The 57671-nt window shown below is 71.0% G+C and carries 47 protein-coding genes (1 of these 47 running past the window's edge); 35 read left to right on the top strand and 12 right to left on the bottom strand.

All coding sequences use genetic code 11. The features are described from left to right. From ACIREI_RS41930 to gatB, 5 genes are all read left to right on the top strand, one after another. Window positions 1-1622: the 3' portion of a putative bifunctional diguanylate cyclase/phosphodiesterase gene (locus tag ACIREI_RS41930; RefSeq protein WP_403345052.1), read on the top strand. Its footprint begins 613 nt before the window's first position; 1622 of the gene's 2235 nt are visible here — the last part of the coding sequence; its start codon lies beyond the left edge, outside the window; its stop codon occupies window positions 1620-1622. Between the two features lie 171 nt (window positions 1623-1793). Continuing rightward, window positions 1794-2090: an Asp-tRNA(Asn)/Glu-tRNA(Gln) amidotransferase subunit GatC gene (gene gatC, locus ACIREI_RS41925; RefSeq protein ID WP_007384860.1), complete on the top strand. Its 297-nt coding sequence runs from the start codon at window positions 1794-1796 to the stop codon at window positions 2088-2090. Between the two features lie 6 nt (window positions 2091-2096). Next, window positions 2097-3590: an Asp-tRNA(Asn)/Glu-tRNA(Gln) amidotransferase subunit GatA gene (gene gatA, locus ACIREI_RS41920; protein ID WP_403345050.1), complete on the top strand. Its 1494-nt coding sequence runs from the start codon at window positions 2097-2099 to the stop codon at window positions 3588-3590. Further along, the gene (locus tag ACIREI_RS41915) at window positions 3587-3829 is read left to right on the top strand and encodes a hypothetical protein (RefSeq protein WP_078916136.1); all 243 of its coding nucleotides are present in this window, start codon (window positions 3587-3589) and stop codon (window positions 3827-3829) included. The genes gatA and ACIREI_RS41915 overlap by 4 nt, the downstream gene beginning before the upstream one ends. Window positions 3830-3844: 15 nt before the next feature. Further along, window positions 3845-5359 (top strand): Asp-tRNA(Asn)/Glu-tRNA(Gln) amidotransferase subunit GatB, encoded by a 1515-nt coding sequence (gatB, locus tag ACIREI_RS41910; RefSeq protein ID WP_403345047.1) that lies wholly within the window; start codon window positions 3845-3847, stop codon window positions 5357-5359. 60 nt (window positions 5360-5419) lie between these two features. Here gatB and ACIREI_RS41905 read toward each other — a convergent pair whose 3' ends face one another. Further along, window positions 5420-6223, bottom strand: a complete 804-nt coding sequence (locus tag ACIREI_RS41905) for an SAM-dependent methyltransferase (RefSeq protein ID WP_403345045.1) — start codon at window positions 6221-6223, stop codon at window positions 5420-5422. A 188-nt stretch (window positions 6224-6411) separates the two neighbouring features. Between ACIREI_RS41905 and ACIREI_RS41900 the strand changes: the two genes are divergently transcribed. From ACIREI_RS41900 to ACIREI_RS41870, 7 genes are all read left to right on the top strand, one after another. Beyond that, window positions 6412-6762, top strand: coding sequence for a hypothetical protein (locus ACIREI_RS41900; protein ID WP_403345043.1), 351 nt, complete (start codon window positions 6412-6414; stop codon window positions 6760-6762). A 250-nt stretch (window positions 6763-7012) separates the two neighbouring features. Next, the gene (locus tag ACIREI_RS41895) at window positions 7013-9259 is read left to right on the top strand and encodes an MMPL family transporter (protein ID WP_403345041.1); all 2247 of its coding nucleotides are present in this window, start codon (window positions 7013-7015) and stop codon (window positions 9257-9259) included. Next, entirely contained in the window at window positions 9237-9812 is a 576-nt protein-coding gene (locus tag ACIREI_RS41890; protein WP_403345039.1) for a GNAT family N-acetyltransferase, read from the top strand. The genes ACIREI_RS41895 and ACIREI_RS41890 overlap by 23 nt, the downstream gene beginning before the upstream one ends. Before the next feature lie 65 nt (window positions 9813-9877). Beyond that, window positions 9878-10456: a hypothetical protein gene (locus ACIREI_RS41885; protein ID WP_403345037.1), complete on the top strand. Its 579-nt coding sequence runs from the start codon at window positions 9878-9880 to the stop codon at window positions 10454-10456. 207 nt (window positions 10457-10663) lie between these two features. After that, a complete protein-coding gene (locus ACIREI_RS41880) occupies window positions 10664-10858 on the top strand; it encodes a hypothetical protein (RefSeq protein WP_403345035.1) in 195 nt (64 codons plus the stop codon). 168 nt (window positions 10859-11026) lie between these two features. Next, window positions 11027-14071 (top strand): AAA family ATPase, encoded by a 3045-nt coding sequence (locus tag ACIREI_RS41875; RefSeq protein WP_403345151.1) that lies wholly within the window; start codon window positions 11027-11029, stop codon window positions 14069-14071. Window positions 14072-14109: 38 nt separating this feature from the next. Beyond that, a complete protein-coding gene (locus ACIREI_RS41870) occupies window positions 14110-14307 on the top strand; it encodes a DUF6191 domain-containing protein (protein ID WP_403345033.1) in 198 nt (65 codons plus the stop codon). Between the two features lie 10 nt (window positions 14308-14317). Here ACIREI_RS41870 and ACIREI_RS41865 read toward each other — a convergent pair whose 3' ends face one another. Both ACIREI_RS41865 and ACIREI_RS41860 read right to left on the bottom strand, forming a co-directional pair. After that, a complete protein-coding gene (locus ACIREI_RS41865) occupies window positions 14318-15451 on the bottom strand; it encodes a PQQ-dependent sugar dehydrogenase (protein WP_403345149.1) in 1134 nt (377 codons plus the stop codon). A 772-nt stretch (window positions 15452-16223) separates the two neighbouring features. After that, window positions 16224-17222: an aldo/keto reductase gene (locus tag ACIREI_RS41860; RefSeq protein WP_403345032.1), complete on the bottom strand. Its 999-nt coding sequence runs from the start codon at window positions 17220-17222 to the stop codon at window positions 16224-16226. A 185-nt stretch (window positions 17223-17407) separates the two neighbouring features. On the opposite strand from ACIREI_RS41860, the gene ACIREI_RS41855 reads away from it, so the two are divergent. The 6 genes from ACIREI_RS41855 to serA all read left to right on the top strand — a co-directional run bounded on the left by ACIREI_RS41855 (window position 17408) and on the right by serA (window position 27518). Continuing rightward, window positions 17408-18349 (top strand): 2-hydroxyacid dehydrogenase, encoded by a 942-nt coding sequence (locus ACIREI_RS41855; protein WP_403345030.1) that lies wholly within the window; start codon window positions 17408-17410, stop codon window positions 18347-18349. A gap of 393 nt (window positions 18350-18742) precedes the next feature. Further along, on the top strand, window positions 18743-21769 hold the full coding sequence (locus ACIREI_RS41850) for a putative bifunctional diguanylate cyclase/phosphodiesterase (RefSeq protein WP_403345028.1): 3027 nt from the start codon (window positions 18743-18745) through the stop codon (window positions 21767-21769). A 346-nt stretch (window positions 21770-22115) separates the two neighbouring features. Continuing rightward, entirely contained in the window at window positions 22116-23972 is a 1857-nt protein-coding gene (locus ACIREI_RS41845) for an acetolactate synthase large subunit (RefSeq protein ID WP_403345026.1), read from the top strand. 25 nt (window positions 23973-23997) lie between these two features. Continuing rightward, window positions 23998-24522 carry an acetolactate synthase small subunit gene (gene ilvN, locus ACIREI_RS41840; RefSeq protein WP_043504310.1) on the top strand — a complete coding sequence of 175 codons (525 nt, stop codon included), beginning with the start codon at window positions 23998-24000 and terminating at the stop codon, window positions 24520-24522. Between the two features lie 176 nt (window positions 24523-24698). Further along, the gene (ilvC, locus tag ACIREI_RS41835) at window positions 24699-25697 is read left to right on the top strand and encodes a ketol-acid reductoisomerase (RefSeq protein WP_399109052.1); all 999 of its coding nucleotides are present in this window, start codon (window positions 24699-24701) and stop codon (window positions 25695-25697) included. A 231-nt stretch (window positions 25698-25928) separates the two neighbouring features. Continuing rightward, window positions 25929-27518, top strand: coding sequence for a phosphoglycerate dehydrogenase (gene serA, locus ACIREI_RS41830; protein WP_403345024.1), 1590 nt, complete (start codon window positions 25929-25931; stop codon window positions 27516-27518). 23 nt (window positions 27519-27541) lie between these two features. Here serA and ACIREI_RS41825 read toward each other — a convergent pair whose 3' ends face one another. Further along, window positions 27542-29098: an MFS transporter gene (locus ACIREI_RS41825; protein WP_403345022.1), complete on the bottom strand. Its 1557-nt coding sequence runs from the start codon at window positions 29096-29098 to the stop codon at window positions 27542-27544. Between the two features lie 84 nt (window positions 29099-29182). Here ACIREI_RS41825 and ACIREI_RS41820 point away from each other — a divergent pair, with 84 nt between their 5' ends. Then, the gene (locus tag ACIREI_RS41820) at window positions 29183-29773 is read left to right on the top strand and encodes a TetR/AcrR family transcriptional regulator (RefSeq protein ID WP_403345020.1); all 591 of its coding nucleotides are present in this window, start codon (window positions 29183-29185) and stop codon (window positions 29771-29773) included. On the opposite strand, the gene ACIREI_RS41815 is transcribed toward ACIREI_RS41820, so the two are convergent. From ACIREI_RS41815 to ACIREI_RS41795, 5 genes are all read right to left on the bottom strand, one after another. Next, window positions 29760-30440, bottom strand: a complete 681-nt coding sequence (locus tag ACIREI_RS41815) for an ATP-binding cassette domain-containing protein (protein WP_403345018.1) — start codon at window positions 30438-30440, stop codon at window positions 29760-29762. The genes ACIREI_RS41820 and ACIREI_RS41815 overlap by 14 nt on opposite strands. Beyond that, window positions 30437-31417, bottom strand: coding sequence for an ABC transporter ATP-binding protein (locus tag ACIREI_RS41810; RefSeq protein WP_403345016.1), 981 nt, complete (start codon window positions 31415-31417; stop codon window positions 30437-30439). Before ACIREI_RS41810 ends, ACIREI_RS41815 begins: the two co-directional genes overlap by 4 nt. Further along, on the bottom strand, window positions 31407-33170 hold the full coding sequence (locus tag ACIREI_RS41805) for an ABC transporter permease subunit (protein WP_403345014.1): 1764 nt from the start codon (window positions 33168-33170) through the stop codon (window positions 31407-31409). Before ACIREI_RS41805 ends, ACIREI_RS41810 begins: the two co-directional genes overlap by 11 nt. A gap of 17 nt (window positions 33171-33187) precedes the next feature. Continuing rightward, complete coding sequence (locus tag ACIREI_RS41800; RefSeq protein ID WP_403345013.1) at window positions 33188-34678, bottom strand: ABC transporter substrate-binding protein; 1491 nt, start codon at window positions 34676-34678, stop codon at window positions 33188-33190. Between the two features lie 120 nt (window positions 34679-34798). Further along, window positions 34799-36031 (bottom strand): PucR family transcriptional regulator, encoded by a 1233-nt coding sequence (locus ACIREI_RS41795; protein ID WP_403345012.1) that lies wholly within the window; start codon window positions 36029-36031, stop codon window positions 34799-34801. Between the two features lie 173 nt (window positions 36032-36204). Here ACIREI_RS41795 and ACIREI_RS41790 point away from each other — a divergent pair, with 173 nt between their 5' ends. Then, complete coding sequence (locus tag ACIREI_RS41790; protein ID WP_403345010.1) at window positions 36205-37131, top strand: proline dehydrogenase family protein; 927 nt, start codon at window positions 36205-36207, stop codon at window positions 37129-37131. Between the two features lie 51 nt (window positions 37132-37182). Then, window positions 37183-38814 carry an L-glutamate gamma-semialdehyde dehydrogenase gene (gene pruA / locus ACIREI_RS41785; RefSeq protein WP_403345009.1) on the top strand — a complete coding sequence of 544 codons (1632 nt, stop codon included), beginning with the start codon at window positions 37183-37185 and terminating at the stop codon, window positions 38812-38814. A gap of 67 nt (window positions 38815-38881) precedes the next feature. Here pruA and ACIREI_RS41780 read toward each other — a convergent pair whose 3' ends face one another. Beyond that, the gene (locus ACIREI_RS41780; RefSeq protein WP_403345007.1) at window positions 38882-39088 is read right to left on the bottom strand and encodes a DUF5988 family protein; all 207 of its coding nucleotides are present in this window, start codon (window positions 39086-39088) and stop codon (window positions 38882-38884) included. Between the two features lie 87 nt (window positions 39089-39175). On the opposite strand from ACIREI_RS41780, the gene ACIREI_RS41775 reads away from it, so the two are divergent. Together ACIREI_RS41775 and ACIREI_RS41770 are read left to right on the top strand one after the other, a co-directional pair. Continuing rightward, entirely contained in the window at window positions 39176-39733 is a 558-nt protein-coding gene (locus tag ACIREI_RS41775; RefSeq protein ID WP_403345005.1) for a GNAT family N-acetyltransferase, read from the top strand. 259 nt (window positions 39734-39992) lie between these two features. Beyond that, a complete protein-coding gene (locus ACIREI_RS41770) occupies window positions 39993-40133 on the top strand; it encodes a hypothetical protein (RefSeq protein WP_107083653.1) in 141 nt (46 codons plus the stop codon). Window positions 40134-40203: 70 nt separating this feature from the next. Here the strand turns inward: ACIREI_RS41770 and ACIREI_RS41765 are convergent, their stop codons facing one another. After that, window positions 40204-41793 (bottom strand): purple acid phosphatase family protein, encoded by a 1590-nt coding sequence (locus ACIREI_RS41765; protein WP_403345003.1) that lies wholly within the window; start codon window positions 41791-41793, stop codon window positions 40204-40206. 142 nt (window positions 41794-41935) lie between these two features. Between ACIREI_RS41765 and ACIREI_RS41760 the strand changes: the two genes are divergently transcribed. From ACIREI_RS41760 to ACIREI_RS41745, 4 genes are all read left to right on the top strand, one after another. Continuing rightward, window positions 41936-42979 carry a 3-isopropylmalate dehydrogenase gene (locus tag ACIREI_RS41760; protein ID WP_403345001.1) on the top strand — a complete coding sequence of 348 codons (1044 nt, stop codon included), beginning with the start codon at window positions 41936-41938 and terminating at the stop codon, window positions 42977-42979. Between the two features lie 262 nt (window positions 42980-43241). Beyond that, the gene (locus ACIREI_RS41755; protein WP_403345000.1) at window positions 43242-44330 is read left to right on the top strand and encodes a branched-chain amino acid aminotransferase; all 1089 of its coding nucleotides are present in this window, start codon (window positions 43242-43244) and stop codon (window positions 44328-44330) included. Between the two features lie 128 nt (window positions 44331-44458). After that, on the top strand, window positions 44459-45529 hold the full coding sequence (locus ACIREI_RS41750; protein ID WP_403344998.1) for a hypothetical protein: 1071 nt from the start codon (window positions 44459-44461) through the stop codon (window positions 45527-45529). Between the two features lie 15 nt (window positions 45530-45544). Continuing rightward, entirely contained in the window at window positions 45545-46867 is a 1323-nt protein-coding gene (locus tag ACIREI_RS41745) for a KamA family radical SAM protein (protein ID WP_403344997.1), read from the top strand. A 95-nt stretch (window positions 46868-46962) separates the two neighbouring features. On the opposite strand, the gene ACIREI_RS41740 is transcribed toward ACIREI_RS41745, so the two are convergent. After that, window positions 46963-48405: a cytosine permease gene (locus tag ACIREI_RS41740; RefSeq protein WP_403344996.1), complete on the bottom strand. Its 1443-nt coding sequence runs from the start codon at window positions 48403-48405 to the stop codon at window positions 46963-46965. Between the two features lie 143 nt (window positions 48406-48548). Here ACIREI_RS41740 and ureA point away from each other — a divergent pair, with 143 nt between their 5' ends. The 8 genes from ureA (at window position 48549) to cimA (ending at window position 57536) form a co-directional block, all read left to right on the top strand. Next, window positions 48549-49253 (top strand): urease subunit gamma, encoded by a 705-nt coding sequence (ureA, locus tag ACIREI_RS41735; protein ID WP_403344994.1) that lies wholly within the window; start codon window positions 48549-48551, stop codon window positions 49251-49253. Continuing rightward, window positions 49250-50962, top strand: coding sequence for an urease subunit alpha (locus ACIREI_RS41730; protein WP_403344992.1), 1713 nt, complete (start codon window positions 49250-49252; stop codon window positions 50960-50962). The genes ureA and ACIREI_RS41730 overlap by 4 nt, the downstream gene beginning before the upstream one ends. A 25-nt stretch (window positions 50963-50987) precedes the next feature. After that, complete coding sequence (locus ACIREI_RS41725) at window positions 50988-52037, top strand: agmatine/peptidylarginine deiminase (RefSeq protein WP_403344991.1); 1050 nt, start codon at window positions 50988-50990, stop codon at window positions 52035-52037. A 9-nt stretch (window positions 52038-52046) separates the two neighbouring features. Next, complete coding sequence (locus ACIREI_RS41720; RefSeq protein ID WP_403344989.1) at window positions 52047-52481, top strand: hypothetical protein; 435 nt, start codon at window positions 52047-52049, stop codon at window positions 52479-52481. Continuing rightward, the gene (locus ACIREI_RS41715) at window positions 52478-53095 is read left to right on the top strand and encodes a TetR/AcrR family transcriptional regulator (protein WP_403344987.1); all 618 of its coding nucleotides are present in this window, start codon (window positions 52478-52480) and stop codon (window positions 53093-53095) included. The genes ACIREI_RS41720 and ACIREI_RS41715 overlap by 4 nt, the downstream gene beginning before the upstream one ends. Window positions 53096-53211: 116 nt before the next feature. Beyond that, a complete protein-coding gene (locus ACIREI_RS41710; RefSeq protein WP_403344985.1) occupies window positions 53212-54324 on the top strand; it encodes a hypothetical protein in 1113 nt (370 codons plus the stop codon). A 34-nt stretch (window positions 54325-54358) separates the two neighbouring features. Beyond that, the gene (locus tag ACIREI_RS41705; protein ID WP_403344983.1) at window positions 54359-55624 is read left to right on the top strand and encodes a TolB family protein; all 1266 of its coding nucleotides are present in this window, start codon (window positions 54359-54361) and stop codon (window positions 55622-55624) included. A gap of 307 nt (window positions 55625-55931) precedes the next feature. Further along, window positions 55932-57536, top strand: a complete 1605-nt coding sequence (cimA, locus tag ACIREI_RS41700) for a citramalate synthase (protein ID WP_403344981.1) — start codon at window positions 55932-55934, stop codon at window positions 57534-57536. Window positions 57537-57671: the final 135 nt, after the last annotated feature.

Here is a 57671-nt window from a genome sequence, read left to right as displayed (position 1 = left end):
AGAACCCCCTGAACCCCGACACCTGGACGCTCTACACCGCCCCCGGCGTGGTCCTCGTCGCCGCCGCCTATCTCACGGTCACCCGGGTCCTGATCTGGTACCTGCACGCCCCGCACGGCGGCCTGCCCACCGTCGCCCGCACCGCGCTGGTCAGACAAGGCCTGGTCGCTGTCGCCCTGCTCGGCATCACACCGCTGGTGTGTGTGGTCGCCACCGCCAAGCCCCTGCTGCTGCCGCTGTTCTCCATCCCCCTCATCGCCCTCGACTCCACCCTGTGGATCGCGCGGGCCAGGGCGGAGGAGCAGTTGCGCGATCCGCTGACCGGACTGCCCAACCGGCAGTGGCTGCTGGAACGCATCTGGACCGCGCTCGACGACGCCGAGCGCATCGGCGCCCGGTCCGCCCTCATGCTGATCGACCTCGACCGTTTCCGGTCGGTCAACGACACGCTCGGTCATCTCGCCGGCGACCGGTTGCTGTTGCAGATAGCGGACCGGCTGCGCCTCGCCCTGCCCCGCGGAGCGGAGGCCGCGCGGCTCGGCGGCGACGAGTTCGCCGTCTTACTGCCCGTCGCCGACTCCACGACATCCGCGACCCGGGTCGCCCGCGGCCTCGTCACCGCCCTCAGCTCCCCGCTCGACCTCGACGGGCTCACCCTGGTGCTGGAGGCGAGCGCCGGCGTCGCCGTCTTCCCCGACCACGCCCTCGACGCCGAGGGGCTGCTGCGGCGCGCGGACGTGGCGATGTACCAGGCGAAGCGGGACCGTACGGGCGTAGAGGTCTACGAGTCGAAGCGGGACTCGAACACGCCGGACCGGCTGGGCCTGCTGGGGGATCTGCGCCGAGCCCTCGACGCGCATGAGGTCGAGCTGCACTACCAGCCGAAGGTCCGCTTCGACGGACAGGTGGCCGGCCTCGAGGCCCTGGTGCGCTGGGTGCACCCCGAGCGGGGGAAGGTGCCGCCGGACGAGTTCATAGCGATCGCCGAGTCCTCGGGGCTGATGCCGCATCTGACGGAGTACGTGCTGGAGACGGCGCTCGGGCAGGTGGCGCAGTGGCGTTCCCAGGGCCTGTACGTGCCCGTCGCGGTCAACGTCTCCCCGCGCGACGTCCACACCCCCGGATTCGCCGGCTCCGTCGCCGCGCGACTGGCCCGGCACGGCGTCCCGGCGGGAGCGCTCCAGCTGGAGATAACGGAACACGTGCTGCTGGAGGACCCGCAGCGCGCCGCCGACACCCTCGCCGGGCTGACCGGACACGGCGTGAAGATGTCCCTGGACGACTTCGGCACGGGCTACTCGTCCCTCGTGCACCTCAGACGGCTGCCGGTGAGCGAGCTGAAGATCGACCGCTCGTTCGTGGCCCGGCTGGCGGTGGACAACGAGGACGCCGAGATCGTGCGCTGCACGGTGGACCTGGCGCATTCGCTCGGCCTGCTCGTGGTCGCCGAGGGCGTCGAGGACGACGAGACGTGGGAGCGCCTGCGGGACCTGGGCTGCGACGCCGTACAGGGCTGGCTGGTCGCGGCGGCTATGCCGCCCGAGGAGACGACGGCGTGGCTGCGGGCAAGGGGTTCGCGGGGGTGGGTGCGGCCGAAGGCGGCGCTTCCCGCGGCGGAGTGAGGTCCAGGCGCGCGGCGGTGCAGCGACCTCCCCGCGCCAGAAGATCCGGGCGCAGGTGGCTCACCTCCGCGTTGCCGTCCCGCCGACCCGGGGAAACCGTTTAACGGCCGGAGGCCCCCGCCCCATAGGATTGGCCCCAAACCACACACACTCACCCCAGAGGATCGCTGCATGCCTGGCATCACGCGCGAGGAGGTCGCCCACCTCGCCCGGCTGGCGCGTCTGGAGCTGAAGCCCGAAGAGCTTGAACACTTCGCCGGCCAGCTGGACGACATCATCGGCGCGGTGGCCCGCGTCAGCGAGGTCGCCGACCAAGACGTACCGCCGACCTCGCACCCGCTTCCGCTGACGAACGTCATGCGCGCGGACGAGGTCCGTCCCTCGCTCACCCCCGAGCAGGCGCTCTCCGGCGCCCCGGCCCAGGAGCAGCAGCGTTTCAAGGTGCCGCAGATCCTGGGGGAGGACTAAGAAGTCATGACGGACATCATCAAGCTCACGGCCGCCGAGACCGCCGCGAAGATCGCCTCCGGCGAGCTCACCGCGGTCCAGGTCGCCGAGGCCCACCTCGCCCGCATCGAGGCCGTCGACGAGAAGGTGCACGCCTTCCTGCACGTCGACCGCGAGGGCGCCCTGGCCCAGGCCCGTGCCGTCGACGAGAAGCGGGCCAAGGGCGAGAAGCTCGGTCCGCTGGCCGGCGTTCCCCTCGCGCTGAAGGACATCTTCACCACCGAGGGCGTTCCGACGACCGTCGGTTCGAAGATCCTGGAGGGGTGGATTCCGCCGTACGACGCCACCCTCACCAAGAAGCTCAAGGCCGCTGACGTCGTCATCCTCGGCAAGACCAACATGGACGAGTTCGCCATGGGGTCCTCCACCGAGAACAGCGCCTACGGCCCGACCGGCAACCCCTGGGACCTCACCAAGATCCCCGGTGGTTCGGGCGGTGGCTCCTCCGCCGCGCTCGCCTCCTTCCAGGCGCCCCTCGCCATCGGCACCGACACCGGCGGCTCCATCCGCCAGCCGGCCGCCGTCACCGGCACGGTCGGTGTGAAGCCGACGTACGGGGCCGTGTCCCGTTACGGCATGGTCGCCTTCTCGTCCTCCCTCGACCAGGGCGGGCCCTGCGCCCGTACGGTCCTGGACGCGGCCCTGCTGCACGAGGTCATCGCCGGGCACGACCCGCTCGACTCCACGTCCATCGACGCCCCGGTCCCGCCGGTCGTCGAGGCCGCCCGCAACGGCAGCGTCCAGGGCATGCGCGTCGGCGTCGTCAAGCAGTTCCGCGGCGAGGGCTACCAGGCCGGAGTCATCCAGCGTTTCGACGAGTCCGTCGCCCTGCTCAAGGAACTGGGCGCCGAGATCGTCGAACTGGACTGCCCGTCCTTCGACCTCGCGCTGTCGGCGTACTACCTGATCGCGCCCTCCGAGTGCTCCTCCAACCTCGCCCGCTTCGACGGCCTGCGCTACGGCCTGCGGACCGGCGACGACGGCACGCACTCCGCCGAGGAGGTCACCTCCCTCACCCGTGAGGCGGGCTTCGGCCCCGAGGTGAAGCGCCGCATCATGCTTGGCACGTACGCGCTCAGCTCCGGCTACTACGACGCGTACTACGGCAGCGCCCAGAAGGTCCGCACGCTCATCACCCGCGACTTCGAGAAGGCCTTCGAGCAGGTCGACGTGATCGTCTCCCCGACGACGCCGACCACCGCCTTCCCGATCGGCGAGCGCGCCGACGACCCGATGGCGATGTACCTCGCCGACCTGTGCACCATCCCGACGAACCTCGCGGGCAACGCGGCCATGTCGCTGCCCTGCGGTCTCGCCCCGGAGGACAACCTCCCGGTCGGCCTGCAGATCATCGCCCCGGCGATGAAGGACGACCGGCTGTACAAGGTCGGGGCGGCCGTCGAGGCGGCCTTCGTGGAAAAGTGGGGTCACCCGCTGATCGAGGAGGCTCCGTCGCTGTGAGCAAGGCAATGTCCAAGGCCAAGGGCTTCAAGAAGTCCAAGTCCGGCCTGTACCTGTCCATGGCCACCACCGCGTTCGGTGCGGTCAACGTCGTCAAGCAGGCCAAGAAGGCCCGCGTCGAGAGCGACACGCTGCGTCTGATCGACGCCGCCGTGTCCGCCACCGCGATCGTCACCGGCCTCGCCATCCTCTACCGCGAGCTGAAGCGGCTGGGCGACGACGACGTCCTGCTGGGCTGAGAGGGAAGTTTCACCGTGACCACCACGACCGACCTGGTGTCGTACGAGGACGCACTCGCGTCGTACGACCCCGTCATGGGCCTCGAGGTCCATGTCGAACTCGGCACCAAGACCAAGATGTTCTGCGGCTGTTCGACCGCCCTCGGTCAGGACGCCAACACGCAGACCTGCCCCGTCTGCCTCGGCCTGCCCGGCGCGCTCCCGGTCGTCAACGCGACCGGCGTCGAGTCCGCGATCAAGATCGGTCTCGCGCTGAACTGCGAGATCGCCGAGTGGTGCCGCTTCGCCCGGAAGAACTACTTCTATCCGGACATGCCGAAGAACTTCCAGACCTCCCAGTACGACGAGCCGATCGCCTTCAACGGCTACCTCGACGTCCAGCTGGAGGACGGCGAGACCTTCCGCGTGGAGATCGAGCGCGCCCACATGGAGGAGGACACCGGCAAGTCCACCCACGTGGGCGGCGCGACGGGCCGTATCCACGGCGCCTCGCACTCGCTGCTCGACTACAACCGCGCCGGCATCCCGCTCATCGAGATCGTCACCAAGCCGATCGTCGGCGCGGGCGAGCGCGCCCCCGAGGTGGCGAAGGCGTACGTCCGTGAGCTGCGCGAGCTCATCAAGGCGCTCGGCGTCTCCGAGGCCCGCATGGAGATGGGCCAGATGCGCTGCGACGTGAACCTGTCGCTGCGCCCGAACGGCACCGAGAAGTTCGGCACCCGCTCGGAGACGAAGAACGTCAACTCGCTGCGGTCCGTGGAGCGTGCGGCCCGTTACGAGATCCAGCGTCACGCGGCCGTGCTGAGCGGCGGCGGGACGATCATCCAGGAGACCCGGCACTTCCACGAGGACACGGGGTCGACGACCTCGGGCCGCGTGAAGGAGGAGGCCGAGGACTACCGGTACTTCCCCGAGCCGGACCTGGTGCCGGTGGCCCCCTCGCGTGAGTGGGTCGAGGAGATCCGGGCGGCGCTTCCCGAGCTGCCGCTGGCCCGTCGTACCCGGCTCCTCGCGGAGTGGGGCATCTCGGCCACCGACATGCAGGCGATCCTGAACGCCGGCGCCCTGGAGCCGATCGTCGCCACGATCGACGCCGGTGCCGACGCCGCGTCCGCCCGCAAGTGGTGGATGGGCGAACTCGCCCGCAGCGCCAACGAGTCGGGCAAGTCGCTGGACGAGCTGGCCATCACCCCGGCGCAGGTCGCCCGGGTCACCGAGCTGGTCTCGAAGGGTGACCTGAACGACAAGCTGGCCCGCCAGGTCATCGAGGGCGTTCTCGCGGGCGAAGGCACCCCGGACGAGGTCGTCGACAAGCGCGGTCTGAAGGTCGTCTCCGACGAGGGCGCCCTGACCACCGCCGTCGAGGAGGCCATCGCCGGCAACCCGGGCATCGCCGACAAGATCCGCGGCGGCAAGGTGGCCGCGGCCGGCGCCCTGGTCGGCGCGGTCATGAAGGCGACCCGCGGTCAGGCCGACGCGGCCCGCGTCAAGGAGCTGATCTTGGAGAAGCTGGGCGTCAGCGAGGGCTGAGGCTCTTTCGGCAAACCGAGGGGGACGCGCCGCAACCGGTGCGTCCCCCTCGGCGCGTTCTCAGCGGCGGCGTCCTACGACCCGTACGAAGCCCAGCGTGCGGCCCTCGTCCGCCCGCACCATCTCACCGACCTCGCGGGCCATGGTGCGATGGAACTCCGACGGGCTCTCCTCGGCGATCACCTCGCACCACAGCAGCCAGTCCCGCCAGCCGTCCGGCTGCCAGTCGGCCGTCTCGACCTCGACGGCGCCACTGCGCGCCCAGTGCCGACGCCACCAGTCGGCGGTGTGGAAGCACCAGAAGTCGGGCTGCCACCACTGCTTGAGATGTTCCGGCGGCTCGATGCCGTCCGGCTCCTCACGCAGGGCCGGTACGACGATCCCGATCCGCCCGCCCGGCTTGAGCAGCCGGGTCAGCGTGGGCAGATACAGGTCGTTCGTACCGAAGTACTGGTACGCGTCGATGCTCACGATCGCGTCGAAGCTGCTCTCGGCGAACGGCAGGTCGTGCGCCTCGGTGTGCACGGGCAGCACACGGTCGGCGAAACCGGCCTCGGAGATGCGCCGCGCGTTCTCGTCCGGCTTGATCCACAGGTCGGCCGCGGTGACCTGGGCGTGGAACTCCCGGGCCAGGAAGACCGAGGTCATCGCCCGGCCGCAGCCCAGGTCAAGGACGCGGGCGCAGGGGCGCAGGGCGTCCAGGCCGAGGGCGGGGGCCAGCCACTCCAGCAGCCACAGCGCGTTCGGGCCCATCTGGTTCTCGATGACCCAGCGGACGTCGTAGCTGTTGCTGCGCGGGTAGCGGGCGTGGGTCAGCCGCTGGGTGAGGTCCTCACTCGAGGTCCTCGGGGTGATGTCTGGCATCGGTGAACGGGCTCCTTGAGTCCTGGAAGACGGAAAGGGATACGGAGGAGCTCGGCCGGACGCTCAAACAATGCACCTGCCCAGGTCGGCGGCGATGTGCCGCGGCAACGGCTGACCTTCGGAAGCTAGCAGCCCGCTCCGCGGACCCGCATCCGGTTTCTCAGCGCGACGCGCTACGCTCGCCCGCCATGAGTGGACGCGGTGATTCCGAGATATCCGAGACGAGGGAGGACCGGACCGAGGCGCCCGAGGGCGAGCGCGTCGAGGAACTGGAGGACGTCGAGGACCCCGCACAGGTGGCGCGGCGGGCCCGCTGGACGGCTGCTGCCGCCGGGGTGCTGCTGACCCTCGCCGGACTGTCCGCGTCGGCTATACGGGCCACCGGATCCGCGCCGGCCCTCGTCCCGGCCGCCTATGCGCTCGGCGCCGCCGTGTGTGCGCTCGCGGCCTTCCTCGGCTCGCGGGGTCGTACGCGCCGGGCGCTGTGGCTGCTTGTGACCGGCGTGATGGTGATGGCGCTGGGGGATCAGTTCGACTGACGTGAACTGATGTGAACTGATGTGAACTGACTGAACGGATGTGAAAGGCGTCACTCACGAACGACAGAGTGGCCGTTACTGTCCTGTGATCTGCCTCCCACTCGTGTGAATAACCCCACGAACGCGGCAAACGATCATTTTCGCCTGCGAGAGTTTGCTTCACATCGCTCACGCGTTCTTTGCGGGCTGTTCACTTCATGAACGACTGTTCCCGGTCAAAGATCCATAAATCGTCCCTGGGAGCTCGTTCGTGGCAGCCCTTGCACGCTGGTGTGTACAACGCCGCCTCCTCCCCCTCCTGCTGTGGCTGCTGGCCTTCGGCGGGGTGAGCGCGGCCGCCGCCGTCACGGGCTCCGCGTACTCGAACGACTACGAGGTCCCCGGGACCGAGTCGGGCCGCGCCACCCAGCTCCTCCAGGACGGTTTCCCCGGCCTCGGCGGCGACAGCGACACCGTTGTCTGGCACACCGGGTCCGGCACGGTCCGCGCCGCCGACGTCGAACAGACCATGACGCGCACCCTGGACGAGATCGCGGACCTGCCCGGCGTCGCGGCCGTGGGCAGCCCGTACGGCAAGCAGGGCGCCGCCCAGATAAGCGAGGACGGGCACACGGCGTACGCCACCGTCACCTTCGACTCCGGCGCCGAGACCCTCGACAAGGGCGAGGCGCAGGCCGTGGTGAGCGCGGCCAAGGCAGCCGAGGCCGACGGACTCCAGGTGGAGCTGGGCGGCAGTGCCGTCGGACTCACCGAGTCCCCGGGCGGGCATCTCGCCGAGGTCGTCGGGGTGGCCGTCGCCGCCCTCGTGCTGTTCCTCGCCTTTGGCTCGCTCGCCGCCTCACTGCTGCCCATCGCCACCGCGCTGGTCGGCGTCGGCACCGCGTACGCCGGGATCGTGCTGCTCGGGCACGCCATGACCGTCGCCGACTTCGCCCCCATGCTCGGGATGCTCATCGGGCTCGGCGTCGGCATCGACTACGCGCTGTTCATCGTCACCCGGCACCGGCGCGGCCTGAAACGCGGGCTGTCCGTCACCGAGTCGATCACCAACGCCGTGGCGACCACCGGACGCGCGGTCGTGTTCGCGGGTGCCACGGTGTGCATCGCCCTCCTCGGGATGCTGATCCTCCGGCTCGGCTTCCTCAACGGCGTCGCGATAGCCGCGTCCCTCACCGTGGTTCTGACGGTCGCCGCCTCTGTGACCCTCCTGCCCGCCCTGCTGTCCTTCATCGGCATGCGCGCCCTGAGCCGCCGCGAGCGGCGCCGACTGGCGGAGCACGGGCCCGAGCCCGAGCTGCCGACCGGGTTCGCCGCCCGCTGGTCGGCGTTCGTGGAGCGCCACCCCAAGGCGCTCGGCGCGATCGCCCTGGCCGTCATCACGGTCCTCGCCCTGCCCACCCTCGGCCTGCGCCTCGGCACCTCCGACCAGGGCAACAACCCCGAGTCCTCCACCACCCGCCAGGCCTACGACCTCCTCGCCGAAGGCTTCGGCCCCGGCGTGAACGGCCCCCTCACCCTGGTCACCGAGGTCGACGGCGGCGACGACAAGCTCGCCCTCGACAACCTCGACGCCACCCTGCGCACCACTGAAGGCGTCGCGTCGGTGACCCCGGTGACGTACAACGCCGGCGGCGACACCGCGTACCTCACCGTCGTACCGGAGTCCTCCCCGCAGTCGCAGCAGACCAGCGACCTCGTCGACCGGCTGCGCTCCGAGGTCCTGCCGCGCGCCGAGACCGGCACCTCGCTCGATGTGCACGTCGGAGGCATGACGGCCGGCTACGACGACTTCGCCGACGTGATCGTCGGCAAGCTGCCGCTGTTCGTCGGTGTCGTCATCGGCCTGGGCTGTCTGCTGCTCCTGCTCGCCTTCCGGTCCGTCGGCATACCGCTGAAGGCCGCGGTGATGAACGTGGCCGCGGTCGCCGCCGCCTTCGGCGTCGTCGTCGCGATCTTCCAGTGGGGCTGGGGGAGCGAGCTGCTGGGGCTGGGCCGCGCGGGTCCGATCGAGCCCTTCCTGCCGGTCATCATGGTGTCGGTGCTGTTCGGCCTCTCCATGGACTACCAGGTCTTCCTCGTCAGCCGGATGTACGAGGAGTGGCTGGAGACCGGCGACAACCGGCGGGCCGTCCGGGTCGGTCTCGCCGAGACCAGCCGCGTGATCAACTCCGCCGCGGTCATCATGATCTCGGTGTTCCTCGCCTTCGTCCTCAGCGGCGACCGGGTGATCGCCATGTTCGGCATCGCGCTGGCCGCAGCCGTCGCCCTGGACGCCTTCGTCCTGCGTACCCTCCTCGTCCCCGCCCTGATGCACATGCTCGGCGGCGCCAACTGGTGGCTGCCCCGCTGGCTCGACCAGCGCATGCCCCGCATCAGCATCGAGCCTCCCGAGTCCCGTGCCGCCCATGAGAGGCTGGCCGCCGTGACGGACGCCGAGGTGGCGGACGTGCTGGCGGGGGAGGAGCGACACCGGGATGTACGCGATATCGCTGGGTGACGAGGGCGCCGAACTGCGGCCCCTGGAGCTGTGGCACGCCGAGGAGTTCCTCGCCCACCTGGAGCGGGGGAGGGACTTCATCAACCAGTTCATCCCCTTCGGCTCCAAGGCCGTCGACGTGGACTCCGCGCGCGAGGCACTCCAGCGCTACGCCGACATGCGCGCCGCCGACACCGCATCCCTGCACGGCATCTGGCTGGACGGAAAACTCGTGGGCGGCGTGCTCTTCCTCAACTTCGACGCGGAGAACGCCAACTGCGAGGTCGGCTGCTGGCTGGAACCCGCGGGCACCGGGCGCGGGCTCGTCACGCGTGCGATGCGCGTGCTCATCGACTTCGCGATCGAGCAGCGCGGCATCCACCGCGTCGAGTGGATCGCCTCCGCCGGCAATACGCCGAGCCTGAACGTGGCCCGGCGGCTCGGCATGACCCGCGAGGGAGTGCGGCGGGAGAGCTACCCCTATCGTGGGGTGCGGCACGACCTCGAGGTGTGGTCGATCCTGGCCCCCGAGTGGCGTGAGGCACGCGCGCGTGCCGCCCACAACGACCATTAAGAGTCCTCTCGATCATTACTCGATCATTAAGAGACCTCTCAGACAGCGTCCGTACGGTGCGAGGCATGGGAACGAAGACAGTGGACGAGACCGGCGCCGAAAGCGGCACCGAGGCGAAGACCGACGAGGAGAAGGTGGACGTCGTCAAGACGACCGACGCCACCGGCTCCGCCGACGCCGACGAGGCGACGGAGACCGACGAGACCGAGGAAGAGGTGGCCGCCGAGGCGACGGAAGAGGACCCCTCCGGCGTTGGCCAGGGCGCGGGCGCGGTGGTCTCCGCGGCGCTCGGCCTGGTCTCGCTGAGCGGCGGCTGGCTCGGTACGGTCGCCTCGGCGCGGCAGTCCCTCTACGCCCAGCTGGAGTCGTCGACGTCGTCGTCCCAGAACGTCTCCAAGCTTCTCGAGCAGGGCTACGGAGACGCCTGGAACGCCACCGCCCTGTGGGCCGGCGCCTTCGCGCTCGCCGCGCTGATCGTCGGCGTCGTCGTGCTCGCCCGGCCCGCGTTCGGGGCGCCCGGCAAGCCGCAGGCCGTGTGGATCAAGTCGGTCGCCTGGGGCGGCGTCTCGCTGGGCGTCATCGGCCTGCTGCTGGCCGTACTCAAGTACACCGACGTCCTGCTCGGCGTGCCGTCAGTGGGCTGAAACACCGCAGGTCCCGAGGGGCCTCAGAGCTGCCGTAAGCACATCGGACGGCGCTCTGAGGCCCCTTACGCATGTCTAAGGCACCCCCCGCCGCCGAAGATGCGGAACTCTCCCGATGCGGCGGACCCGCCTGGGAGACGAAGGTGGAGGCATCGCACCGAGCGAGCCCGAAACCCGACTCTCACCAGGAAGAACGAGGGATCCGCCATGTACGAGTACGAACTCCAGAACCTCCGTGCCGCCGAACTGATCCGCCAGGCCGAGCACGACCGCCTGGTCCGCGAGGCCGTCCGCGGCCGCCGCGCCGCGAAGCGCTCCGCTGAGGCAGCGGCGGAGGGCTCGGCGGAGGCGGAGGCGCATACGTGGCGTCTCCGCAGGCACCGGCATCCACGCGCCGCGTGAAGGCGGGGGGACACGGGGGTGAGGGCAGGCATTTCAGCCCGTCCGGCGTTTGAGGACGAGGCCTGTTCAGGGCAGAAGCGGGGCTCTGGGGGCGGCAGCCCTCAGATGGCGGCGCCAACGACGCCGAGCCTGGCGAAAACCGGTGCCGGACTGTCGATGCCGCATGCGATGCTCGGCCCCGTGCAGAGTCAGTCCGTAAGCCCCGTGTTCGTCGGCCGCGCAACCGAGTTGGAGACGCTGAACGACGCCCTCGACCGAGCCGCCGCGGGCGACCCGCAGGCGTTGGTGATCGGCGGTGAGGCCGGGGTCGGCAAGACGCGTCTCGTCGAGGAGTTCACCGCTGCGGCCGACCGCGCGGGTGCCGTGGTCGCGCTCGGCGGCTGCGTGGAGATCGGTGCCGACGGGCTGCCCTTCGCGCCGTTCTCCACCGCACTGCGAGCCCTGCGACGCGCACTCCCCGACGAGCTTGCCGACGCGGCCGCGGGCCAGGACGAGGAACTGGCCCGGCTGCTGCCGGAGTTGAGCGATCCGGCTCTGTACCGCGGGACGGACCGGTCCGACGAGGAGGGCATGGCCCGCCTCTTCGAACTCACCGCCCGCCTGCTGGAGCGCGTGGCCACCGGCCGCACGGTCGTCGTCGCCCTGGAGGACCTGCACTGGGCCGACGCCTCCACCCGCCACCTCCTCGCCTATCTCTTCCGCACCCTGCGCACCGGCCGCCTCGTCGTCCTGGCCACCTACCGCTCCGACGACATCCACCGCCGCCACCCGCTGCGTCCGCTCCTCGCCGAACTCGACCGGCTGCGCACGGTCCGCCGTATCGAAGTCGGCCGCCTCAACCGCGCCGAGGTCGGCCGCCAGATCGCCGGCATCCTCGCCGCCGAACCCGACCCGGCCCAGGTCGACGAGATCTTCGAACGCTCCGACGGCAACGCCTTCTTCGTCGAGGAACTCGCCGTCGCCGCCCACGAGGGCTGCCGCACCGGCCTCACCGACTCTCTGCGCGACCTGCTCCTCGTGCGGGTGGAGGGGCTGCCCGAGGCCGCCCAGCGGGTCGCCCGGATCGTCGCCGAGGGCGGCTCCACCGTCGAGCACCGGCTGCTCGCCGCCGTCGCGGGGCTCGCCGAGGACGACCTCATCGAGGCGCTGCGGGCCGCGGTGAACGCCAACATCCTCATCGCCGCGCCCGACGGCGACGGCTACCGCTTCCGGCACTCCCTGGTCCGCGAGGCCGTCGGCGACGACCTGCTGCCCGGCGAACGCTCCCGCCTCAACCGCCGTTACGCACAAGCCCTGGAGGCAGATCCGACGCTCGTCCCGGCCGACGAGCGCGCCATGCGCCTGGCCAGCTACTGGTACCACGCCCACGACCCGGCCAAGGCCCTGCCCGCCGTCCTGGACGCCTCCGTCACCGCCCGCCGCAGGCACGCCCACTCCGAGCGACTACGGCTGCTGGAACGCGCGATGGAGCTGTGGGACTCCGCCCCCGAGGACATCCGCGCCACACTGCGCCCCGTCGACTACACCGAGGTCTATCCGCCCTGCGGCTGCGACCCCGCCACCACACCCCTGCGTTACCTCGACCTCATGGCCGAGGCCGCCGTCGCCGGACGGCTCTGCGGTGAGCGCGAACGCGCCCTGAAGATCGCCAAGCGGGCCCTGCACCTGCTGGAGGACGAGAACGACCCTCTGCGCGCCGCCTGGTTCTGGGTCCAGCGCTCCCGGCTGGTCCAGGCGCAGGCCCGCGGCGACGGCTGGAAGGAACTCGGCACCGCCCAGGACCTGGTGCGCGGCCTGCCACCGTCCGAGGTGCATGCGGAGGTACTCGCGACCGTGGCCAACTGGTCGATGTTGCGGGCCCCCGGCCCCGACGCCATGTCGGCCGCCGAGCGGGCCGTCGAGTACGCGCGCATGGTGGGCGCCGAGGACATCGAACTCAACGCGCGCCTCACCCTCGGCGGACTCATGGTCGACGCCGGCGACATCGAGGCCGGCCTGGCCCAGATGTACGAGGTCAGGGACGAGGTACTGGCTCGCGGCCTCACCGCCGTGGTCGGGCGCAGCCATGTGAATCTGCCGTCCGTCCTGGAAGGCATCGGCCGATCCGGGGACGCCGTCGGCATCCTTCGCGAGGGCCTGCGGCTGACGCAGGAGATGGGACTGCGCTACTCCGAGGCCTGGATTTGGGCGAACCTCGCCGAGACACTGATCTCTCTCGGCCGCTGGGACGAGGCCGCGCAGGCCGCCGTCAACGCCCAGCGGACCGGCCAGTCCGCAAAGCCGCACGGCGGCGGATCCAACAGTCTGGCCTGCCTCGCGCTCGCCCGCGGCGAGCTCGCTGAGGCCGCCCGCCACCTGGGCACCGCCCGCGCCTCCTACGGCACACATGACCCCATGCCGCAGACCAACCTGCCGATGTCCTTCCTCACCCTCGGCATCGCCGCCGCCGAGGGCCGCCTCCTCGACGCCCGCGCGGAGACCGACCGGGTCCTGAGCGCCGGTTTCCCGCCCGGCACCCAGCGCTACGCCTGGCCGCTGCTGCTGGCCGCCGCCGTCGTCGAGTCCGACGCCCGCGCCCACGCGCCCGCGCAGCAGGACCGCAGCGCCTTCCTGGAACGGCTCTGCGAGGCCACCCGCAAGCTCACCACCGGCGCACCCCTGTGGCTGGCCTACGAGAAGTGGACCCGAGCCGAACTCGCCCGTGCCGAGAACCGGGACACCCCCGACACCTGGTCGGACGTGATCACCGCCTTCGAAGCCCTGGAGCGCCCCTACGACCTCGCCCGGGTCCGCCACCGCCTGGCCGAGGCCCTGCTCGCGATCGGCGGTGAGGACGAGCGCGCCCGCGCCACGGAACTGCTCCGCCTGACCCGAGCCACCGCCGTCCACCTCGGTGCCCGCCCGCTCGCCGATGCCACGACCCACCTGGCCCAGCGAGCCCGCCTCCCCCTCACCGCGGCCCCGCCCCCGACCGACCCGGCCGACTCCCTGGGCCTCACCACCCGGGAACGAGACGTCCTGCGCCTGGTCTCCGCCGGCCGCACCAACCGCCAGATCGCCGGAGAACTCTTCATCTCCCCGAAGACGGCCAGCGTGCATGTGTCGAACATCCTGGGGAAACTCGGCGTCTCGGGGAGGGGCGAGGCGGCCGCGGTCGCACATCGGATGGGGCTGTTTCCGGCCGAAACGCTCAGGTCTGGGACGAGCGGCTGAGGTTTACGCTGTAAAGGACGATGGCTCCGGGAGGCTCCGTGTTCAACGCGTTCGAGGAACTCTTCGCACCCGGCCGCAAACACACCCGCGACGAAGAGAACCGTCTGGAACTGACCCGTGAGGACGTCGGCGACAACGACCCGGGGCGCGGACCGATAGATCTCGCGTCCGGGAAGGTGCTCGTACGGCGGCCTGAGCCGTCGGCCGGGGAGGATCAGGACGACGGGGAGGAGTGAGGGCGCCTCCTCAGCTCACCTGCACCTCCAGGATTCTGTCGTCTCCGTCCTTCGGGCTGCCCCGGCCGTCCGTGTTGCTCGTCGTCACCCACAGTTTGTCGCCGCCCGCCGACACCACCGTCCGCAGCCGGCCGTACTGGCTCTCCAGGAAGGCCTGCGGGTCCGCCGACGCCTCGGTGCCGTTCAGCGGGACGCGCCACAGGCGCTGGCCCTTCAGGCCCGCCATCCAGACGGAGCCCTCGGCGTAGGCGATGCCGCTGGGGGAGGCGTCGTCCGTGCCCCACTGGGCCAGTGGGTTGTGGTACTTGGCGTCGTCGGACTTGCCCTCGACCTCCGGCCAGCCGTAGTTGTCACCCGGCTTGATCGCGTTCAGCTCGTCCCAGGTGTCCTGGCCGAACTCCGCGGCGAACAGGCGTTGTTTGGTGTCCCAGGCCAGACCCTGGACGTTCCGGTGGCCGTACGAGTACACGGGGGAGTCGGGGAAGGGGTTGCCCGGGGCCGGGTCACCTTCCGGTGTCAGGCGCAGGATCTTGCCGCCCGTGGATTCCTTGTCCTGGGACAGGCCCGTGTCGCCGCTCTCGCCCGTGCCCGCGTACAGCATCTTGTCCGGGCCGAAGGCGATCCGGCCGCCGTTGTGGATGAAGCCCTTGGGGATGCCCTTGAAGATCGTGTCGGGCGCGCCCAATTGTTCGCCGGACGGCTTCTGCTCGTCGTACAGCATCCGGACGATGCGGTTGTCCGAGGCCGAGGTGAAGTACGCGTAGATCATGTGGTCCGAGGCGTAGTCCGGCGACAGGGCCAGGCCCATGAGGCCGCCCTCGCCCGCCGGTGACACCCCTGGCACCTCGCCCAGCTCGGACTTCTTGCCCGTCTTCCCGTCGACCCGCGTGATCGTGGCCTCGTCGCGGGAGGAGACGAGCAGGTCGCCGTCGGGGAGCGGGGCCAGGCCCCAGGGCGTGTTCAGGCCCTCGGCGACCGTGCGCAGCACCTTGACCGAGCCCTGTGCCGGCGGGGTCTCCTCGGCCGCCCGGGAAGGCGGCGATCCCGAACCCGTGGTGCTCGATGCCGCGCTTCCGCCCTGCCCCGGTGATCCCCCGTCTTCGGAGGAACAGCCGACCGTCAGCAGGAGCGCGGCCGTGGCCATTGCGGCCGTCACAACTCGACGTTGCACGATCAAGGTCCCTTCGAAGCGGCGGAGTTCTACTTTTCTTACACCGCTCGCGCCTCACAGGTTCCCGATCCATGAACCTTGAATCACGCTGCTGGGCCCTCGCCCGGCATCCACCGCTTTCGCCCGGCTCTCTCCTGGCGTCGGCCGCTTCCGGCCGGCTCTCGCCTGGCGTCGGCCGATTCTGCCCGGTCTTCGTCCGGCCTCTGCCCCGGCATCCACCCGCTTCTGCCCGGCTCCCGCCAGGTTGTCGGCCGGTCCTCGCCAGGTCGCCGGCCGGTCCTCGCCCATCCCCAGCTGGTCCCGTCCCTCACGGGGCGCCGGACCTGAGCCCGGCGAACGCCGCCTCGGGACCCCTGTGACCCGGCCCCGGGGCCCCGCGGCGTCGCTTCCAGGATCGCGTGCAGGATCCGTGCGGCGTCAGTCCAGGTCCCGATCCTGTGCCGTCGGTCCAGGTCCCGACCGCCGTGCCGTGGTCGAGGGCCCGACAGCGGTGACGTAAGTCCCGGACCGCGACGACAGCGGCGTCGGTCCCAGGCTCGCCAGCTGTGTAAGTCCCAGGCCTCGACGGCTGTGCGTCAGTCCAGGCCCTCGACGGCTGTGCGTCAGTCCCAGCCCCTGACAGCTGTGCTGTCAGTCCCAAAGCTCGACCGTTGTGTCATCAGCCCAGGCCCCGACGGCTCTGACGCCAGTCCCCGAGGCCGACGTTTGCCGCGCCGTCACCCCACCCCCCCCGCGAGCTGCGACCTCAGTCCCAGGACCCCAGCGCCCGCGGCAGCTCCGCGATCTCCGTCAGGTCCTGCGCCGTCAGCCGCACCCCCTCGGCCCCGGCGTTCTCGGTCACCCAGCGCTCCTGCTTCGCCCCGGGCACCGGAACCACGTGACGGCCCTGTGCCAGCACCCACGCCAGCGCCACCTGCGCGGGCGTGACCCCGTCCCCGTGCCGGGAGGCTATTCGGCGCAGGCCGGCCACGATCGGCTGGTTCGCCGCCATCATCTCCGCCGTGAAGCGCGGGTGCCGGGCGCGGACGTCGTCCGGCTCGAAGCCCTGGCCCGGGGTCAGCGTGCCGGTGAGGAAACCGTTGCCCAGCGGCATGGCCGCCAGGAAGCCGATGTCACGTGCCTCGCACCATGGCAGCAGCGTCTCCAGGGCCTCCGGTGACCACACCGACAGCTCCGCCTGTACGGCGCTCACCGGAAAGACCTGCTGGACCCGCTGCAACTGGCGGATCGTCGCGTCGTGCAGGCGGGTTCCCGAGCGACGTCCGCCCCGCGCACCCATCGCGCACAGCCCCAACGACCGTACTTTTCCCGCCTGGACGAGCTCCGCCATCGCGCCCCACGTCTCCTCGACCGGGACTTCGGGATCCGCGCGGTGCAGTTGGTAGAGGTCGATCACGTCCGTCTGCAGGCGGCGCAGCGAGGCGTCGCACGCCCGCTTCACATAGCCGGGGCGGCCGTTGGCCACGATGTGCTGTTCACCCACCAGCAGGCCGACCTTGGTCGACACGAACGCGTCCTGGCGGCGCTCCTTCAACACCCGCCCCAGCAGCAGCTCGTTGGTGAACGGACCGTACATGTCGGCCGTGTCCAGCAGCGACGAACCCAGATCGAGCGCCCGGTGCACCGCCCTGAGCGATTCCTCGCCCCGCTGCCGCGACGAGCTGTACGCCCAGTTCATCGGCATGCACCCGAGCCCGACGGCTCCCACCGCGAGTGCCGCCGCGCCCAACGTCCTGCGCTCCACCTGGCCGTAACCCTCCCTCTTCCGGCACCCCAACCTAACCTCTGCACACCTGTTCGCCCGACCAAGGGCCTTCCCACCCTCCTCCACCTTGCGGCTGCACGCACCAGACCCCGCTCACGCGAGTGATCAGGAGCCGTTGCCCTTCTCCGGGCCTGATCCGCCGGGAAGGCCCTAGCCTCCTGACCATGACTGCTGATGTGTGGCTCCCCATTCCGGCGCAAGAGATCGAGGGCCTCCCGGAGGGCCCGAACTACCGCTTCTGGGACGGCGCCGAGGACTTCCCCGCCGACCCGGCGAGGTGCGCCTTCTACGTCGTCCCGTACATGAAGGCGCCCGCGCTCGGGCAGCGTCCGCTGCCGGAGATGAGCTCGGTGCAGGTCGTGCAGACCCTCTCCGCCGGCATCGACCATGTGGAGGCGGGCCTCAAGCACCTGCGGCCGGGCGTGCGGCTGTGCAACGCGCGCGGGGTGCACGAGGCGAGCACCGCCGAGCTGACCCTCACGCTGATCCTCGCCTCGCTGCGCGGCGTCCCCGACTTCGTGCGGGCGCAGGACAAGGGGGAGTGGCTCGGCGGATTCCGGCCCGCGCTGGCGGACAAGAGCGTCCTCATCGTGGGATACGGCTCCATCGGCGCGGCGATCGAGGACCGGCTCGCACCCTTTGAACTGGCGCGGGTGGCGCGCGTCGCGCGCTCTGAGCGCACCACGGCGCGCGGACCCGTGCATCCGCTCACCGAACTGCCCGCCCTGCTCCCCGAGGCGGACGTCGTCATCCTGTCCACGCCCCTGACCGAAACCACTCGCCACCTGGTCGACGCCGACTTCCTGGCCCGGATGAAGGACGGCGCGCTCCTGGTCAACGTCGCCCGTGGAGCGGTCGTCGACACCAAGGCGCTGCTCGCCGAGCTGGAGACCGGACGCGTCACCGCCGCCCTGGACGTCACCGACCCCGAGCCGCTGCCCCGGGACCACCCCCTGTGGCGTGCGCCGGGCGTGCTGATCAGCCCCCATGCGGGCGGGCCGACGTCGGCGTTCCTGCCGCGCGCGAAGAGGTTGCTGGTGGACCAGTTGAGTCGTTACGTGAACCGGGAGCCCTTGCGCAACGTGATCCTTACGACGGGCGCGTAATCCGTTTCGAGTACCCTCCGCAACCCGGCGGAAGCGGTCCGTACTCGCATATGCGCTGGTCGTCACGGAGCGTAGAGGCGCTATGTCCCTGAGTGACGAGACTGGTGTATCGTCCGGACAGGGGTTGCGCCGCGTACGTTCGGCGCCGGGGATGGATATTTCAGATTTGTGAGGGGGGCGACGGGCGATGCACGGCCTATGGACCAACGACCCGACGCGGCGGGGCCGCCGCCGGCGACCCTGGCGAACGTCCGCGCGCAGACGGGGCCACCACGGCGCTCACGGCTGCTGTCACAGCCATCACCACCGCAGGCACAGCAGCCGCAGGCGGCATGCGCACACAGCGCACCGGGACCCTCGGGACCCGGGGGCGGCGCGGACCGGGAGGGCCCGGTGAGCGCGCCACCGTCTCCCACGACCACCCTCGACGGGGCGCTGCGGGCACAGACCTCGCCGGCGGCGATGCTGCCCCGTCGGCCGTCCCTCGGCGGCGGCTCGGGGTTCGTCCCCCAACTCGTTCTGGCCCTGCTGTGCGCGGGATACGCCGTCGGTTCCGCGGTCGGCTGGGGCTCTGACCAAGTCGCGCTGATCATGGGCGACTTCGGGCTGGCCGCCGCGGCCGGCGCCGCCGCCGTGTCCTGCTTCCGCTACGCCCGTAGCCGCCATATCCGGTTTCGCCCGGCCTGGTTGTTGTTCGCCCTCTCCTCGGCCATGGCGGCCCTCGGCAACCTGGTCTGGGGGTGGTACGAGGTCGTCCTCGAACAGCCCGTGCCCAGTCCCTCCTACGCCGACGGGTTCTTCCTGTGCTTCGCGCCGCCCGCCATCGTGGGACTCCTGGTGCTCGCCAAGCGGCCGGTGACGAAGGCCGGCTGGGTCTGCCTCGGGCTGGACGCCTGGCTGATCGGCGGCTCGCTGCTCACCCTGGCGTGGAGCCTCGCGCTCGCCCAGGCGGCCAAGCTCGACTCGAACGGCGGGGCGAGCGTGGCGCACACCGCGCTCTCGCTCGCCTACCCGCTGCTCGACATCGCCCTGGTCAGCATGGTGCTCGCGCTGCACTTCCGCCGCTCGTCGGCGAACCGCACCGCGGTCAACACCGCGATCGGCGCGCTCGCGCTGACCGTGATGTGCGACGCCCTGTTCACCTCGCCGCTGCTGCACAACAGCTACCGCTCCGGTCAGCTGCTCGACGCGGGCTGGTTCGCCGGCTCGCTGCTGCTGGCGTACGCCCCGTGGGCCGCGCCGCGGAACGCGGAGGGCGAACGGCAGGACGGGTCGGGGCACACGCGCGTGGTGCACGAGCACGTTCCCGGACAGCGCGGCGCGAGCCAGCACCACCCGCCCGCGCAGGGAGGTGATCACAGCCGGTACCCGGCCAACCGGCCGATCGCCGGCTCCCTGGCCGCACTCACGCCGTACCTCGCCGCCGCCGTGTGCACGCTGGGGATCCTCTACAACGTGCTCAACGGTCGCAGCGTCGACCGCGTGGTGCTCATCACCGGTGGCACGGTCGTGCTGGCCCTCGTGGTGCGCCAGGGCATCATGCTGCTCGACAACATCACCCTCACCCAGGAGCTCGCGCAGAAGGAGAACCACTTCCGCTCCCTGGTGCAGGGCTCCAGCGACGTCATCATGATCGCCGCACCCAACGGCATCCTCCGGTACGTCTCCCCGGCCGCCGCCGGGGTCTACGGCCGCACCGCCGAGGAGCTGGTGGGTACGGAACTGGCCAATCTCATCCACCCGGAGGATCTGGGCTGCGTGGTGCACGAGGTGCGCCGCTTCCTCGCCGCCAGCCCACTTGAGGAACCCACTACGCGCATCGAGTGCCGCTTCCGGTCCGGCGAGGACGGGTGGCTCAACGTCGAATCGACCGTCAACCGCCACCACGGCGGCCTCATCTTCAACAGTCGCGACGTGACCGAAAGAGTGCGTCTGCAGGCGCAGCTCCAGCACAACGCCGAGCACGACCCGCTCACCGACCTGCCCAACCGCGCGCTGTTCACCAAGCGCGTGCAGCAGGCCCTGTCCGGCCGCCGTGCCTCCGACCGGGGTCTGGCCCTGCGCAACACGGCCGTCCTCTTCATCGACCTCGACGGCTTCAAGGGCGTCAACGACACGATCGGACACCAGGCCGGGGACGAGTTGCTCGTCCAGGCCGCCCGCAGACTCCAGGAGGCGGTCCGGGGCGGGGACACCGCGTCCCGGCTGGGCGGCGACGAGTTCGCGGCCCTGATCACCGGGGACAACACCCGCGACCGCACCGCCCGCGAACGGCACATCCTGGAGCTCGCCGACCGCCTCAGAGTGACGCTGTCGCAGCCGTACCTCATCGACGGCAACGATGTCCGTGTCAACGCCTCCATCGGCGTCGCCTTCGCCGAGCCGGGCCTCGGCGCGGGGGAGCTGCTGCGCAACGCCGACCTGGCGATGTACCGCGCCAAGGCGGGTGGCAAGGGCCGAGTCGAGCTGTACAAGCCGCAGATGCAGCAGGACGTCGTACGCAAGGCGGAGCTGGCCACGCGTCTGCGTGCCGCGCTGCACGACGGCGAGTTCGCGCTGCTGCACCAGCCGGTGGTGTGTCTGGAGGACGGCCGGATCACGTCGGTCGCCACCCAGGCGCGCTGGCGGTCCTCGCAAGGGGTGCTGTTCACGCCCGCCGAGTTCCTGCGGGTGGCCGAGGACAGCGACAAGACCGCCGAGCTGGGCCGCTGGATGCTGGAGGAGGCCGTCGAGCAGGCCGCCGAGCGCGCCGCGACCGGGCTCGCCGTACCCGTCGCCGTGCGGGTGGGCGCGCGCCGGCTGCTGGACCGGTCGACACCGCTCGGCTCGATCGAGGCGCTGCTGACCCGGCACGGACTGCCGTCCGGGTCGCTGATCATCGAGCTGTCCGACCTCGACCCCCGTGTCTCGCTGGACGAACTGGAGCGCCGCCTGAGCGGCCTGCGCAGAGCCGGTGCGCGGGTCGCCCTGGACGGCTTCGGCAGCGGTTACGCGGCGCTCACGGCCCTGCGCCGGCTGCCCGTCGACGTGGTCAAGCTCGACCGCGGTCTGGTCGAGGGAGTCGTCGAGTCCGCGCGGTTGCACAAGATCACCAGTGGGCTGCTGCGGATCGCCGGCGACCTCGGGCTGCAGTCCGTGGCCGACGGCGTGGACCTGCCGGAACAGGTGGTCGCACTGCGCGCGATGGGGTGCACGCACGGGCAGGGCATGGCGTTCTCCGGTCCGCTGGACGAGTACCGGCTGCGCCGGGCGCTCGGTTCCGGCCGCTATCCCGTGCCGCACGGACCGGCGGAGCCCGCGTTCGCGGGCGGCGCGAGAGAGCCGCAGGGGCGCGTCGGGGTGGAGGGTACGAGCACGCGGAGGCCCGAAGGGCTGGGCACGGTCGTGGCCTCGACACCGACTGTGGCGCCCCGGAGGTGAACGAGCCATGGGAAGGGGCTCAGGGGTGTACACCATTGGTGTGACCGCTGTTCTCGGAGGCGACAGTGCCCTTCGCTCACATAATGAGACTCCCGTCCCACCCACTTGACAGTGGGTGCGTGCCGGGGAGAGGGTCAGTGCCATGCGCACCCGAATTCTCGTACTTGGAAAGCGCGTCGGCTGAAGCTGGTGACGTCCGGTCCGACCCGGAACTCCCAGCGACCCCACCCGGCGCGCTCCCCTCGCTTGCCTTATGGCACGAGGGGTTTTTTGTTGCACAGGCACGAGTCGTGCAGCATCGAAACTCCGCCCAAACCTCGCAAAAACCCTCAGCATCGAGAAGAGAATGCCGATGACCGAGCAGGCCACCGGGGCCCATCACCCGCAGCCGCGGCCCCGATCCGGAGGACACCAGTCCGCCCCCGAGCACGTCACGGGTGCGCAGTCCCTCATCCGCTCTCTCGAGGAGGTCGGGGCCGACACGGTATTCGGCATTCCCGGCGGTGCGATCCTCCCGGCGTACGACCCGCTGATGGACTCCACCAAGGTCCGCCACGTCCTGGTCCGCCACGAGCAGGGCGCCGGCCACGCCGCCACCGGTTACGCGCAGGCCACCGGCAGGGTCGGCGTCTGCATGGCGACCTCCGGCCCCGGCGCGACCAACCTGGTGACGCCGATCGCGGACGCCCACATGGACTCGGTGCCGCTCGTGGCGATCACCGGGCAGGTGGCCTCCAAGGCGATCGGTACGGACGCCTTCCAGGAGGCGGACATCGTCGGCATCACGATGCCGATCACCAAGCACAACTTCCTGGTCACCAAGGCCGAGGACATCCCGCGGGTCATCGCGCAGGCGTTCCACATCGCCTCCACCGGCCGCCCCGGCCCGGTCCTGGTCGACATCGCCAAGGACGCCCTCCAGGCGAAGACCACCTTCTCCTGGCCGCCCACCATGGACCTGCCCGGCTACCGGCCCGTCACCAAGCCGCACGCCAAGCAGATCCGCGAGGCCGCCAAGCTGATCACCGCCGCCAAGCGGCCCGTCCTCTACGTCGGCGGCGGCGTGATCAAGTCCGGCGCCACCGCCGAGCTGAAGGTCCTCGCCGAACTCACCGGAGCGCCCGTCACCACCACCCTGATGGCGCTCGGCGCATTCCCCGACGGCCACCCGCTGCACGTGGGAATGCCGGGCATGCACGGTGCGGTCACCGCCGTCACCGCGCTGCAGAAGGCCGACCTGATCGTCGCCCTCGGAGCCCGCTTCGACGACCGCGTCACCGGCAAGCTGGACAGCTTCGCCCCGTACGCCAAGATCGTCCACGCCGACATCGACCCGGCCGAGATCGGCAAGAACCGCGCCGCCGACGTGCCGATCGTCGGTGACGCCCGCGAGGTCATCGCCGACCTGGTCCAGGCCGTCCAGAAGGAGCACGCCGAGGGCCACCAGGGCGACTACAGCGCCTGGTGGAAGGACCTCTCCCGCTGGCGCGAGACCTACCCGCTCGGCTACGACCAGCCCGAGGACGGCTCCCTGTCCCCGCAGCAGGTCATCGAGCGGATCGGCCAGCTCGCCCCGGAGGGCACGATCTTCGCGGCGGGCGTCGGCCAGCACCAGATGTGGGCCGCGCACTTCATCCAGTACGACAAGCCCGCCACCTGGCTGAACTCCGGCGGCGCCGGAACCATGGGCTACGCGGTCCCGGCCGCGATGGGCGCCAAGGCCGGAGCCCCGGACAAGGCGGTCTGGGCGATCGACGGCGACGGCTGCTTCCAGATGACCAATCAGGAGCTCACCACCTGCGCCCTGAACAACATCCCGATCAAGGTCGCCATCATCAACAACGGCGCCCTCGGGATGGTCCGCCAGTGGCAGACCCTCTTCTACAACCAGCGCTACTCCAACACCGTGCTGCACTCCGGCCCCGAGGCCGACGGCAAGCAGCCGAGCGCCGGCACCCGCGTCCCCGACTTCGTGAAGCTGTCGGAGGCCATGGGCTGCTACGCGATCCGCTGTGAGTCGCCGGAGGACCTCGACAAGGTCATCGAAGAGGCGAACTCCATCAACGACCGCCCGGTCGTCATCGACTTCATCGTCCACGAGGACGCGATGGTCTGGCCGATGGTCGCTGCCGGCACCTCCAACGACGAGATCATGGCCGCCCGGGACGTCCGCCCCGACTTCGGCGACAACGAAGACGACTGAGAGCCGTAGGTAAAGGAAGCAGACCATGTCCAAGCACACGCTCTCCGTCCTGGTGGAGAACACGCCGGGCATCCTCGCCCGGATCGCCGCCCTGTTCTCCCGCCGCGGCTTCAACATCGACTCGCTCGCGGTCGGCGTCACCGAGCACCCCGACATCTCCCGCATCACCATCGTGGTGAACGTCGAGGACCTCCCGCTGGAGCAGGTGACGAAGCAGCTCAACAAGCTCGTCAACGTGCTGAAGATCGTCGAGCTGGAGCCGGGTTCGGCCGTTCAGCGCGAACTCGTTCTGGTGAAGGTGCGCGCCGACAACGAGACGCGCTCCCAGATCGTCGAGATCGTCCAGCTGTTCCGCGCCAAGACCGTCGACGTCTCCCCGGAGGCCGTGACGATCGAGGCCACCGGCTCCAGCGACAAGCTGTCCGCCATGCTGAAGATGCTGGAGCCGTACGGCATCAAGGAGCTCGTCCAGTCCGGCACGATCGCGATCGGCCGTGGTGCCCGTTCGATCACGGACCGGTCGCTGCGCGCCCTGGACCGCTCGGCCTGAGCCCCGTACGGCCCGTCGCGGCTTCCCGCACGGCCGACTTGTAGAAGATTCACGTACGACCGGAATCGGGTGGTCGGCGAGCCACCGGCCGCCCGCATTCCGAGACCCCAAGACCTCCCTCATCCTCGCCGTCATACGGTGGGACGCAACACCTGCACACAAGGAGAGAACCCAAAGTGGCCGAGCTGTTCTACGACGCCGACGCCGACCTGTCCATCATCCAGGGCCGCAAGGTCGCGGTCATCGGGTACGGCAGCCAGGGCCACGCCCACGCGCTGTCGCTCCGTGACTCGGGTGTCGACGTCCGCGTCGGTCTGCACGAGGGCTCCAAGTCCAAGGCCAAGGCCGAGGAGCAGGGCCTGCGCGTGGTGACCCCCTCGGAGGCCGCCGCCGAGGCCGACGTCATCATGATCCTCGTCCCGGACCCGATCCAGGCCCAGGTCTACGAGGAGCACATCGCCCCGAACCTGAAGGACGGCGACGCCCTGTTCTTCGGCCACGGCCTGAACATCCGCTACGGCTTCATCAAGCCCCCGGCCGGCGTGGACGTCTGCATGGTCGCCCCGAAGGGCCCGGGCCACCTGGTGCGCCGTCAGTACGAGGAGGGCCGCGGCGTTCCGTGCATCGCCGCCGTCGAGCAGGACGCCACGGGCAACGCCTTCGCGCTCGCCCTGTCGTACGCCAAGGGCATCGGTGGCACCCGCGCCGGCGTCATCAAGACGACCTTCACCGAGGAGACCGAGACCGACCTGTTCGGTGAGCAGGCCGTTCTCTGCGGTGGTACGGCCGCGCTGGTCAAGGCCGGCTTCGAGACGCTGACCGAGGCCGGCTACCAGCCGGAGATCGCGTACTTCGAGTGCCTGCACGAGCTGAAGCTGATCGTGGACCTCATGTACGAGGGCGGCCTGGAGAAGATGCGCTGGTCGATCTCCGAGACCGCCGAGTGGGGCGACTACGTCACCGGCCCGCGGATCATCACCGACGCCACCAAGGCCGAGATGAAGAAGGTCCTCGCCGAGATCCAGGACGGCACCTTCGCCCAGGCCTGGATGGACGAGTACCACGGCGGTCTGAAGAAGTACAACGAGTACAAGACGGCCGACTCCGAGCACCTGCTGGAGACCACCGGCAAGGAGCTGCGCAAGCTCATGAGCTGGGTGAACGAGGAGGCGTAAGCCTCAGCCGACGGGGCCGGAGCCTGCCGCTCCGGCCCCGTTGTCCAACCCGTCGCATCACGGACGGGTGATCCTTACGCAGAGGCGCAAGACGACCTCCGCCGCGCCACTAGACTGGCGCACAACATACGCGTCAGGCCCACAGCGTCGTGCGTCTTCCACGCGGCTAGCACCCCTCCACCGCCTGCGGCCGTCGGGACGGCCGTCCGCATTGGACTTGTGAGGACTCACGTGAGCTCGAAACCCGTCGTACTCATCGCTGAAGAGCTGTCGCCCGCTACCGTGGACGCGCTTGGCCCCGACTTCGAGATCCGCCACTGCAACGGCGCCGACCGAGCCGAACTGCTCCCCGCCATCGCCGACGTGGACGCGATCCTGATCCGCTCCGCCACCAAGGTCGACGCCGAGGCGATCGCCGCCGCCAAGAAGCTCAAGGTCGTCGCGCGAGCCGGCGTCGGCCTGGACAACGTCGACGTCTCCGCCGCCACCAAGGCCGGCGTGATGGTCGTCAACGCCCCCACCTCGAACATCGTGACCGCCGCCGAGCTGGCCTGCGGTCTCCTCGTCGCCACCGCCCGCCACATTCCGCAGGCCAACGCCGCGCTGAAGAACGGCGAGTGGAAGCGCAGCAAGTACACGGGCGTCGAGCTCGCCGAGAAGACCCTCGGTGTCGTCGGTCTGGGCCGCATCGGTGCGCTGGTCGCTCAGCGCATGTCCGGCTTCGGTATGAAGGTCGTGGCCTACGACCCCTACATCCAGCCCGCGCGCGCCGCCCAGATGGGTGTCAAGGTGCTGTCGCTGGACGAGCTGCTCGAGGTCTCCGACTTCATCACCGTCCACCTGCCCAAGACCCCCGAGACCGTCGGCCTCATCGGCGACGAGGCGCTGCGCAAGGTCAAGCCGAGCGTGCGCATCGTCAACGCCGCGCGTGGCGGGATCGTCGACGAGGAGGCGCTGTACTCCGCCCTCAAGGAGGGCCGGGTCGCCGGTGCCGGTCTCGACGTGTACGCGAAGGAGCCCTGCACGGACTCCCCGCTCTTCGAGTTCGACCAGGTCGTCGCCACCCCGCACCTCGGTGCCTCCACCGACGAGGCGCAGGAGAAGGCCGGTATCGCCGTCGCCCGCTCGGTGCGCCTCGCCCTCGCCGGTGAGCTCGTGCCCGACGCTGTGAACGTCCAGGGCGGCGTAATCGCCGAGGACGTCAAGCCGGGCCTGCCGCTCGCCGAGCGCCTGGGCCGTATCTTCACGGCGCTCGCCGGTGAGGTCGCGGTCCGCCTCGACGTCGAGGTGTACGGCGAGATCACCCAGCACGACGTGAAGGTGCTGGAGCTCAGCGCCCTCAAGGGTGTCTTCGAGGATGTCGTCGACGAGACGGTGTCGTACGTCAACGCCCCGCTGTTCGCGCAGGAGCGTGGCGTCGAGGTGCGGCTGACCACCAGCTCGGAGGCCACCGACCACCGCAACGTCGTCACCGTGCGCGGCACGCTCGCGGACGGCGAGGAGGTCTCGGTCTCCGGCACGCTGGCCGGCCCCAAGCACCTGCAGAAGATCGTCGCGGTCGGCGACTACGACGTGGACCTCGCGCTCGCCGACCACATGGTCGTCCTGAAGTACGAGGACCGTCCCGGCGTCGTCGGCACCGTCGGCCGTATCTTCGGTGAGTCGGGCATCAACATCGCCGGCATGCAGGTCTCGCGTGCCGTCGCCGGTGGCGAGGCGCTGGCCGTCCTCACCGTCGACGACACGGTGCCCGCCGGGGTGCTGACCGAGGTCGCCGAGGAGATCGGGGCGACGTCCGCCCGTGCGGTGAACCTGGCCTGAGATCTCGCGGGAGACGCCGAGGTCTATCGAACGCCGGACGTGCTGAGGTTGCTCGGCGCGTCCGGCGTTTCGCATGCGCGCTCCCGCACCTCGACCCGCCGCAGCGTCACCGCCGCCAGCACGGCCGCTCCCGCCAGCAGTACCGCTCCCGCGATCGCCGCCCCCTGCATGCCGCTGGTGAACGCCTCCCGCGCGACTGCGGCCAGCCCCGGGACCTGATCGGCGACCGCCAGCGCGCCGCCCAGCGTCTCGTGTGCCACGTCCGGTGCCGACGACGGGATCTCGTGGCGGTAGATCGCCGTACCGATCGAGCCGAGGACGGCCATGCCGAGGGCGCCGCCGAACTCCGCGCCGGTCTCCAGCAGGGAGGACGCGGAGCCCGCCCGCTCCACCGGGGCGGAGCCCATGGCGAGGTCCATGATCTGGGACATCACCGTGACGCCTCCGACGGCGAGGACCGCGCACGCGGTCAGTACCAGCCACAACGAGTCCGTGCCGGCGAGGGACAGCAGCGCGAACCCGGCCGCGGAGATCGCGAAGCCCGCGGTGACGACGTAGGCACGGTTGGCGCCCCTCTGCACCAGCTGGGCGGCGACCGGCGCCGCCGCCCCGATCGGCACCGACGGCAGCAGCGCCCACAGGGCCGCCTCCAGCGCGCCCATGCCGAGCACCGACTGAAGGTACTGCGTGGTGAAGTAGGACGAGCCCATCACGCCGAACATGCAGACGAGGTTGAGGGCCACTGAGGGTGCGAACCCCCGTCCGCGGAACAGGGCCGGGGAGATCATCGGGGCCGCGGCCGTGCGCTGACGGTGGACGAAGAGGGCCGCGAACAGCAGGCCGACGGTGATCGAGACGACGTAGCGGACGTTCCAGCCCTCGGACGGGATCTCCTTCAGGCCGTAGACCACGGGAAGCACAGCGGCCATCGAGAGGGGCACGCTCAGCCGGTCGAAGCGGCCGGGCTCGGGGCTCTTCGACTCGGGGAGCAGGACCGGGCCCAGAAGCAGCAGCAGCGCCATCGCGGGCAGGTTGACCAGGAAGACCGAGCCCCACCAGAAGTGCTCGACCAGCACCCCGCTCATCACCGAGCCGAGCGCGATCCCGGCCGTCATCACGCCGGACCACAGGCCGATCGCCTTCGCGCGCTGCGTGGGGTCGGTGAACAGCGTGCGGGTCATGGCCATCGTCGACGGCATCAGGGTCGCGCCGCCGATACCGAGGATCGCGCGGGCCGCGATCAGCATCTCGGCACTGTTCGCGTACGCCGCCACCAGCGAGGCGGTGCCGAAGGCGGCGGCGCCGATCAGCAGGAGGCGGCGGTGGCCGATGCGGTCGCCGAGCGAGCCCATCGTCATCAGCAGGCCGGCCAGGACGAAGCCGTAGACGTCGAAGATCCACAGCTGCTGGGTGCCGCTCGGCTCCAGGTCCGCGCTGATCGCCGGGATCGCGAAGTAGAGGACCGAGACGTCCATCGAGACGAGCAGGAGCGGAAGCATCAGCACGCCGAGGGCGGTCCATTCACGGCGGCCGGCGCGGGCGGGTGGGGGTGTGGCGGTGCTCGTCGGGTTCGTTGTCATGCCGGTGAATGTACGCACGTCTTAAACGATTGTCTAGAACGCTTGTATAGGACGGCTGTATGGATCCGCGGTAGGGTGGGTGCCATGGGACACCGTGAGGATCTGCTCGAAGGCGCCAAGCGCTGCCTGCTGGCGAAGGGCTTCGTGCGCACGACTGCGCGCGACATCGTCAAGGAGTCGGGGGCCAATCTGGCGTCGATCGGCTATCACTACGGCTCGAAGGACAAGCTCCTCGCGGAGGCCTACATCGCCCTGGTGGGCGAGGTGTCCGACGACTGGGAACTGTCCGACGCCTTCGGCGCCGACGCGGGTACTGTGCCGGGCTCGCTCGAACGTTTCCGTGAGGTCTGGTCGAACATCATCCGCACCATGCGGGAGCCCGACTCCATCTGGCACCTCAGCGTCGAGATCATCGCCATGGGCGATCAACTGCCCGAGGTGCGCGACCACTTGGCGCGGGCGCAGCGCGAAGCCGCCCGAGGGATCATCCCGCTGTTCATGGGGGGCCGGGAGGAGGACGTCGCGGAGGAGGACGTGGACTCCATCGGGCAGCTCTACAACACCTTGATGACGGGCCTCATCGCCCAGTGGACCTTCGATCCGAAGACCGCGCCCGGCGCAGAGCAACTCACCGAGGGTCTGCGCCGGGTCATCGAGGGCGTCAGCCGGAGCTGACCCGCCCGTCGCGCATCTCGATCACCCGATCCGCGAAATGCCGTACGACCGCCCGGTCATGGCAGATGAAGAGATAGCCGAGCCCCAACTCGTCCTGCAGGTCGGCGAGCAGGTTCAGCACGCCGGCGCGCACCGACGGGTCGAGGGCCGACACCGGCTCGTCCAGGACCAGCAGGCGCGGTTCGGACGCCAGCGCGCGGGCGATTCCGGCGCGTTGGCACTGGCCGCCGGAGAGTTCGTGCGGGTGGCGGTCGCCGTACGACGGGTCGAGGCCGACCCGGTCGAGGAGTTCGGCGACGCGGGCGGGGCCGTCGGCGGCGCTCCAGCGGCCCTGCACCCTCAGTGGTTCCGCCACCGCGTCGCGGATGCGGTGGCGGGGACTCAGGGAGCCGTACGGGTCCTGGAAGACGGGCTGCATGCGCGGGCGCAGTGGGCGCAGCTCGCGTTCGGTCAGGGTCGTCAACTCCCGTCCCTCGAAGACCACTTCCCCGGCGTCCGGGCGGCGCAGCTGGAGGACGGCGAGGGCCGTGGAGGACTTGCCGCAGCCGGAGGGGCCGTTGAGGGCGAGGGTCTCGCCGGCGGCCAGGGTGAACGAGACGTCGTCGACTGCGGTGACGTCGCCGTAGCGGACCACGAGGTGGCGGACGTCGAGCAGGGCGTCACTCATGCGGGCTGCCGCTCCTCTTCCTGTCCTTGGAACAACTCCGTTGCCGGGTGGGGGAGTTCCGCCCAGTGATGGCAGGCGACCAGGCGTCCTTCCACTTCCTGCGGCTCCGGTTCCTCCGCACGGCAGGCGTCTGTCGCGAGCGGGCAGCGCGGGGCGAAGGCGCAGCCCGGCGGGAGCGCGCCCGGGGCGGGCGGGGTGCCGCGCAGGGCGGGGAGGCGGCGGCCCGGGGGCGCGTGCTGGGGGAGGGAGGCCAGCAGGCCCGCCGTGTACGGGGCGCGGGGACGGTCCAGCACCTTGCCCGCACGGCCCAGTTCGGTGAGGCGGCCGGCGTACATCACCAGCACGCGGTCCGCGCGGTCCCGTACGACGTCCATGTCGTGGGTGACGAGCACGAGCGCGGCCCCCACCGCCTCCCGCTGCTCGGCGAGCACCCGCAGCACCTGGTCGCGGTGCTCCTCGTCCAGGGCGGTGGTGGGCTCGTCGGCGACGACGATGTCGGGTTCGTTGACCGTCGCCATGGCGATGACGGCGCGCTGTCGCATGCCGCCGGAGTACTCGTGCGGATACGCCCGCGCCTTGCGCTCGGCGTCCGGGATGCCGACCCGGTCCAGTGCGGCGACCGCCCGGGCCCGGGCCTCCTTGCGGGAGACGCGGGCCACCGACCGTACGGCGGCGGCGAGTTGGTCGCCGACCGGGTGCACGGGGGACAGGGCGGACAGGGCGTCCTGCGGGACGAGGGAGATACGGCGGCCGCGGTGGGCCGCGAGGTCCGGTTCGATCGTCCCGCTCGTCGTCGCGCCCCGGGGCAGCATGCCGAGCAGTGCCCGGGCGGTGAGGGACTTGCCGGCGCCCGATTCGCCCACCAGGGCGAGGACTTCGCGCGGACGGACGTCGAAGGTCAGACCGCGTACGGCCTCGACTCCGGCGAAGGCGATGTGCAGATCGCGCACCGACAGCAGTGCGTCCTCAGACGGCAACGGGGGCCTCCTTCCTCTGCTCCGCCGGAGCGGCTCGCCTTGTCCCGCGGCCCTGTACGGCCGTTGCCCCCGACACCGCCAGCCCCGCCAGCAGGGCCAGCGCGACGGCCGGGGCGAGGGCGGCCCAGGGGGCGCGTTCGACGTAGGCGCGGGACTCGTCGAGCAGCAGGCCCCATTCGGGGGTCGGCGGCTGGGCGCCCAGGCCCAGGAAGCCGAGGGAGGCCAGGGCGAGGGCGATACCGGGCAGGCGCAGCAGGGCGTGGCGGGCGACGGGGGCGGCGACGGACGGCAGGACGTGCCGGGTGAGGATCCACCACGGGGTCGCGCCCATGGCCCGCTGGGCGGTGAGGAACGCCGACGCCCGGACCTCCTGCACCAGGGCCGCCGCGTGTGCGGACAGGGCCGGCCAGGAGATCAGGGCGACCGCCAGGGCCGCGCCGCCGGTGCCGGGGCCGGCCGCCGCGGCGACCAGGATGCCGACGATCACCGGGGGCAGGGCGTTGGCGATGTCGGCCGCACCCGCCGCGATGCCGGGCAGGAAGCCCAGCGCGAGGGCGACGAGCAGGCTCAGTACGCAGATGGCGGCGGCCGTGCCGACGGTCGAGGCGGCGCCGTGCCCGAGCCGGGCCAGCACGTCGCGGCCGAGGGCGTCGGTGCCGAGCGGGTGCGCCCAGGAGGGGGCGGCGAGGCGGGCGCCGGTGTGCAGTGTGTACGGGTCGCGCAGCAGGCCCCAGCCGATGGTCACGGCGAGGATGGCGAACAGGGTCAGCGGGATCGCCGGGTGGGTACGGACCGGACGTGCCGGAGGCAGCGTGAGCCCGGCGTCACGCAACGCGGGGCCCAGCAGCCGGCGCCGTACGCCCACCGCCACCGCGCCCGCGACCAGGCCGAGCAGCAGCAGCGCCAGGACGGAGCCCTGGAGCAGCGGCAGGTCCTGCGACTTGGCCGCGCCGAGCGCCGTGCGGCCGATGCCGGGCACCGCGAACACCATCTCCACAGCGACCGCGCCGCCGGTCAGGCCGACGGCGACCATCCCGAACTGCGGTACCAGGGGCGGCAGTACGCGCTTGAGGGCGGCCGCCGAGATCGTCGTACGGCTCACTCCCGCACCCCGCCACAGCTCCACCCACCGCTCGTCGAGCACGGCGGGCAGCGCGTCCGCGACCAGCCGGCCGAGCAGACCACCCGCCGGGACGCCGAGGGCGAGCGCGGGCAGCACCAGGTACTCGGGGCCCGCCCAGCCGGCCGTCGGCAGCCAGCCCAGCCACACCCCGCACACCAGCAGCGCGACCGTGGCCAGCAGGAACTCGGGGATCGCCGCGAGCATGGCGGCGAAGGCGCCGGCCGATCCGCGCCCCCGCACCAGCACCGGTGCCACCAGCACGGCGGCCAGCACCACCGCCACGCCGAGCGCCGCGCCCATCAGGCCCAGCGACACCTGGAGGCCGGCGACGACGGACGGCAGGACGTCGGTCCCGGACACCCAGGAGGTGCCGAAGTCGCCGTGCAGCAGGTCCGAGGCCCAACTCCCCAGCAGGGAAAGGGGACCGGCGTCCAGGCCGAGGTCCTCACGGATCGCGGACAGGGCCTCGTCGGTCGCCTCCTGCTCGGCCGACCGGGCGCGCAGCACGGTCAGCGCCGGGTCCCGGTGCGAGAGCCAGGGCAGCAGGCCGACGGTGGCCAGGACGGCGACGAGACAGGCGAAGCGGGTCAGCCCGGCCGTGCCGACCGACTTCCGTGCCGTGACCTTCATATGACGCGGGCGGACCTTCACTTGACGTAGGTGTCCACCGTGACGAGCTCGCGCTCACGCGGGTCGTGGGCCGCGTCCACGACACCGGCGGCGTCGCCCTGGATCACCCGCTCGTGGAGCATCGGCACCGCCGCGTCCGTCGCGAGCACGGCTGCCTCGGCCGCGATGATCGCCTTGCGGCGGGCGTCTCCGACCTTGGTGTCGGAGGCCTTCTTCAGGGCCTTGTCGACGTTCTCGTCGGCGAACTGCGCGAGGTTGAAGGTGCCGTTGGAGGCGAAGTCGCTGTAGAGGTAGGCGGCCGGGTCGCCGGAGTCGAGGACGGTGGCGCGCGAGAGGATGAACGCGTCGAACTTGCCCGCGAGGGCGTCGGCCTCGATGTTCGTGTACTCGCGGACGTCCAGCTTCACCTTGAACCCGGCCTTCTGGAGCTGCTGTTGCAGCGTGGCCGCGACCTCCGGCATCTCGGACCGGTCGGTGTAGGTGCCGATGGTGATCGCCTTGCCGTTCGCCGCACCGGCCTTGGCGCGCTCGACGGGCGACCGCAGTTCGGCGGCCCAGGGGAGTGCGGGGCCGAGCAGCCCTTCGGCGACGTCGGCGCGACCCTCGTACACGCCCTTGACGATGGCCTCGGCGTCGATCGCCTCGCGGGCCGCCGCCCGTACCGCCGCGTCCTTGAAGGCACCCTTCTCGGTGTTCAGGTAGAGCGTGTTGGTGCGCGGCATCGGGACCTCGGTGATCAGGTCCTGGTCGAGCACGGCGGCCTGCGACACCGGTACCGCCTCGACGATGTCGGCCTCGCCGCTGCGCAGCGCCGCCGCCCGGGCGGTGCCGTCGGGGACGAACTTCACGTCGATTCCCGGGGCCTTGGCCTTGCCGCCCCAGTAGGCGTCGTAACGGTCGAGGGCGGCGGAGGCGGTGCCGTTGACCTTCGTCAGCGTGAACGGGCCGGTGCCGGCGCCGACGGGGTTCACGGTCTTCCCCTGGTACGCCTTGGCCGCCAGGATCGACAGCTGCGGGGAGCTGAGGCGCTGCGGGACCAGGGGGTCCTCGGTGCCGGTGGTGACGGTGACGGTGTCGCCGTCCTCGGCCTTCGCGGTCAGTTCCACGCCGTCGAGGATGCGGGGCTTGGGGGAGGCGGTGGCCGCCGTGGTGATGGAGCGTACGACGGCCTCGGCGTCCAGCTTCGTGCCGTCGTGGAAGGTGACGCCGTCGCGTATCTCGAAGGTCCAAGTGCGGCCGGACTGCTGCCACTTGGTGGCGAGCGCGGGCTGGGCGTCACCCTCCTCGTCGAGCTTCACCAGGGTTTCGGCGGTCGACCAGCGGGACAGCTTGAACGCGTCGTCGGTCAGCGGGGACAGCCCGGAGCGCGGGGGCTGGAGCATGGCGACACGGATGCGCTTGCCGTCGCTCCCGGCCTCGCCGGAATCCGTCGCCGCGAAGCAGCCGGTGAGCAGGGCGGAGGCCGCGGCGGCCGCGGGGAGGGGGAGCAGACGGTGGGGCAGACGCACGGGACACTCCGGTAAAGGCGTGGTCAAAAGTTGAATGCGCCACGAACCGTAGCATGATGACAATCGTTTTCAGAAGTGCTGGCGGGAAAGCGACGGGAAAGCCGTTCCTGGGCGGCCCTTCTAGAGCCGCGCCCCCTTCAACCCCATGTGCAGCAACAGCCGGTCCTCCCCGTCGTCCAGGTCCAGGCCCGTGAGCTGTTCGACGCGGGAGAGGCGGTAGTACAGGGTCTGGCGGTGGATGCCGAGCTCGGCGGCCGTACGGCCGGCCTGGCCCGCGCAGTCCAGGTAGACCTCGGCGGTGCGGGCCAGTTCGCGGTGGGTGGGGGAGAGGAGCGGGGCGAGCGCGGGGTCGTGGAGGATCTCCGGGGAGAGGGAGGTCAGCAGGCGGTACGGCCCGATGCGCGACCACTCGGCCACAGGTCCGAGCCGCGGTTCCGCCAGGGCGGCGCGGGTCGCGGCCGACGCCTCCTGCCAGACGGTGCCCAGATCGGCGAGGCCGGAGCGCGGTTCGCCGAGGCCGGCCGCCACCCGTGACCGGCCCTGCGCGGACGGCCGCGAGGGCGTCTGGGCGGGGCCTTCCTTCAGTAGCCGGGACGCCGCCGCCAGCGCCGCAGTGCGCACCTCGGGTGAGCGCAGCCGTACCAGCACCGCCAGGCTCTGTCCGGTCGCCCCCCACGGCACCGTGCACAGCGCGGTCGCGTGCGGCACCGTACGCACGGACGGGGCGTCGTCGGGATCGGCCGAGGGCCATGGGGCCACGCAGACCACCGTGTGGACGCCGTCCGCGCGTGCGCCCAGGGCCGTGCGGAGCTCGGCGACCGCCATGTCGCCCTGCCAGCCCCGCTCCGCGGTCAGCGCCGCCCGCAGCTCCCGGCTCAGATCGGCGCCGTGCTGCGCCTCGTCGGCGAGCAGCGCCCCGATCCGGGCGGTCACCTCCATCGCCCCCGCGAGCTGCTGCTCGGTCGGCCCCGGATCGTCGTCGAGGAGCCAGACGTAGCCCAGCACCACACCCTTGTGGCGTACCGGGAGACAAATGCGTCCGCGGTACACCCCGGCCTCCGGAGTCGGCGGGATGCGGACCGGGCCGGTCGCCCGCGTGATGCCGAAGCCCTCGAACCAGGTCCGCACCGCCGCCGTGGAGCGGCGCGTCAGGATCGAGCGGGTGCGGACCGGGTCCAGGGCGGACGCGTCGAGCTCGCCCTCGCTGTCGTACGCGCCGAAGGCGATCAGCTCGAAGTCCCGGTTCTCCAGGGTCGCGGGCGCGCCCAGCAGCTCCGAGAGCTCGTCGACCAGCTCCTGGTAGTCGTCCTTGCGGTCCTTGGATTCCGGCGTCACCCGGGCATTCTCCCGCATTTCCGCGAAGCCTTCATACATCTGTCTGAGATCTGCGGCACGGATGCGTGACAGCTGTCGATGGCCGCCGTTCGGAGGGATCCTTAGGTTTCACGGTGGTTCTCCGTGCCGTACCCGGAACATCACTTATCGGGGTGTCGGCCGTCATTCGGCTGTGTTTGTGGAGGTGCCCCGTGCTGGGTCCCGTGATTCTCGCCGCGTCGCGCAGCGACCGGATGCGACGCCTGATCTCGGCGGCTCCGGGGACGAAGCAGGTCGTCGACCGGTTCATCCCAGGTGAGACCGTCGACGAGGTCGTGCCGATCATCCAGGACCTCACCGGCAAGGGCCTGGAGCTGACGATGGACGTCGTCGGCGAGGACATCACCCGCCCCGAACAGGCCGCCGCCGCCCGGGACGCCTATCTGCGGCTCATCGACCGGATCAAGGACCTGGAGCTCGGCGAGCGCGTCGAGGTGTCCGTCAAGCTCTCCATGTTCGGGCAGGCGCTGGAGGGTGGCCACGAGCTGGCCCTCGCCAACGTCCGCCCGGTGGTCGAGGCGGCCGCCGCCATCGGTACGACGGTCACGCTCGACGCGGAGGACCACACCACCCTCGACTCGATGTTCGCCATCCACGAGGAGCTGCGCAGGGACTTCCCGCAGACCGGCTGCGTCATCCAGGCGTACCTGTTCCGCACCGAGGCCGACGCCCGCCGCCTCGCCGCGAACGGCAGCCGCGTACGGCTCGTCAAGGGCGCGTACAAGGAGCCTGCCGAGGTCGCCTACCAGCAGAAACACGAGATCGACAAGGCGTACGTCCGGGTCCTCAAGGTTCTGATGGAGGGCGCCGGGTACCCGATGATCGGGTCCCACGACCCGCGCCTGATCTCCGTCGCCCAGGAACTCGCGCGGCGCGCCGGGCGAAAGCTCGACGAGTACGAGTTCCAGATGCTGTACGGGATCCGCAGCGACGAGCACCTGCGGCTGGCCGCCGAGGGCCACCGCATGCGCGTCTACACCGCCTACGGCACGGACTGGTACGGCTACTTCATGCGGCGGCTCGCGGAGAAGCCGGCCAACCTGCGCTTCTTCGTCCGTTCGATGGTCAGCAAGGGCTGAGCCCCACACAACGGCTCGCAACACACCGCTCAGTAAGGAGTTACGGAACCCATGGACGCTGTGACCCAGGTCCCCACCCCCGTCAACGAGCCGGTGCACGGCTACGCCCCCGGCTCACCCGAGCGTGCCCGTCTCGAGGTCAAGCTCAAGGAGCTCGCCGAGAACCCGATCGACCTGCCCTGCACCATCGGCGGCGAGAAGCGGCTGGGCGGCGGTGAGCGCTTCGACGTCGTGCAGCCGCACAACCACAAGGCCCGCCTCGGCACCTACGGCAACGCCACCCAGCAGGACGCCCAGGACGCCATCGACGCGGCCCTCGCCGCCGCGCCCGCCTGGCGTGCGATGTCCTTCGACGACCGCGCGGCGATCATCCTGCGCGCCGCCGAGCTGCTGTCCGGCCCGTGGCGCGAGACGCTGGCCGCGTCGACGATGCTCGGTCAGTCGAAGACGGCCCAGCAGGCCGAGATCGACACGCCCTGTGAGCTGATCGACTTCTGGCGCTTCAACGTCAAGTACGCCCGTGACCTGCTCGCCGAGCAGCCCCCGGCCAACTCGCCGGGAGTGTGGAACCGCCTCGACCACCGCCCCCTGGAGGGCTTCGTCTACGCGATCACGCCGTTCAACTTCACGGCGATCGCGGGCAACCTGCCGACCGCGCCCGCGCTCATGGGCAACGTCGTCGTCTGGAAGCCGTCCCCGACCCAGACCCACGCCGCCGTGCTGCTCATGCAGCTGCTGGAGGAGGCCGGTCTGCCCAAGGGTGTCATCAACCTCGTCACCGGCGACGGCATCGAGGTCTCCAAGGTCGCTCTGGAGCACCGCGACCTCGCCGGCATCCACTTCACCGGCTCGACCAAGACCTTCCAGTACCTGTGGAAGACGGTCGGCAACAACATCGAGAAGTACCGCTCCTACCCGCGCATCGTCGGCGAGACCGGCGGCAAGGACTTCGTCGTGGCCCACCCGAGCGCGGACCGCGCGGTGCTGAAGACCGCGCTGACCCGCGGTGCCTTCGAGTACCAGGGCCAGAAGTGCTCGGCGACCTCCCGGGCGTACATCCCGGCGTCGATCTGGAACTCCGGCTTCAAGGAGGAGTTCGCGGCCGAGGTCGACTACATCACCATGGGTGACGTCACCGACCTGTCGAACTTCATCGGCGCCGTCATCGACGAGCGCGCCTTCGCCAAGAACAAGGCCGCCATCGACCGCGCGAAGTCCGACCCGACCTGCACGATCGTCGCGGGCGGCTCCTACGACGACTCGGTCGGCTACTTCGTCCGCCCGACCGTCGTCGAGTGCACGGACCCCGAGAACGAGGTCTTCACCACCGAGTACTTCGGCCCGTTCCTCGCCGTGCACGTCTACGAGGACGACAAGTACGACGAGATGCTGGACCAGATGGAGTCGGTGTCCGCCTACGCGCTCACCGGATCCGTCATCGCGGGTGACCGCGCGGCGGCGGCGTACACGATGGAGAAGCTGCGCTACGCGGCCGGCAACTTCTACATCAACGACAAGTCGACCGGCGCCGTCGTCGGCCAGCAGCCCTTCGGCGGCGGCCGCGCCTCCGGCACCAACGACAAGGCCGGCGCCCCGCAGAACCTGATGCGCTGGACCCTGACCCGCGCCATCAAGGAGACCCTGGTCGCGCCGACCGACTACACGTACCCGCACATGGGCTGACGCCCCGACACACCTTGGAAGGCCGGGTCCCGAACGGACCCGGCCTTCTCCGTCCGCGGGGGACGGACTACTCGGCGATCTCCGTGCGCTCCCACCACTCGTACACCGGCAGCCTGCCCTGCGGTGTGTCCGCGTGCCGTGGAGTCGGCCTGAAGTGCTCGTACCCACCGCGCAGCCTGATCTTCGCGTCCGGGCCGGGGGACGGGGTCGGCACGATCCGTTCGGGCAGGTCGTCGGGGCCGCCCTCGAGGAACACTTTCGACATGTCGTTCATGAGTTCACCGGTTCCCCTCGGCCGGACCCGGCCTCCCGCGCCCCGCGCAGGATCAGCCGAGTGGGCGATCCCCCCGATACTGGTCGGATGACCACCCCCGCATCCGCCGGCACCGCGCGCACCGCCCACACCGCCGACCTCACCACGGCCGAACTGCGCGCGATCCGCGCCCTGTTGGACGACGCCTTCGACGGTGACTTCTCGGACGAGGACTTCGAGCACGGGCTCGGCGGTATGCACGCCCTGGTCCACGACGAGGCCGGGCGGCTCGTGGCGCACGGTTCGGTGATCATGCGCCGGGTGCGGCACCGGGACCGGTGGCTGCGGGTCGGGTACGTCGAGGCGGTGGGCGTACGGTCCGACGCGCGCCGGACGGGGCTCGGGGGCCGGGTGATGGCGGAGCTGGAGCGGGTGATCGACCGGGCGTACGACGCGGGGATGCTCTCCGCGAGCGACGAGGGGGCCGCGCTGTACGCGGCCCGTGGCTGGGAGGTGTGGGGCGGGCGGGTCTGCGCGCTGGGGCCGCAGGGCGTCGTGCGTCTGCCGGACGAGGAGGGGAGCGCGTTTGTGCGGCCCGCCCTCGCCGGTCCGCTCAACCCGGCGTTCGAGCTGGTCTTCGACTGGCGGGACGGCGACGTGCTCTGACGGGCCGGAGGTAAAAGCGCAGGTCAATGGCGTGTGACCCAGTCCACCGTCTCAGATAGTAGGAAGTCCGAGTAATTGTGGAGACAGACGCGCTGTCCTCCCTTAGCTTTGTAGGAGCCGAACGTCTCGCTCGATCAAGCGAATGGCGGTCGTGAGCCGGGCCCCCGTGCAGGCAACCCCTGCGGCACCGCTCCCCGCCCCATCCGGCGTCTCGTAACCCCTGTCTGCACTCCCGGATTGTCGAAGGAGTCGATTTCCCATGGCCGAGACGACCGCCCGCCGTCGAGTCCGTCACCTCTCCCGTACGAGCGAGTCCGACCGCAAGAACGCCGCAGCCGCGCTCCAGCGTGCGCTGGACCGCCGGGACAACGGCGGCGCGACAGGCCATCAGGCGGCCTGACGCCCCAGCCGCGTACCTGCGCTCACTCACACAGACCGGGAGCCGCACCCGCCCGAGGTGCGGCGCGGGGTCACTTTCCGCGCCGCACCTCGAAATGGTCGACGCGCTCCCCGTCCGGCGTCAGCGCCGACACCTTCAGCCGTGGCTTCGCGCCGCTCTCCGCCTCCACCGCGAGGAAGGAGAAGCCCCGGTAGCGCACCCGCGACCACCGCACGCTCTCCGTCCTGGCGTCGCGTGACCTGGTCCACTTGAAGGAGTCGACCGACTCCCGCTCGGTGACATGGCCCTCGTAGCTCTCCTCGACGCCCTTCGGGAAGCCGTACAGGTCCTTGCCGCCGCCGCCCGCCGTGACGTACACGATCCCGTCCCGCGTCGGGTCCGTCGTCGCGCCGATCGGTACCGGCGCGCCGACCTCGCCGTTCAGGATCGCGTCGGTCCGCTCGTACACGTGGTTGTGCCCGTTGATCACCAGGTCGACCTGGTGCTTGGCGAAGAGCGGCACCCACTCGGCGCGAATGCCCCCGTCGGAGGCGTGCGTCGAGGTCGAGTAGGCGCAGTGGTGGAAGTAGACGACGACGAAGTCGACCGAGCGGTCGGCCCGCAACTCGCCGAGCTTGCGGTCCAGCCACTTCGTCTGCCGCCCCTGCGTGTAGCCGAAGTTGGCGGGGATCTCGTACGACACGTCGTTCGCGTCCAGCGCCACCACACCGACGTTGCCGTACGTGAACGCGTACACCCCCGGCGCCGTACGCGGGTCGAAGCCGCTGTCCGGTAGGGAGAAGCGGGCGAGTTGGCCGCCGTAGCCGTCGGGCGAGTACCAGGCCTCCATGTCGTGGTTGCCGGTGGTCACCATCCACGGCACCGACTTCGCCACCGACTCGGTCTGCTTGAGGAACACGTCCCACATGCCCGCCTGGAACGCGTCCGAGTCCTTGCCCTTGCCGGTCGGGTTGGCGTAGCAGATGTCCCCGGCGTGCAGGTGGAAGGCGGGGTTCTGGCGCAGCAGGGCGCGGTCGTTGTCGGCGGCGTGCAGGCCGACGCCCTGGTCACCGAACGCGGTGAACACGAACCGCTCGGGCGGGGACGCCGGTGCCGTGCGGAAGGAGGCGATCGTGGGCCGGTGCCCGGGGGACGCCGGGTCGAAGCCGGCGTGACCGACGCCGTAGTAGTACGTCGTGCCCGGGCGCAGGCCGTCCAGGGCCGCGTGCAGGTAGTACTGCTCGACCGCCGCGCTCACCCCCGCCACCTCCGGGGTCTTCAGGTCGCGCAGTTCCGCCTCGATCCGCCGGTCCAGGTCGTCCGGGCGCAGGCCGATCCGGACGTACGGCTTCCGCACCGCGGCCGGCACCTGCCAGGAGATCCGCATCTGTGTCTTGGGGTCGGCGCCGAAGGCGAGGTGGCGGCCGAAGGGGGCGACGACGGAGCCGGGCACCTTCGAGGTGGCGGAGGCTGGGGCGGACGCGGGGGGTTTGGAGGTGGTGGTCGTCCCCGATGTCGAACATCCCGTCAGCAGTCCGCCCGCCAGCGTTCCGCCCGCCACCGCCGAGGCCGTCACCAGCGTGCGGCGCCGCACCAGCTTGGTGCGCAGGTACTCGTGCTGTTCGGCCATGCTCATCCGGCGCGCGAGCTGGGGTGGGATGCCGAAGTCGGGAAGGTCCATGGCGGTGAAGTTCCCAGCGCACGCCAACGCCAGCTCTACATACGGGTGAACGCCAGTCGAAGGGCTGACTCCCGGCCGCTCGACACTGTCCGTATGGCGGACATGCCGTGTCATCCCATGGGACGAGGAGTAGGGTGCCGACATGTCTCGCAGCCTCAATCTCGCAGTGATTCCCGGTGACGGCATCGGCCAGGAGGTCGTGGCCGAAGGCCTGAAGGTCCTCTCCGCCGTCCTCCCGCAGGATGTGAAGCTGGAGACCAAGGAGTACGACTTCGGCGCCCGGCGCTACCACGCCACCGGTGAGACCCTCACCGACGCCGATGTCGAGGCGCTCAAGAAGCACGACGCCATCCTGCTCGGCGCGATCGGTGACCCCTCGGTCCCGTCCGGTGTCCTGGAGCGCGGTTTCCTGCTCAAGCTCCGCTTCCTCTTCGACCACCACGTCAACCTGCGTCCCTCGAAGCTCCTCCCGGGTGTCGCCACCCCGCTCGCCGGCCAGCCGGAGATCGACTTCATCGTCGTCCGCGAGGGCACCGAGGGCCCGTACACGGGCAACGGCGGCACCATCCGCAAGGGCACCCCGCACGAGGTCGCCACCGAGGTCTCCGTCAACACGGCCTTCGGTGTCGAGCGTGTCGTCCGCGACGCCTTCGCCCGCGCCCAGGCCCGCCCCCGCAAGAAGCTCGCGCTGATCCACAAGAACAACGTGCTGGCCTTCGCGGGCCACCTGTGGACGAACGTCTTCAACAAGGTGGCCGAGGAGTTCCCCGACGTCACCACCGAGTACATGCACGTGGACGCGGCGACCATCTACCTGGTCACGCAGCCCGAGCGCTTCGACGTGATCGTCACCGACAACCTCTTCGGCGACATCATCACCGACCTCGCCGCGGCCGTCTCCGGCGGCATCGGCGTCGCCGCGAGCGGCAACATCAACCCCAGCGGCGAGTTCCCGTCCATGTTCGAGCCCGTCCACGGCTCGGCCCCGGACATCGCAGGCCAGGGCAAGGCCGACCCCACCGCCACGGTCCTGTCCGTCGCCCTGCTCCTGCGCCACCTCGGCTACGACGCCGAGGCCGCCCGCATCGACGAGGCCGTCTCCACCGACCTCGCGGAGCGCACCGGCAAGCCCGCCCGCTCCACGTCGGAGATCGGCGACGCGCTGGCCGTACGAGTAGCCGGCTGACCTGCCGAGCCACTCGAACCTCTCGAAGCCGTCGGGTCACTGCGCACCCGGCGGCTTCCCCATGTCCGCCGCCGGGTGTCACCATCATCCCCTGGGTCGCGATTCACGCCGATCACGCCGATTTCTTCCACGGCCCCCGCTTGCGATAATCGAACGCGGAGCCGCTGAATGAGGGAATGCTCGGACGTCCTAGCACTGGCCACTGACAGTACTGGCGTGAGCGCGGCCCGCCACAATCAAAACCGGTGAAGGACATCTACTCATGACGACGCCCACGATCGAGCTCAAGCCCTCCGCCAGTCCGCTCGCCGCCGCAGAGCGCGAGGCGATCCTGGCCAACCCCGGCTTCGGCCGCCACTTCACCGACCACATGGTGACGATCAAGTGGACCGAGGGCCGCGGCTGGCACGACGGCCAGCTCGTGCCGTACGCGCCGATCTCCCTCGACCCGGCCACGATGGTCCTGCACTACGCGCAGGAGATCTTCGAGGGCCTCAAGGCGTACCGCCAGCCCGACGGGTCCGTCGCCAGCTTCCGCCCCGAGAAGAACGCCAAGCGCTTCCAGGCCTCCGCCCGCCGGCTCGGCATGCCGGAGCTGCCGGTGGAGACCTTCATCGAGGCGTGCGACGCGCTGGTGAGCCAGGACCAGGCCTGGGTCCCGGCGCACGGTGGCGAGGAGTCCCTCTACCTGCGCCCGTTCATGTTCGCGACCGAGGTCGGGCTGGGTGTGAAGCCCGCGAGCGAGTACCTCTTCATCGTCATCGCCTCCCCGGCCGGCGCCTACTTCCCCGGCGGCGTCAAGCCGGTGTCCATCTGGGTCTCCGAGGACCACGTCCGCGCCGTGCCCGGCGGCATGGGCGACGCGAAGACGGGCGGCAACTACGCCGCCTCCCTGCTGGCCCAGGCCGAGGCCGCCGCCGAGGGCTGCGCCCAGGTCTGCTACCTCGACGCGGTCGAGCGCAAGTGGGTCGAGGAACTCGGCGGCATGAACCTGTACTTCGTGTACGGCGACAAGATCGTCACTCCGTCCCTCACCGGCTCCATCCTGGAGGGGGTCACCCGTGACTCCCTCCTCACGGTCGCCCGTGACCTCGGCTACGAGGCCGAGGAGGGCCGTGTCTCCGTCGACCAGTGGCAGCGCGACTCGGAGGACGGCACCCTCACCGAGGTCTTCGCCTGCGGCACGGCCGCGGTCATCACGCCGGTCGGCACCGTGAAGCGCACGGGTGCGCAGTGGCGCCAGGGCGACGGGGAGCCCGGCGAGGTCACGCTGAAACTGCGGCAGGCGCTGCTGGACATCCAGCGCGGCACGGCTCAGGACAAGCACGGCTGGATGCACAAGCTGGGCTGATCCCCGGCAACTGGCGTACGGACAGAGGCCCTTCGTTCGACGCGTACCGCTTCCCCCGCGCGGGTATCCACCCATTCCGCGGGGGAAGCGTGAGCCTTCCCCCGCGCACATCAGGGGGAGGGGTCAGGGTGAGCGGACGGTCGCCTGTACCCAGGCTGCGCTGGCTGATGCGGGCGTTACGCACGCCCCGGCGCCCGCAGAGCCTCACGGTGCTCGCCCTGCTCGCGGCCTGCGCGGCGCTGCTGCTGTGGCGCAGCAAGGGCATGGACAACTACGACGAGAACCTCGCCCTCAACCTCGGCACCGACATCATCGGCGTCGTCGTCACCGTCTTCGTGATCGGCCCGCTGATCTCCCGCGCCCAGGAGGGCCGCGTGCGCGAGCACCACCGGCTCGACTACGAGTGGTTCAGCGCCCAGGTCCACGGCTCGACCTCGAACGTCAAGGTGCTCGACACCTTCTCCAACCTCTTCGGCCCGCAGTTCTCCGAACGCCTCTTCCGGGGTGTGAAGGCGGCCACCGCACACGGCGCCCGGGTGCAGATCCTGCTGCTCGACCCCGACTCCCTCGCCGTCATCCTGCGCGGCCGGGAACTGGGCGAGCAGAGTGCCGTCATCCGCCGCGACATCCTGCGCAACCTGCGCACCCTGGACCAGTTCGCGCAGCGGCTCGACGAGAACGCGCGCCAGCATCTCGAAGTACGGCTGTGCTCGACCTCGCCGGGCGTCACGCTCTACCGCTGGGACGACCGCTGTCTGGTGTCCTTCCTCACGGTCGGCCGGCTCTCCGGCGAGGGAGTCCAGCTGGAGGTCGCGGTCCGCTCGCCGCTCGGCACCTTCGTGGAACAGCGGTTCGACGAACTGTGGCAACAGGGCAAACCGATGGAACGGTTCACCCGTCTGCCGGTCACGCTCGTCCACGCGACTGACGGACGACGGCAATTCACCTGCCACTTCGTGTCCGTCGACGAGAGTCTGTACGTCTCCGGCCCCGACCTCGTCACCTATCTCGCCCGTCATCACCTGGACCAACTCTCCGCGTACAGCGAGGCCTTGAGCATCCCGGGCGCGCACGAGCTGATCGTCGTCGACGACGAGAGCGAGCTGCACACGCGGCTCATCCAGCACTTCACGGAGAAGTACGATGCGTCGGCGACCGCCTTCGTCGAACTGCGGCCGCCGGTCCTGGTCACGGAATAGAGGGCCTCAGCACACATGAGTTCAACGCACCACCCCACATCCCACGACGGACGCCCACGCTTCCGTGCCTTCACGCCCCGTGACCTGGACGGCCTGCTGCGGCGGCGCGTGTCCCTCACGCCCACCGAGAGCCTCGCCCTGCGGGCCGTGGCGGCGGTCCTGCCGTTCCGTACGAACACCTACGTGATCGACGAGCTGATCGACTGGGCGGCCGTACCCGACGACCCCATCTACCGGCTGACGTTCCCGCAGGCGGGCATGCTGCCCGCACCGGAGCTGCGCCTGATGGCGGATCTGCTGTCCGCCGAGGCGCCGCGGGCCGAGATCCTGCGGGCGGCCCACGAGATCCGGATGCGGCTCAACCCGCATCCCTCCGGCCAGCTCGACGCCAACGTGCCCGTGCACGAGGGCCGCCGCCTCACCGGGCTGCAGCACAAGTACCCGGAAACGGTGCTGATCTTCCCGCGCCAGGGCCAGACCTGCCACGCCTACTGCACGTACTGCTTCCGCTGGCCGCAGTTCGTCGGCGAGGCCGATCTGCGCATCGCGACCGACGACATCGCCGCCACCACCGCCTATCTGCGCGCCCACCCCGAGGTCAGCAGCGCGCTCATCACCGGCGGCGACCCGCTGGTCATGAGCACCGACGTGCTGCGTCGTTACGTCGATCCGCTCCTGGAGATCGAGACGATCCGCTCGATCCGGATCGGCACGAAGTCGCTCGCCTTCTGGCCGTACCGCTTCACGTCCGACCGGGACGCCGACGACCTGCTCAGGCTGTTCGAGCGGGTCGTCGCGAGCGGCCGTCATCTCGCGCTGATGGCCCACTTCACGCATCCGCAGGAGCTGCGGCCGCCGGTCGTGCGGGAGGCGATGCGCCGGGTACGGGACACGGGGGCCGTGATCCGCTGCCAGGGCCCGCTGGTGGCGGGCATCAACGACAGCGCGGATGCCTGGGCGGAGCTGTGGGACGTCACGACGACCCTGGGTGCGGTGCCGTACTACCAGTTCGTGGAGCGGGACACCGGCCCGCAGGGCTACTTCGGGGTGCCGCTGGCCCGCGGCCACGAGATCTTCCGGGACGCCTACGCACGGGTCTCCGGCCTCGCCCGCACCGTACGCGGCCCGGTCATGTCGGCGATGCCGGGCAAGGTCTGCGTGGACGGTGTCGCCGAGGTGGCCGGCGAGAAGGTCTTCGTGCTGCATTTGATCCAGGCCCGCGACCCGGCCCTCGTCGACCGCCCGTTCTTCGCGGCGTACGACGAGGGCGCGACTTGGTTCACCGATTTGAAGCCGGCGTTCGGGGCGGGGTTCCTGCCGGGGCTGGAGCCGGGCTGACCAAGCGTGGGCCGATCGGTGCTCGGCGTTGCTGCCGGGCGTGCCGGGGGCTGCCGCCCCCAGACCCCCGCTTCGGTCCTGAAGGGGCCTCGTCCTCAAACGCCGGACGGGCTGCTTTCGCCGACCGGTACTGAATTGTCGGTCTGGGGCTCCGCCTTCATCGAACCCTGGGTCGACAGCGCGTACGCCACGCCCCCCACCAGCCCCGACAGCAGGAAGCTGCAGTCCATCCCACCGGTCAGGCTCAGCAGCGGACCTTCGTACGACGGCAGCGCGACCGCCAGCACACCGACCGTCGCACCCAGCGCCCAGGACACCGTCGCCTGGATGTTCCAGCCGGCCCGGTACCAGTAGATCCCGCCCCGCGCCCGGCGGTTGAAGACCTGGAGGGCCTCCGCGTCGTACACGCCACGGCACCGTGCGAAGCCGATCAGGGTGATGACCGCCCACGGGGTGCCGATCGCGGTGAGCAGCAGGACGAACGACGTCATCGCCTCCTGTGCCGTCGAGGCGTAGTGGCCGATGAAGACACAGGCCGTGGCGACGACCGCGACCGCGTAGGTGGCCCTGGCGCGGGAGGCGCGCGGCAGGATGGCGTCCAGGTCGAGGCCCATGGAGTAGAGCATCAGGCCCGCGTTGCCGATCGAGCCGGCGGTGGCGGCCAAAAGCAGCGGGATCAGGTACCAGGTGGGGGAGGCGTCGACGAGGGGGCCCGCGTAGTCGAGGGCCGCTCGCGCCGCGTACGCCGTGAAGGTGCCGAACAGTTGCGGGATGAGCAGGCCCAGGATCAGGCCGAGCCACGTCGCGTGCAGGACCCGGCGTGAGGAGTGGCGGGCCGGGGAGATGTAGCGGGTGTAGTCGCCGAGCAGGGTGATGAAGGCGATCGGGCCGGACAGGCCCGCGGCCACCGTCGCCAGCAGCCACGTCGGCCAGAAGCCGCCCAGCAGATAGCCGCCCGCCTCGGGCAGCGCGCCGGTCGTGAAGTGCGGGGCGTAGGCGATCGCGCCGAGGGCCAGCAGGGCCGTCATGCCGATCGCGAGGACGCGGGACATGGCGAGCAGCACCCGGTAGCCGTACACCGCGCCCGCGACGGTCGCCGCGGCCAGCAGGCCGTACACCACGCCGTACGACACCCCGCTCGCCGGCAGCCCGACGAGCCGGCCCAGTACGCCCACCATCACATCGCCGCCGATCCACACGGTCAGGGCGGTGTAGCCGAGGGCGAGCAGGAGCCCGACCACCGAGCCGACCAGGCGGCCGCGCACCCCGAACTGGGCGCCGGAGGACGTGGACAGGTTCGTCGCCGTGCGCAGGGAGATCAGGGCCAGCGGGGCGGTGAGGGCCGTGCCGACCAGGGTGCCGACCACGATCGAGGTGACCGACGCCCACCAGTCCAGGCCGAACGACGGGGGCAGCCAGCCGAAGACGATCACCCCCAGACAGAGGTTCGAGCCCAGCAGGATCGAGACGAGGTCCCGTGGGCCGCTCGTGCGTTCCTCGTCGGGGATGGTGTCGACTCCGCGCTGTTCCATCGGCATGGCAGGTCTCCTTCGATCGGCCGCCAGAGTTAGAGCGACGTTCAATGTGTGGGATCGTTGTGGCTGAGTCAACACTTCGGAACCGGGGATTTCGTTTTTAGAGTGGTGCTCTAATGTGAGGGAGGCAAGGAGGTGACCACGGCATGAGACTGACCCCCACGGAACGTGACCGGCTGCTGCTGTTCGGAGCCGCGGAGCTGGCCCGGGCCCGCCGCGCCCGCGGCCTGCGGCTCAATGTGCCGGAGGCGACCGCGCTGATCGCGGACGCCGTGTGCGAGGCCGCCCGCGACGGCGCCCGGCTGTCGGAGGCAATCGAGCGGGCCCGGTCGGTGCTCGGCCCGGACGACGTGTTGCCGGGTGTCGCGGACGTCGTCACCGAAGTCCATGTCGAGGCGGTCTTCGACGACGGCTCGCGGCTCGCGGTCGTCGGCGATCCGATCGGCGGGAGCCTCGGCGACCGGGCCCCCGGCGCGCTGCTGCCGGGGCCCGAGCACGCCGAGCCCGAGGCGGTCGTACGGCTGACGGTCACCAACACCGCCACCGTGCCCGTCTCCGTCACCTCCCACTTCCACTTCTTCGAGGTCAACCCGCGCCTCGACTTCGCACGGGAGCGGGCCTATGGGATGCGGCTCGCCGTGCCCGCCGGGTCGTCCGTGCGGTTCGGGCCGGGGGAGAGCGTCGAGGTCGGCCTCGTGCCCATCGGCGGTGAGCGGATCGCGATCGGTTTCGCGGGACTCGTCGACGGGCCGCTGGACGCGCCCGGCGCCCACGAGGAGGCACTGCGCCGCGCCGCCGCCTGCGGCTACCTCGGCGTACCGGAAACACCTGAGCAGGAGGTCCAGCGATGAGCCGCCCAGGAGGCCACCCCGCCGAGGCCCGCCGCCTCACCCCCTACGAGTACGCCGCCACCCACGGCCCCCGCGCCGGCGACCGCGTCCGCCTCGGCGACTCCGGGCTGACCATCCGGGTCGAGGCCGACTCGCAGCGCTACGGCGACGAGTTCCTCGCCGGGTTCGGCAAGACCGCCCGCGACGGGCTGCACCTCAAGGCCGCCGCCGTCCGGGAGACCTGTGACGTCGTCATCAGCAACGTGGTGGTGATCGACGCGGCGCTGGGGATCCGGAAGGTCTCCATCGGGATCAGGGAGGGACGGATCTGCTCGATCGGGCGGGCCGGGAACCCCGACACCCTCGACGGGGTCGACGTCGTGGTCGGGACCGGTACGTCGATCGTGTCCGGCGAAGGGCTCATCGCCACCGCCGGGGCCGTCGACACCCATGTGCACCTGCTGTCGCCGCGGGTCATGGAGGCCTCGCTCGCCTCCGGGGTGACCACGATCATCGGGCAGGAGTTCGGACCGGTGTGGGGCGTCGGGGTCAACTCGCCGTGGGCGCTGCGGCACGCGTTCAACGCCTTCGACGCCTGGCCGGTCAACATCGGGTTCCTGGGCCGGGGTTCGTCGTCCTCCGCCGCGCCCCTGGTCGAAGCCCTCGCCGAGGGCGGCGCCTCAGGCTTCAAGGTGCACGAGGACATGGGCGCCCACGCCCGGGCGCTGGACACGGCGCTGCGGGTCGCGGAGGAGCACGACGTCCAAGTCGCCCTGCACAGCGACGGGTTGAACGAGTGCCTGTCCGTCGAGGACACCCTGAAGGTGCTGGAGGGCCGCACCATCCACGCCTTCCACATCGAGGGCTGCGGGGGCGGACACGTCCCGAACGTCCTGAAGATGGCCGGCGTCCCGAACGTCATCGGCTCCTCCACCAACCCCACCCTGCCCTTCGGGCGGGACGCCGTCGCCGAGCACTACGGCATGATCGTCTCGGTACATGACCTGAAGACCGACCTCCCCGGCGACGCCGCCATGGCCCGCGACCGCATCCGCGCCGGCACCATGGGCGCCGAGGACGTGCTGCACGACCTGGGCGCGATCGGCATCACCTCGTCGGACGCGCAGGGCATGGGCCGGGCCGGCGAGACGGTCCGCCGTACGTTCGCGATGGCCGGGAAGATGAAGGCCGAGTTCGGCGCCCCGGACGACGGCCACGACAACGAGCGCGTCCTGCGCTACATGGCCAAGCTGACCATCAACCCGGCCATCGCGCACGGCCTCGCGCACGAGGTGGGGTCGCTGGAGGTCGGCAAGCTCGCCGACATCGTGCTGTGGCGGCCGGAGTACTTCGGCGCCAAGCCGCAGCTGGTGCTGAAGTCCGGGTTCCCGGCGTACGGCGTGGTCGGCGACCCGGGCGCCGCCACCGACACCTGCGAACCCCTCGTCCTGGGCCCGCAGTTCGGGGCGTACGGCGCCACCCCCGCCGACATCTCCGTCGCCTTCGTCGCCCAGGCCGCCGTCGATCAGGGGGGCGACAGCATGCCCACCCGGCGCCGCAGGGTCGCCGTGCGCGGCACACGCGGCATAGGCCCCGCCGACCTGCGGCTCAACTCCCGTACCGGAGCCGTCGACGTCGACCAGCGCACCGGTCTGGTCACCCTCGACGGGGAGCCGCTGCGCTCCGAGCCGGCCGAGTCCGTCTCCCTCAACCGCCTGTATTTCTTCTAAATGTCACAGCCTGTGAGGATCACTGATGTCCGCAGCCGCCGACGGCTTCCGCATGCCCGCCGAATGGACCCCGCACGAGCGCACCTGGATGGCGTGGCCGGGCCCGAACCCGACCTTCCAGGACCCCGGTGACCTTGCCGCCGCCCGCGCCGCCTGGGCAGCGGTCGCCCGGGCCGTCCGCCGGTTCGAGCCGGTGACGGTGGTGTGCGGGCCGGGGCAGGCCGGGGAGGCCGCCGCGCTCCTGGGCCCCGGCATCGACACCGTCGAGCGGGAGCTGGACGACGCGTGGATGCGCGACATCGGGCCGACCTTCCTGACCGGCGGGAAGGGGGAACTCGCCGCCGTGGATTGGACGTTCAACGGCTGGGGCGCGCAGGACTGGGCCCGCTGGGAGCACGACGCGAAGATCGCCGCGTATGTCGCCGACCTCGCCGGGTCGAGCAGGACGTACGCCTCGGAACTCGTGAACGAAGGCGGTGCGATCCATGTGGACGGCGAGGGCACCGTGCTCCTCACGGAGACGGTCCAGCTCGGCCCGGAGCGCAACCCCGACTGGACCCGTGAGCAGGTCGAGGCCGAGATCCACGCGATGCTCGGCACCCGCAAGGCGATCTGGCTGCCACGCGGCCTGACCGGCGACTACCCGCCGTACGGCTTCGGCACCCTCGGCCATGTCGACATCGTGGCCGCATTCGCCCGCCCCGGTGTGGTCGTGGCCCATGTGCAGCCCGACCCGGCGCATCCCGACCACGAGGTGTCCAAGGAGGTCGTCGGCCTGCTGCAGTCGCAGACCGACGCGCGCGGGCGCCGTCTGGAGGTCGTCGAGGTGCCCGCCCCGACCGTCCTGGAGGCGGACGGGCACTGGGCCGACTACTCCTACATCAACCACTACCTCTGCAACGGCGGCGTGGTCCTGTGCGGCTTCGACGACCCGCGCGACGAACTGGCGGCCGGCATCTTCCGCAGGCTGTTCCCGGGGCGGACGGTGACGCTCGTCGACGCCCGGACGATCTTCGCGGGCGGGGGCGGCATCCACTGCATCACCCAGCAGCAGCCGAAGGCCGTGGTCCGGTAGAACGTACGGGTGAACGTACTGCTCTGCGCCACCTGCGGAACCCGGCCGACCGAGCCGGTCCGGCGGCTCGACGAGATGCCCCCGTACCCCGGCGGGGACCGGCTGCCGGACCTGGACGACCCGTGGCCCGGCCCTCCGAGCGACGGGCCCATGGGCGAGTACGCCGGGGTCTCCCCGGGCGGTGGCCGGAAGGCCGACGCGCGAGGACCGCTGCTCTCCGCGGGGCCACGCGGCACCTACGTCCTGCACCCGCTCGACGCCGTCGGCCTCGCACCCCACACCGACGGCACCCGCCTCGTCGGCTGCTGCGGCCCGGACGGCACCCGAGGGGTCAACCACGTGTGCGGCTGCGGGACCGAGGTCGCCATCGTGGCCGCCGACTGCTGCATCCCCACCGAGACCCGGTTCGTCGTGGACGCCGTCCGCGTGGAGGGCGCCGCGTGACCACCCGCCGCCGCACCCCCGCCCCGCCTCGCGAGGACCTCCTCGCCGCCGCCATGGAGATGATCGCCGAGCGCGGACTGGAGAAGCTCACCATGGCGGCGCTCGGCCGCGAGGTCGGGATGAGCAGCGGCCATCTCCTCTACTACTTCCACTCCAAGGACGAACTGCTGCTCCAGACCCTGGAGTGGAGCGAGGGCCGACTCGGCGCCGAGCGCGGCCGGTTGCTGACGCGCGTGTCCGCCACGGTCCGCGAGCGGATCGAGGCGTACGTCGACCTGTATGTCCCCGACGGTCACCGCGACCCGCACTGGACGCTGTGGCTGGAGGTCTGGAACCGCTCGCAGAACGCCGACGACGACGCCCGCGACCGCCAGGCCGCGATCGAGGGCGCCTGGCACCGCGATCTGGTCGCGCTGCTGGCCGAGGGCGTGTCGAGGGGCGAGTTCCGGGCGGTCGACCCGGACCGCTTCGCCGCCCGGCTGCGGGCGCTGCTCGACGGGTTCTCCATCCATGTGGCGATCGGGCTGCGGGGCACCGATCGTGGCCAGATCCTGTCGCACGTAAGGGAGTTCCTCGACGAGTCACTGGGGCGGCCGGGGCTCGCGGACGCATGACCTGCCGTCCGGGTTGTACGTAAACGAGCGCATTGACCCCGTGCCGTGTGATGCGCTTGCATCCCTGTGGGCCCTCGGCGCGGGGGCGAGGGAACGACAAGGTTTCGGGGGGAACCATGTCCAGAGCCGCACGTGTCCGCAGAGTACCGTCCGCCCTGCGCGGGGTCTCCGCGGGCGCGGCCCTCACCGCCGCCCTCGCGCTGACAGCCCTGCCGACCGCCGCCGCCGACGCCGTACGCGTCGACCGGATCAGCACCGCCACCGACGGCACCCAGCTGCCGGTCGCCTCGTCCGGGGCCACGGTCAGCGCGAACGGCCGCTACGCCGCCTTCACCTCCGCCGACCCCACGGGCGGCCACAACACCCGCGTGTACCTCAAGGACCTGCGCACCGGCACCCTGACCCAGGTGCCCGAGGACCTCCAGTACACCGGCGGCGCGATGATCAGCGCCGACGGCCGCCGCGTCGCGTACACCAACGGCAACCGCTACGGGAAGCCGTACGTCCACGACCGGGTGACCGGCGAGACCGTGCAGCTGTGGCCCGCCCAGCCGCCCGACGGGTTCCACGAGCTGGGCCACGCCGAGGCGATCAGCGCCGACGGCCGCCACGTGGCGTACAGCATCGGCAGCCGGCACGGACTGCGGGCCCTGTACGTCCGCGACCTGGCCACCGGCACCGACGAGCAGATCGCGCTGCCGGCCGACGGGGAGATCTGGGAGGCCGCGATCGGCGCGCACGGCCGGACGGTGGCGTACGCCGTGCTCGCGCGCACCGCGCAGGGCGTGACCCATCGCGTGTACGTCAAGGACCGCGCCTCGGGCGAGACCCGGCTCCTCGCCGACGGCCCCGCCCTGAGCGCGCCCAGCCTCCTCCCGCTCGTCGTGGACGGGCGCCGGGTGCTGTACAACGGCCGGTCCGCCGACGGCACGCCGCAGCCGTACGTCCATGACCTGCGCACCGCCCGCACCGAGCCGATCGGTCCGCCCGGCGCCACCGCCGCGGCGGCCGACCCCGGCGGACGCCATGTCCTGCTGTCCCGGGGCGGCGGCCTCACGCTGCTCGACCTGCGCACCGCCAGGGAGCGGGCGGTGGCCACCAGCGGCACGGCCCTCCCGGGCGCGGTCACCCGCCAGGGCCGCTCCGTCATCTTCGCCTCCACGGCCGACGACCTGGTGCCGGACGACACCAACGGGGCGTCGGACGTGTTCATCGACCACATCCACTGACCGACAACCAGCACCACAACAGGGGGAACAGATCTTGTACGTCAGCACACGCACCGCGCTCGCCACCGCCCTCGTCGCCGCCACGGTGGCCCTCACCGGAACGTCGGCGAGCGCCGCGCCCCGCGTCCCGTCCACCGAGCGGATCACCGTGTCCGGCACGGGAGAACAGGGCACCGACTACTCCGGCGGCCCCCACCTGAGCGCGAACGGTCGTTATGCCGCGTTCTCCTCCCACGCCCCGAACCTCGTGCCCGGCGACACGAACGGCGTGGAGGACAGCTTCGTACGCGACCTGCGCACGGGCCGGGTGGAGCGGATCAGCGTCACCTCCGACGGCACCCAGGCCGACGGCGGCACCGAGCCCGTGGCCATCAGCGCCAACGGCCGGTACGTCGTGCTCGTATCGACCGCCGACAACCTCACCGACTGGCCGGAGCCGAAGGAGTACTGGGCCAAGGACGTCTACGTCCACGACCGGGTCACCCACCGCACCGAGCGGGTCAGCACCACACCCACCGGCGCCTCCGCCTACGCGCACGGCGCCGCCGCGATCTCCGACGACGGCCGGTACGTCGCGTTCAACGCCCGCCCGAAGCAGATGGAGAGCGGCCAGACGGTCATCTACCCCGCCGTGTACGTCACCGACCGCCGCACCGGCACCGTCGAGCGGATCACCAACGGTGACCACCCGGACCGGGGCTCCTACCACCTGGACATGAGCGCGGACGGTCGGTACGTGGTCTACGAGCAGTTCGGCCCGCGCGGCGGGGGCGGCGCGATGCTGGTGCACGACCGCCGCACCGGCACCGAGGAACAGGTCGACGTCACCCCGCAGGGCACGCCCGCCCAGCGCTACGGCCTGGACCCCTCCATCTCGGCGGACGGACGCTACGTCGCCTTCACCTACCGGGGCGAGGACCTGGTCCCGGACGGCACCGCGGTCAACACCAGCACCTATGTGCGCGACCTGCGGACCGACACCACCCGCGGCATCGTCCACGACGGCACGGGCGATCCCGCGGTCATCTCCGGCCCCGAGATCAGCCGCAACGGCCGCTACCTCGCCTACGGATTCCGGGCCGCGCAGGGCCAGGACAACGTCTACGTACGGGATCTGCGCACCGGCGCCTCCAGCCTCGCCAGCGTGTCGGTCACCGGCGGCCCCGTCACCGACGACAACGTCTACGCCACCTCGTTCGGCGGCGGCGACAAGCTCCTCGGCCTCGGCGCCGGCTCCGCGCAGCTGGTCCCCGGCGACACCAACGGCGTGACCGACGGCTTCCTGCGTCGCCTGCGGTGATCAGCACAGTGCTCGCATCCTGAGACGGACGGTGAGCACGGGCGCGGACTGTGCCAGACTGCCCCCGTGCTCTCGTTCGCCATGATTATTGGCAGCAGGCGCGCCGGTCCGCAGTGACCACCACGTACGACCAGGTACGGGTGGACACCGTCGTCCTCGACCCGCGCGCAGACCTCTCGCACCCGCGAGGGGTTTTTCTGTTTCCCGGCCCACCCGCAGCCGGGCGGAGAGCGTGAGGGACCATAGGTGGGGGCGGTGGAACCGGTCATTCCGGTAGACCGAGATCCAACACAGGAGCCTTACGACCATGACGGTAACCAGCGAACTCGACGACTCGTTCCACGTCTTCGACACCACCCTGCGCGACGGCGCCCAGCGGGAGGGCATCAACCTCACCGTCGCCGACAAGCTGGCCATCGCACGGCACCTGGACGACTTCGGCGTGGGCTTCATCGAGGGCGGCTGGCCCGGCGCCAACCCGAGGGACACCGAGTTCTTCGCGCGCGCCCAGCAGGAGATCGACTTCCGGCACGCCCAACTGGTCGCCTTCGGCGCCACCCGCCGCGCGGGCGGGAAAGCGAGCGAGGACCCCCAGGTCAATGCCCTCCTGGACTCCGGCGCCCCCGTGATCACCCTGGTCGCGAAGTCCCACGACCGCCACGTCGAACTGGCCCTGCGCACCACCCTGGACGAAAACCTGGAGATGGTCCGCGACACGGTGTCGTACCTCCGCTCCCAGGGCCGCCGCGTGTTCGTCGACTGCGAGCACTTCTTCGACGGATACCGGGCCAACGCCGAGTACGCGAAATCCGTGGTCCGCACAGCGTCGGAAGCCGGCGCGGACGTCGTCATCCTTTGCGACACGAACGGCGGCATGCTCCCCGCCCAGGTCCAGGCAGTGGTCTCCACGGTCCTGGCCGACACGGGCGCCCGGCTCGGCATCCACGCCCAGGACGACACCGGCTGCGCGGTCGCCAACACCCTCGCCGCCGTCGACGCGGGCGCGACCCACGTCCAGTGCACGGCCAACGGCTACGGCGAGCGGGTAGGCAACGCCAACCTCTTCCCGGTGGTGGCGGCCCTGGAGCTGAAGTACGGCAAGAAGGTCCTCCCCGACGGCCACCTGCGCGAGATGACCCGGATCTCGCACGCCATCGCCGAGGTCGTCAACCTCACCCCCTCCACGCACCAGCCGTACGTCGGCGTCTCCGCCTTCGCGCACAAGGCCGGCCTGCACGCCTCCGCGATCAAGGTCGACCCGGACCTGTACCAGCACATCGACCCCGAGCTGGTCGGCAACACCATGCGCATGCTGGTCTCCGACATGGCCGGCCGCGCCTCGGTCGAGCTCAAGGGCAAGGAACTCGGCATCGACCTGGGCGGCGACCGGGAGCTGGTCGGCCGGGTGGTCGAGCGGGTCAAGGAGCGCGAGCTCAAGGGCTACACGTACGAAGCGGCCGACGCCTCCTTCGAACTCCTCCTCCGCGCCGAGGTCGAGGGCAAGCCCCTGAAGTACTTCGGCGTCGAGTCCTGGCGAGCGATCGTCGAGGACCGCCCCGACGGCACCCACGCCAACGAGGCCACGGTCAAGCTCTTCGCCAAGGGCGAGCGCATCGTCGCCACGGCCGAGGGCAACGGCCCGGTCAACGCCCTCGACCGCGCGCTGCGAGTCGCCCTGGAGAAGATCTACCCCCAGCTCGCCAAGCTGGACCTCGTCGACTACAAGGTCCGCATCCTGGAGGGCGTCCACGGCACCCAGTCCACCACCCGCGTCCTGATCTCCACGTCCGACGGGGCAGGGGAGTGGTCCACGGTCGGCGTCGCCGAGAACGTCATCGCAGCGTCCTGGCAGGCCCTGGAGGACGCATACACGTACGGGCTGCTGCGGGCCGGGGTGACCCCGGCGGAGTGACTGCGTCGGCTGGGCCGGCTCACAGGTGCCGTTCACTTTGGCAGCTGCCCGGCACTGCCGCTGGTCGGGGTTGGGTCGCGCGGCCCGGCGCTACGGGGTGCCGCTGCGCCCACCCGTGCCGCCCCAGCGGCACGA

The sequence above is a fragment of the Streptomyces sp. NPDC093591 genome (assembly GCF_044764885.1).
Taxonomy (GTDB): Bacteria; Actinomycetota; Actinomycetes; order Streptomycetales; family Streptomycetaceae; genus Streptomyces.
The sequence above is the reverse complement of the archived record's forward strand: the minus strand, read 5'-3'. Positions and strand labels throughout refer to the sequence as shown.

Bases quoted from the DNA above. Each gene is read 5' to 3' on its own strand.
- ACIREI_RS41820 (WP_403345020.1), top strand. From the start codon at position 29,183: ATGGGACACCGTGAGGATCTGCTCGAAGGCGCCAAGCGCTGCCTGCTG.
- ACIREI_RS41890 (WP_403345039.1), top strand. From the start codon at position 9,237: ATGTACGCGATATCGCTGGGTGACGAGGGCGCCGAACTGCGGCCCCTG.
- ACIREI_RS41865 (WP_403345149.1), bottom strand. From the start codon at position 15,451: ATGGCCACGGCCGCGCTCCTGCTGACGGTCGGCTGTTCCTCCGAAGAC.
- pruA (WP_403345009.1), top strand. From the start codon at position 37,183: ATGGACGCTGTGACCCAGGTCCCCACCCCCGTCAACGAGCCGGTGCAC.
- ACIREI_RS41885 (WP_403345037.1), top strand. From the start codon at position 9,878: ATGGGAACGAAGACAGTGGACGAGACCGGCGCCGAAAGCGGCACCGAG.
- ACIREI_RS41795 (WP_403345012.1), bottom strand. From the start codon at position 36,031: ATGCGGGAGAATGCCCGGGTGACGCCGGAATCCAAGGACCGCAAGGAC.
- ACIREI_RS41780 (WP_403345007.1), bottom strand. From the start codon at position 39,088: ATGAACGACATGTCGAAAGTGTTCCTCGAGGGCGGCCCCGACGACCTG.
- ACIREI_RS41765 (WP_403345003.1), bottom strand. From the start codon at position 41,793: ATGGACCTTCCCGACTTCGGCATCCCACCCCAGCTCGCGCGCCGGATG.
- ureA (WP_403344994.1), top strand. From the start codon at position 48,549: ATGAGACTGACCCCCACGGAACGTGACCGGCTGCTGCTGTTCGGAGCC.
- ACIREI_RS41740 (WP_403344996.1), bottom strand. From the start codon at position 48,405: ATGCCGATGGAACAGCGCGGAGTCGACACCATCCCCGACGAGGAACGC.
- ACIREI_RS41745 (WP_403344997.1), top strand. From the start codon at position 45,545: ATGAGTTCAACGCACCACCCCACATCCCACGACGGACGCCCACGCTTC.
- gatA (WP_403345050.1), top strand. From the start codon at position 2,097: ATGACGGACATCATCAAGCTCACGGCCGCCGAGACCGCCGCGAAGATC.
- ACIREI_RS41775 (WP_403345005.1), top strand. From the start codon at position 39,176: ATGACCACCCCCGCATCCGCCGGCACCGCGCGCACCGCCCACACCGCC.
- ACIREI_RS41880 (WP_403345035.1), top strand. From the start codon at position 10,664: ATGTACGAGTACGAACTCCAGAACCTCCGTGCCGCCGAACTGATCCGC.
- ACIREI_RS41805 (WP_403345014.1), bottom strand. From the start codon at position 33,170: ATGAAGGTCACGGCACGGAAGTCGGTCGGCACGGCCGGGCTGACCCGC.
- cimA (WP_403344981.1), top strand. From the start codon at position 55,932: ATGACGGTAACCAGCGAACTCGACGACTCGTTCCACGTCTTCGACACC.
- ACIREI_RS41900 (WP_403345043.1), top strand. From the start codon at position 6,412: ATGAGTGGACGCGGTGATTCCGAGATATCCGAGACGAGGGAGGACCGG.
- ACIREI_RS41905 (WP_403345045.1), bottom strand. From the start codon at position 6,223: ATGCCAGACATCACCCCGAGGACCTCGAGTGAGGACCTCACCCAGCGG.
- ACIREI_RS41725 (WP_403344991.1), top strand. From the start codon at position 50,988: ATGTCCGCAGCCGCCGACGGCTTCCGCATGCCCGCCGAATGGACCCCG.
- ACIREI_RS41710 (WP_403344985.1), top strand. From the start codon at position 53,212: ATGTCCAGAGCCGCACGTGTCCGCAGAGTACCGTCCGCCCTGCGCGGG.
- ACIREI_RS41770 (WP_107083653.1), top strand. From the start codon at position 39,993: ATGGCCGAGACGACCGCCCGCCGTCGAGTCCGTCACCTCTCCCGTACG.
- ACIREI_RS41845 (WP_403345026.1), top strand. From the start codon at position 22,116: ATGCCGATGACCGAGCAGGCCACCGGGGCCCATCACCCGCAGCCGCGG.
- ACIREI_RS41755 (WP_403345000.1), top strand. From the start codon at position 43,242: ATGACGACGCCCACGATCGAGCTCAAGCCCTCCGCCAGTCCGCTCGCC.
- gatC (WP_007384860.1), top strand. From the start codon at position 1,794: ATGCCTGGCATCACGCGCGAGGAGGTCGCCCACCTCGCCCGGCTGGCG.
- ACIREI_RS41875 (WP_403345151.1), top strand. From the start codon at position 11,027: ATGCTCGGCCCCGTGCAGAGTCAGTCCGTAAGCCCCGTGTTCGTCGGC.
- ACIREI_RS41760 (WP_403345001.1), top strand. From the start codon at position 41,936: ATGTCTCGCAGCCTCAATCTCGCAGTGATTCCCGGTGACGGCATCGGC.
- ACIREI_RS41730 (WP_403344992.1), top strand. From the start codon at position 49,250: ATGAGCCGCCCAGGAGGCCACCCCGCCGAGGCCCGCCGCCTCACCCCC.
- ACIREI_RS41855 (WP_403345030.1), top strand. From the start codon at position 17,408: ATGACTGCTGATGTGTGGCTCCCCATTCCGGCGCAAGAGATCGAGGGC.
- ACIREI_RS41815 (WP_403345018.1), bottom strand. From the start codon at position 30,440: ATGAGTGACGCCCTGCTCGACGTCCGCCACCTCGTGGTCCGCTACGGC.
- ilvN (WP_043504310.1), top strand. From the start codon at position 23,998: ATGTCCAAGCACACGCTCTCCGTCCTGGTGGAGAACACGCCGGGCATC.
- ACIREI_RS41825 (WP_403345022.1), bottom strand. From the start codon at position 29,098: ATGACAACGAACCCGACGAGCACCGCCACACCCCCACCCGCCCGCGCC.